We start from the raw sequence: 55134 nt of genomic DNA, 5'->3' as shown, positions 1-55134 counted from the left end.
ATCGTCTCCCGGAACGGGGCCGGGTTCCAGGGAATTTCGTACCGATGGGTAGGCGGGCGGGCGGTCTTGTTATACCTTCCGTCTCACAGCTTGCTAGACACGCTGTCTAATAAGGCGGCGTGCTCCCCGAGGTCACCAAGGAGCCGCAATCATGGCGAGCAGCACCGTCCGGCCGGCGGACCAGGCCGCGCCCTCCGAGCCCCCGGCCGAGCGCGAGGCGGCCCGGCGGCTGCTCGACTCCTCCGCCAAGCTGTCCTACGACCCGGCCGTCGAGGTGGACTGGGACACCCCCCTCGACGAGGACCACCACGGCATGAGCCCCGAGTGGAGCACCCTCTACGGCACCCGCTACTGGCAGGAGCTGACCGAGGCCCAGCGCCGCGAGCTCACCCGGCAGGAGTCCGCGTCGGTGGCCAGCACGGGCATCTGGTTCGAGATGATCCTCCAGCAGCTCGTCCTGCGTGACATGTACGCCAAGGACCCGACCGACCCGCGCTTCCAGTGGGCCCTGACCGAGATCGCCGACGAGTGCCGGCACTCGATCATGTTCGGGCGCGGCGCGGCCAAGCTCGGCGCCCCGGCCTACCGTCCGGGCCGCTTCGTCCTCGAACTCGGCCGCGTCTTCAAGACGCTCGCCGTCGGCGAGGCCGCGTACGCCTCGATCCTCGTCGCCGAGGAGGTGCTGGACGTCATGCAGCGCGACTGGATGCGCGACGAGCGGGTCGCCCCCTTCGTCCGCACGATCAACAACATCCACGTCGTCGAGGAGTCGCGGCACATGAAGTTCGCCCGCGAGGAGACCCGCGCCCGGCTGCGGCGGGCCGGGCCGCTGCGCCGCCACACGCAGGCGCTGGTCGTGGCCCTCGCCTCGTACTTCATCGTCACCAGCATGGTGAACCGCTCGGTGTACGCGAACGCCGGCCTCGACACGGACCGGGCGCTGGCCGAGGCGCGGGCCAACGAGCACCACAAGGCCCTGATGCGGTCGAGCTGCGCGGGACTGATGGAGTTCCTGGCCTCCTGCCGCCTCCTCACCCGCCCCGCGGTCGCCTTCTACCGGCGCGCCCACCTCATCTGACCTGCCCGAGACCGAGCGACGAGCGGACGACCGACGACGCCATGACGTACGCCATCACCCAGACCTGCTGCAACGACGCCACCTGCATCGCCGTCTGCCCGGTCAACTGCATCCATCCGACCCCGGACGAGCCGGACTTCGGGCGCACCGAGATGCTCTACATCGACCCCCGGTCCTGCATCGACTGCGGCGCCTGCGCCGACGCCTGCCCGGTCGACGCCATCTTCCCCGCCGACGCCCTCGCCCCCGGGCAGGAGGCGTACGCGGCCGTCAACGCGGGCTACTACGAGCGGCGCGGTCCGGAGCCCGAGGCCCCCGCCGGGCCGACCTTCCGCTCCTGGGGGCAGCCCTCGTTCGCGCGGAGCCTGCCCTCCGACTTCGCGCCGGTCCGGGTCGCCGTCGTCGGCACCGGGCCCGCCGGAATGTACGCGGCGGAAGACCTGCTCCTGCACACCGACGCCGAGGTGACGCTGGTCGACCGGCTGCCGGTGGCGGGCGGCCTCGTCCGGTACGGCGTCGCCCCCGACCACCCCGCGACCAAGCGGATCGGCGACACCTTCGCCCGCTTCCACAGCCACCCCCGGGTCCGCATGTACCTCGGCGTGACCGTCGGCACGGACGTGTCGGCGGAGGAGCTGGCCGCCCACCACGACGCCGTCGTCTACGCGGTGGGGGCGGCGGCCGACCGGCGGCTCGGCATCCCCGGCGAGGACCTGCCGGGCAGCCTCTCTGCGACCGGGTTCGTCGCCTGGTACAACGCGCACCCGGAGGTCGCGCCCGACACCGTGGACCTGTCGGGCACCGAACGGGTCGTGGTGGTCGGCACCGGCAACGTCGCCCTCGACGTGGCCCGCGTCCTCGTGACCGACCCGGAGGCCCTCGCCGCCACCGACATCGCCGACCACGCGCTCGCCGCCCTGCGCGCCTCCGCCGTCCGGGAGGTGGTGCTGCTCGCGCGGCGCGGCCCCGAGGACGCCTCCTGCACCTCCTCCGAACTGCTCGCCCTCGGCGGGCTGCCCGGGGTGCGGCTCGTCGTGGACACCCATGACGAGCGGACCTGGGCCGCCGTCGAGGCCGCCGCGCCCCACGAGAAGGCGGCGCTGCTGCGCGGGGCGGAGCGCGAGCGGGTGGACTGGTCCGCCCCGCCCCCGCCGGGACCGGAGCGGCGGATCGTCTTCCGCTTCCACTCCTCGCCCGAGGAGATCCTGCCCGGAGCGGTACGGGTGACGGGCACCGACCCGGCCGTGCCCACCGAGATCCCTGCGGGCACGGTGCTGCGGGCCGTCGGCTACCGGGGGATGCCCCTGGCGGGCCTGCCCTTCGACGAGGCGACCGGCACCGTGCCGCACGAGCGCGGGAGGGTGGCCGGCCGCCCCGGCACCTACGTGGTCGGCTGGATCAAGCGCGGGCCCTCGGGAGGCATCGGCGCCAACCGGACCTGCGCGGCGGAGACCGTGGGCACGCTCCTCGCCGACGCCGTGGCCGGGACGCTCCCGCCGCCCTCCGGCGGCGCCCGCGCCTTCGACCGGCTGGTGCGCCGCCGGACGAGGACGGTCGTCGACGCGCGCGGGCTCGCCGCCATCGAACGCGCCGAGCTCGCGCGCGGGGACGCGACCGGACGTCCCCGGGTCAAGCTGGGCACCGTCCCCGAACTGGTCGCGGCGGCGCGCGGCAGGCGCCGCCCGACCGGCTGACGCCCGCGCCCTGCTCCCGTCACGCGCGGGGCGCGGCGGGAGCCGGCCGGAGCCGTGCCAGGAGCCGGAGCGGCGGCCTCAGCCGGAGCCGGTGACCGCGCCCGTTCCGCGCCCGCGCCGGGTCCTGAACCGGGCCGCGAGGCCGTGCCGGGGCGCGCACAGCCAGACGGCGGCGAACAGGGCCGTGAGCACCACGACCACGGAGCCGCCGGCCGCCAGGTCGTACGCGTAACTCACGTACAGCCCGGCCAGACTCCCCAGGCAGCCGAGGACGGAGGCCAGCAGGGTCATCGCCCACAGCCGCTCGGTCAGCAGCCGGGCGGTGGCCGCCGGGGTGATGAGCAGGGCGAGGACCAGGATGTTGCCGACGGCCTCCAGCGACATCACGATCGTGGCCGTCACCACCACGTACAGCGTGAGGTCGAGCGGCAGCACCGGCAGCCCGGTGGCGCGGGCCGTCTCGCGGTCCAGGGTCACCGCCGTCAGCTCCTTGCGCAGGGCCAGCAGGACGGCGACGAGGACCGCGCCGATGACGGCGACCCGCAGGATGTCGCCTCCGTCGACGGCCAGCACCTGCCCGAAGAGGAACGAGGACAGGTCGGTCGTCCAGCTGTCCCTGGTGGAGACCAGCACGATGCCGAGACCGAAGGCGAAGGCGAAGAAGACCCCGATGACGGTGTCCTCCTTGAGCCGCCGGTTCTGTGAGACGAAGGCGATCAGGACGGCCGTGGCGAGCCCGGCCGCCGCCCCGCCGAGGAGCAGGTTGCCCTCGAAGGCGTAGGCCAGGGCCACCCCGGGGAACGCGGAGTGCGCGACGGCGTCGCCGATGAACGCCATGCCGCGCAGCACGACGTACACGCCCACCACCCCGCAGACCAGGCCGACGATCGCGGCGACCGCGAACGCGCGCCGCATGAACGGCAGGTGCCAGGGTTCGGCGAGCAGGGCCAGCAGCTCGTTCACGCGGCCGTCCCCGGTCGCTCCAGGCCGAAGGCGCGCAGCATCCGCTCGGAGTCGTCGAGCAGCCCGGGGCCGCCCTCGGCGACGACCGTGCGGTTCAGGAGGACGATCCGCGAGCAACTGCGGGCCGCCGCCGCGAGGTCGTGCGTGGTCATCAGCAGCCCGCGCCCCTCGGCGGCGAGCGTCCCGAAGAGCTCGCCCAGCAGTTCCCGGGTCGGCACGTCCACGCCGGTGAACGGCTCGTCGAGCAGCAGCAGCCGGGGCTCGGCCGCGAGGGCCCGCGCCACCAGCACGCGCTGGCGCTGGCCGCCGGAGAGCTCGCCGACCGGGCGGCGGCGGAGCTCCGTGAGGCCGGCCCGCTCCAGCGCCCGCGTGGCGGCGGCCCGGTCGCGGGCGCCGGGCCGCCGGAGCCAGCCGACGGCGCGGGTAAGTCCGCTGAGCACGGCCCCGGCGACGTCGATGGGGAAGTCCCAGGCGAACTCGTGCCGTTGGGGCACATAGCCGACCGGCCCCAGCGCCGCCACGGAGCCGCCGCTGACGCCGGTGAGGCCGAGCACGGCCCGCAGCAGGGTCGTCTTGCCCGCCCCGTTGGGCCCGAGCAGTCCGACGAACTCGCCGGGTCGGACGCTCAGCGAGGCGTCCTCCACCGCCGGGCGGCCGCCGAGGACGACGGAGACGGAGGAGACGCGGAGGAGGGGCGGCGGAGCGGACGCCGGGGCGGCGGGGGCCGGGATCGGGTGCTTCGTCATGCCGACCGCCTCCGCGCCGTCCGCACGGCCACCGCGCCCGCCGCCGCCATCACCAGGGCCGCCCCGCCGAGGAGCGCGGCGGAGCCCGCGCCGGTCGTGGCCAGGGAGCCGCCGGGCGCCGCCCCCGCGGGCGTACGGCCCTCCGGGCGCGCGTCCGGGGCGTCGTCCCCCGGTGCGGGCGGGGCGTCCGGGGCGGCGGAGGTGCCGGGGCCACCGCCGGGTGCGGGCCCGCCGTCCCCCACCTCGAAGGTCAGGGTCTCGGTGTCGCTCACCCGGGCGCCGTCCGCGCCGGTCGCGGACATCGCCACGGTCAGCCGGTAGGTGCCCTCCGCGCCGAAGGCCCAGCCGCCGTGCGCGTGCGAGTTCGGCGGCACCCGGAAGGCGTCCGGCACGCCGTCGGCGCTGTTGAAGCGGACCGTCGCGCCCGACAGGCCGTCGTAGTCGAACAGCGCGAACCGTCCCGGCCCCTCCGCCTTCACCAGCCGGAACTCCACGTCGCCGCGCGTGGCCCCGGCGGGCAGGTTGTCCGTGGACCAGCCCGGCCACAGCAGTCCCGGCCGCTGGACCTGGTCGAGCAGCCAGACCGGGTCGCCCGCCCGCCCGAGGAAGGCGAAGTGCGCGGCGGCGGGGATCTGCCGCCGGGCCGCCGCCCCGACCCGGAGCACCACCGAGGAGGGCTCGCGCCATACGGTCCGCCCGGGGACGGTGCCGTCCTTGATCTGGATGCCGAACCCGCCGTCCACGAGCCGGGCGGCGATGTCGACGTGCCCGTCGCCGAGGACCCGGCGGCCCGTCTCGGCCGGTGGCTCCGACCGGTCCGAGGCCACCGGCTCGACGGGGGCGACCGCGCGGGCGGCCCGCCGGGGGGCCGGGGCGCCGGTGGTCGCGGCGGGCGCGGGAACGGGCGCGGGAGCAGCGTGGGGACCGGATCCCGGCCCCGGGCCCGGCCCCTCCCCCTCTCCCCGCTCCCCGCCGTCGACGCGCACGGTGTGGCGGACCTCCGCCGAAGCGCCCGACGGGATCCGCGCGGTGAGCGTCAGCCGGTACGTGCCGGGGGCGTCGAAGACCCAGCGGTCCTCGCCCCGCCGGCCGGCCGGCAGCTCGCCGGCGTCGGGCAGCCCGTCGGCGCTGTCGAAGCGCACGAGGGCGTCCGCGCCCCCGGTGCCGGGCTCCAGGACCCGGACCCTGCCCGGCCCTTCGGCGGCGGTGAGCTCCCAGTGGACGGGCGCCCCGCCCGTGCCGGCCCGGGTGGTGTCCCAGGCGGCCGGTGTCTCCCAGCGCGTGACGCCGTCGGCGCCGGTGACCCGGTGCCCGGCGCCGAGCTCCAGGTCGCGGTCCGGGCCGAGGCCGAGCGCGTACCCGGTCGCCGTCGCGGTCAGCGTGACGGGGGCCAGGACGGGAGGCGCGGTCGTCTCCGGTGCCGAGGGGGCCGGAAGCGTCGCCCCCGTGCCCGCGAGGGCGAGGGCGCCCGCCGAGGCGAGGGCGGTCCTGGTGCGGTGGCCGAGCCTCATCGGGCTGCTCCCTTCGGGCCCAGGCAGCGGGCCAGTTCGTTCGCGTTGTGGCGCATCATCGCGACGTAGTCGTGGACCTCGTCGTCGAAGGAGTCGCCGTAGACGGTGCAGATGCCGACGCCCTCGTCCTCGGCGACCCGGCGCAGGACGTCGGCGCGGGCGGCGAGGTTGGGTTCGAGGAAGACGGCGGGAACGCGCCGTTCCCGGATGGTGTCGCGGAGCCGCGCCACCTCGGCGGCGCTCGGCTCCCGGCTCGGCACGGGCACGACGAATCCGGCCACCTCCAGGCCGTAGGCGTGGGCGAGGTAGCCGAAGGCGTCGTGCGTGGTGACCAGCCGCCGGCGCTCGGCGGGGATGCCCGCGAGGGTGCGGGCCACCTCCTCGTCGAGCCGGCCGAGGCGGGCCAGGTAGGCGGCGGCGTTGCGCTCGTAGGCGGCGCGGCCGGCCGGGTCGGCGCGGACGAGTTCGGCCTCGATCCGGCGCACGTACGCCTCGGCGTTGGCGACGTCCTGCCAGGTGTGCGGGTCCAGGTCGCCGTGGACGTGCTTGCCGACGACGGCCTGCGGGAGCCGCCACAGCGGCGCCCCCGGCGCGCCGAGGAAGCGGTACGGGCCCTCGCGCGGCACGGTCTCGCGCGCCCGGTCGGGGACGGACAGGACGACGGAGTCGGGCGGGTGGTGGGCGCGCCGCCCGGTCGCCGGGTCGTCGGAGCGCACCCGGACGGTGTGGCCGCGCGCGTCGAGGGCGATGTCGGCGTGCCCGCCGTCGAGCAGGGTCCGGCCGGTCACGGCCCGCGCCGCCGCCGCGCCGACGGCGAAGGTGACCGTGCCGCCGCCGATCGGGGCGCCGGTGCCGTCGAGCTTCTCGGTGCGGCCCTCGACGGTGAGCCGGTACGTACCGGGGGCGCTGAACGCCCAGTTGACGTGGGTGTGGGCCTCGGGCGGCAGCACGAAGGAGTCGGCGGCGTCGAGGCCGTCCGCCGAGTCGACGGTCACGGTCGGGGTGCCGAGCGTGTCGGTGAGGTAGACGCGCAGCTCGCCGGGGCCTTCGAGGCCGGTGACGGTGGTGCGGACCTGGCTGCCCTCGCCCGCGACCTCGCCCTCCACCGCCCAGCCGAGCCACAGGACGTCGAGCCCGAGGTCCTCCTTCAGTGCGATGACGGAGCCGCCGTACGGTTCGAGCTTCTCGCCGAGGGCGACCTTCGGGGTGCCGGCGGGGGCGTTGGTGTGGATCGTCTTCAGGATGCCGGGCTCCTCCAGGAGCAGCCCGTTGCTGAAGACGAGGTCCGAGCGGGCCACCCGGGCGGCGTCGCCAGGACTCGGCTCGTACGAGTGGGGGTCGCCGTGCGGCGGGACGACGGAGGCGACATCGACCCGGTCGCCGCCGACGTTGCGGACCAGGTCCGCGATGATCGCGGTGGTCGTGGACACGGTCGGCCCGGGGGCGCCGGGGCGCCCGGCCGAGGGCGCGGCGCAGCCGCTGCCGCCGAGCAGCAGGGCCCCGGCGAGCCCGGCGGCGACGACGGTGGTGGTGGTGGCAGAGGAAGAGGCGGCGGCGGTACGGGCAGGGCGGGGGCGGGGGCGGCGGCTCATCGGGCGCCCTTCTTCCCGCGTACGAGGACGAGGACGGCTCCGCCCGCGAGCAGCACGGCTCCGGCGATCCCGGCGGGCAGCGCGAGGCCCGCGCCGCTGGCGGCGAGACGCCCGGCACCGGCTCCGGCACCGGTCGGCGCGGGCTCGGGCGCGCCGGTCGGCATACGGCGCGGCCGGGCCGAGGGGCCGGGGCCGCCGGAGGCGGACACGGTCGGGGCCGGGGTCGGGGCCGAGGTCCCCCTAGGCGCCCCGGTAGGAGTCGGCGCAGGGCTCGTCGTCGGAGTCCGCGTCGGAGCGGGGCTCCCCGTCGACGGAGGCGTCGGGGACGGGGTCGGGGACGGGCCGCCGCCCGGCTCCGTGGGCCGGGGCGACTCCCCCGGGCCGTCGTCCTCCCCCTCCCCCGGCACCACCTTCGAGGCGTCGAGGTCGCCGACGGCCACGGCGAGGGTCTCGCGGTCGGAGACCTTCGCGCCGGAGGGCAGGGTGGCGGTCATCTCCAGGGTGACGCGGTAGACGCCCTCGGTGTCGAGGATCCACAGCGGGTGGGAGTGGCTGTAGGGGCGCAGCGCGACGCGGCCGGGGCCGGGCTTCGCGCCGTCGACGAGGACGTCGACGCGGACGCCGAGTTCGGGGTCGTCGGCCCACTGGCCGAGGACGAGGCGGCCGGGCCCGACGATCCTCGGGAAGCTCACCTCGACCGTTCCCGCGACGGCGGCGGGCAGGATCTCCATGGTGCTCCAGCCGGGCCACAGCAGCCCGTCCACGGAGGCGAAGTCCTTGTCCGCCCACAGGCGTCGGCCCGGTTCGCCGAGGCCCTCGAACTGGGGGACCTCCTCGCGGGGCGGGACGACGAGGGCGTGCCGGGGGTCGAAGTGGAGGACGACGTCCGAGGGTTGGCGCCAGATGGTCCGGCCGGGGACCGTGCCGTCCTTGATCATGAAGTCGAGCCGGCCGTCGCGGAGCCGGGCGGCGAGGTCGAGGTGGCCGCCGGACAGGACGGCCCGCTGCCCGGCGGGCGCCTCGGTCGGCGGCGGGGCGGCGGCGTGCGCGGGCGGCGGGGCGGCGAGCGGGAGGAGGACCGCCGCGACGGCGGCGGCGGTGAGGGCGGGGCGTGGCACGAGTGGGACCCGCATGGCGGGGCGGCTCCTTCGGCGGGGCGGACGGCGGGGCGGACGGGCCGCCGGGGGCGGTCGGCGGGGTGCGCGGACCGCCCCCGGCGCGGGGGTCAGCCGACCTGGAAGGTGTAGGCGGCGGAGGCGGGTCCGGCCTTGGTGCCGTTGGCGAGGGTGCCGCTCACCTTGAAGGTGGCGGTGTACGTGCCGGCCTTGGTGAAGGCCCAGTTGGCGTGGTCGTGCTCACCCGCGGCGACGTCGCGGGTGTTGGCGAGGGCTGCGTCGCCGCTGTCGTAGGAGCGGTTGTTCTTCGGGCAGAGCCCGTTCTTGTAGACGGTGATCTCGCCGGGGCCGCTCACCGAGGCGAGCGAGACCTGGACCTTGTCGCCCTGGAAGACGCCGGGGGCGAGGTGTTCGCCGGAGATACCGGGCCAGAGCAGTCCGGTGGTCTCGGTCTGCGGGAGGCGGTAGACGGCCGTCCCGGCGGTGCCGAGGTGACTGTGGCAGCTTCCGGCGGGGACGGTGTACGCGGCGGCGGGCAGGACGCGCAGGACGACGTCGCCGGGCGCGTACTCGACGGCCGGCGCGACGGAGTGGTCGTGGACGTGGAACTGGAGCGCGCTGCCGTCGTATTCGACGTCGATGGCGTCGATGTGCCCCTGGGACAGGGTGGTTCCGGCGGCGTGGGCGGTGCCGAGCCCGGCGAGCGAGACGGCGGCGGCGAGGGCGCCGACGACGGTGAGCGAGCGCGGCGAGGTGCGGATCGAGGCAGGTGCCGAGGTACGCAAAAGAAGCCCCCTTGGGCTGTGTCGAATGGAGGACGCGCGAGGCGCGAACAATCGAGACGATAATCATTTTCATTAAGAACGCGCAAGGTGCTTCCGGCGTGGCATCCGAAAGGCGGCGGATGATCCCGATATGAGTGCGAAGCATGAGTGAGAAGACAGCCGTTGTGGTGGCAGTGGACGGTTCCGAGCACAGCCTGCGGGCGCTCGAATGGGCCCTCGGGGTGGCGCGCGCCCTGCCGGCGCCGCTGACCATCGCCCACGTCCGCTCCGAGGCGCTGCAGCTCGGCAGCGCCCGGATCGCCTCCCTGGGCCCGGCACCCGAGCTCCCCGACACCGTCCTGAACGCGCTCGCGAACCACCTCGGCACCAGGACCGAGGGCCTCGACGTGCGGTACGCGTCCCTCGACGGCTCCGTCGTCGACGCCCTGACCTCGGAGGCGCGCGGCGCCCGGCTCCTGGTGGTCGGCTCGCGCGGCCGGGGCGGCTTCAAGAGCCTGCTCCTCGGCTCCACCAGCCACACCCTGGCCGCCTCCGCGCCCTGCCCTGTCGTGGTCGTCCCGCACGAGGCCCGCGCCGCTTCGCTGGAGGGCGGCTCCGGGGCCGGACGGGTGCTGCTGGGGCTGCACCCGGACGAGACCGGGGACGAGGTGGTCGAGTTCGCGTTCCGGGCCGCCGAGCGGCGCGGGGTACCGCTGGAGGTGGTGACGGCCTACCCCGTACCGCCCTCTCCCGCCCTGCTCGTCGGGGCGCCCGCGCCCGCGCTCCAGGTGCCGCCGCCGCTGCCCGACGAGACCCCCGAGCTCGTCGAGACGACCACCCGCCGCCAGGAGGAGCGGCTGCGCCCCTTCACCGAACGCCACCCCGGGGTCGAGGTCGTACCCGGGGTGACCCCGGTCGACGCGGCCGGACGGCTGGTGGCGGACTCCCAGGAGGCGGGGCTGCTGGTCGTCGGACGGCACCGCAGGCACCGGGTGGAGACCCTGCTCGTGGGCTCCGTCGCGCACGCCGTGCTCCACCACGCGTCCTGCCCGGTGGCCGTCGTGCCGCCGCCCGAGCCGTCCTGACCGCTCCCCCGGCGGCGCCGGAGCGCGAGCGGGCGAAAACGCGCCGCGTTCACCTCTTCGAGTGAGGGCGAGGGTGGAGAAACGTGCCTGCTCCGGTAGGGGCCGACACCCTCGACCCACGGGGGCCGATCCACTGGAGCGTGTCCATGCATCTGATCCGACGCCGCGAACCCCACCTCGCCGTCCGGTCGAGCGGGGGCCTGACCACCGTCGAGCTGTACGGCGAGCTCGACCTGGTGCTGGTGCAGCGCGTCCGGCCCGAACTGGACGAACTCGTCCGCGAGGCCGGGGCGCTCACGGTAGACCTGCGCCACCTCACCTTCTGCGACGCGTCGGGGCTCGGGCTCCTGGTGCGGTGCGCCCAGCGCGTACGGCAGCGGGGCGGGCACTGGCGCCTCGTCTGCGAGCAGCCGATGATCCTGCGGCTGATCCGCCTGGCGGCGCTCGACGAGACCCTGTGCCCCGAGCCCGGGAGCCCCGGGCCGGCCCCGGCCGCCGCGCGGCCGGCGATCCCCGGCCCGGCGGCCCCGCACCCGGGACGCCCGGGACGGCTGCCGGTCCGCGCCGGGGACCCCGGGCCCTAGGCGGCCTGAGCGGTGCGGGCGGTGCGGGCGATCCCAGACACCCTGGACCGCCCGGACCCGTGGCCCGGGGTGTCCCGTACTCCCGTCACGCGGGCAGGAGTTCGCCCGCGCCGCCGTGCTCCCGGGTCTCGCCCGGGAAGCCGCGCCCGAGGACGCCCGGCGGGCGAAGTCCGGGGAGGCGGAGTTCGATGATGCCGCGCACCGCCGGCCACTCCTCGTCGAGGACGGAGTAGAAGGCCGTGTCGCGGACGACCCCGTCCATCCCCCGGGAGTGCGCCCGGCGGACGCCCTCGCAGGTGGCGCCGAGACGTTCGATCGCGGCCCGGGAGCGGGTGTTGCGCGCGTCGGCGCGCATCGAGAGCCTGCGCACGCCCCAGACCTCGAACGCGTGACGCAGCATGAGGTACTTGGCCTCGGTGTTGACGCCGGTGCCGCGCGCCTCGGTGGAGATCCAGGTGTTGCCGACCTCCACCGCGTCGGGCACCGCCGTCAGGGGATCGCCGTGCGGCGTGCCGGTGGTCGGCGGCCACACGAGGGGCCCGCGCCAGTAGTCGAGTTCCAGGAACCGGGTGGATCCCAGGACGCGGCCGTTGCGGGGATTGACCAGCGCGAAGGGCAACGCCCGGCCCGCCGCCTGTTCGGCGAGCGCGCGGGCGATGTAGTCGCAGGAGGCGTCAAGGCCGTGGGGCACGGCGGTATAGGCATAGGCCGCACGATCCAGTGCGCCCGCCCAGGCGAGACCCTCGGCGTGGCGCATGGCCAGCGGCTCCAGGCGCACGGTGCGCCCGGCAAGGACTACAGGTACTGGCACGGAACCTCGGGTCTTTCACGGGCAGGGGACATCCCGCGCCGGATCACGGCGGGAATGACGGGGTGAGGTTCGCGCCGGATGCCGACCACTTCGCCGGATGGGCAAAACGGGCAATGAAACGGTTCGTCACCGGTGCGAGGAGGACAGTATGCAGCCCCGAGCGCCTCCTGAACAGAACCCCACACGAACCCGAGTGCACGGCTGGGTGAATGTCCGGTTCACCCCGTTCCCTCACATGGCGCAAACCCCCTGCCGGAGGGCCTCAGGAGGCGGTGTCGGCGCAGGTGGGATGGCCCCAGCCGGCGGCGTTCTTGGTGATCGTCTCGCCCTTGTCGTACGCCTTGCCGCAGCGGCACCGGCCCGGGAACCGCGCCTTGAGCGAGGGGCTCCCGGACGAGCCCGTCCGGCGGGCGCCACGGGCCGCCCCGGCGGCCTTCGGGGCGCGCTTGGCCGCCGCCGGGCGCGCGGAGCCGGGCTCGGGCGGCGGGAGCGGCGAGCCGGCGGCGGAACCGGCGGGCTCCTGGGTGCGGGCGGTGTGGCTGGCGGCGCGGTCGGCGGCGTCGTTCAGCGGGTCGCCGTCGACCTGGTGGGCGGGGGTGTACACGAATTCGACGGAGCGGTCGGTGAGCAGCTCGTCGATGCGCACGACGAGGTCCTTGTTGGCCACCGGGGTGCCGGCCGAGGTCTTCCAGCCCTTGCGGCGCCAGCCGGGCAGCCAGGTGGTGACGGCCTTCATCGCGTACTGGGAGTCCATCCGGACCTCGGCGGGCGCGGCAGGGTCCAGGTGCTCCAGGAGCCTGAGCAGCGCGGTGAGTTCGGCCACGTTGTTGGTGGCCGTGCCGAGCGGGCCGGCCTCCCAGTGGGCGACCGCGCCGTCTCCGCCGCCGATGACCCAGGCCCAGGCGGCGGGTCCGGGGTTGCCCTTGGAGGCGCCGTCGCAGGCCGCGATGATCTTGTCTGTCATCCTCCGATCCTGACATGTCCGCCGACCGGTCAGTGACCACCGGCCTCGGCGCGCAGCCGGGCCACCTCCGCGCGGAGCGCCTCGCGCCCGATGGCGTCGGTACGGGTCGCGGGCACGGTGCAGGCGTACGCCCCGGCGACGGAGCCGTGCAGGGCGCACTCCGCCACGGGCGCCCCGGCCAGCCAGGCGGCCAGGAATCCGGCGGCGAAGGCGTCCCCCGCGCCGTTGCTGTCGACGACCGGGCCGGGCGGCACGACGGGCGGCACGTGGACGAGCTCCGCGTGGGCGCCGGCCAGGAGGTGGGCGCCCGAGGCTCCGGCGGTGCCCACGACGACGGAGGCGCGGCCCCGGGCGGCGATGGCCCGCAGGGTGCCCTCGACGTCGGTGAGGGCGACGGTGGAGAGGAAGACGACGTCCGCCTCGTAGGCGAAGGGCTGGTGGTAGGCGGAGACGCCGTCCCAGTCGTGCAGGTCGGTCGAGAGGGTCACCCCGGCGTCGCGCAGCTCGGGCAGGGCGTGCGCGCAGGGCTGCGTGAGCGAGACGTGGGCGTGGCCGCTGCGGGCGGCGAGCGCCTTCACGGTCCCGGGCGGCAGCCGGTCCTCGTCGCGGGCGCGGGTGGCGTCGTACAGGGAGAGCCTGCGCCCGTCGGGGCCCACGAGGTTGACGGCGCGCTTGGTCCCGGCGGGGTGCGGCACCTCGGTGAGCGGGATGCCCTGATCGCGGTGGAAACGCCGCACCAGCTCGCCCTCGGGGTCGGCGCCGAGCTGGTCGAGGTGGTGGACGCGCAGGCCGAGCCGGTGCAGCCCGAGCGCGACGAAGTCGCCGGTCTGGCCGGCCCGGGTCTCGATGCCGGGCCGGATCATGTGGCTGTCGGCGTAGGGCAGCGGCAGCTCGGGGACGTACACGATGGTGTCGACACCGGCGCCGCCGAGGACGAGGACGTCGATGTCGTCGTCCTCGGCGTCCTCGGCGCCGTACTCACCGACGCCTTCGTGGTCGTCCGCGTGATCGTCCTCGGCGTCGAAGGGCTCGGCGGCGCTGTCTCTGCTCATGCGCGCAGTCAAACAGCGCCCGCCGAAGCCCTGCAAGATCCTGCAAGAACTTTCCGCAAGGGCCGGGCGGGCCCGCCCGGCCACCGGTCAGCCCTCGGCCGGGAGGCTGTCCATGAAGGAGCTGACGGAGAAGACCGCGCGGCCCGGGCCGGCGGGGCCGTAACCGGGGGGCGAGCTCAGCCCGTTGGCCTCCATGGTGGCGCGGTAGGCCTCCAGGAGCCGGATGTGGTACTCCAGCGGCGCGCCCTCCGGGTTGGCCTTGCCGAGCGGCGTGGTGGGCTCGGGGCACCAGGTGGTGAAGCGGGGCGTGATGCCGCGCGACATGAAGTACTCCAGGCCCTCCGTGGTGGAGGCGATGGCCTCGTCGACGGTGGTGAAGCCGAAGGGCTCGGCCATCTCGACACCCGCCACGAAGTTGGGGATCACGTTGCGCGGGCCGAAGATCTCGGCCGAGTCCAGGATGCGCCGGTGCCACTCGTCGCGGCCGACGTAACGCTCCTTGCCCGGGCAGTAGAGCTCGAACAGGCGCTTGTCCCACACCTCGTAGTTGGGGTGGTAGATCTGGATGCCGTAGTCCTTGAAGCGCTGGACGTCCGCCTTGGGCAGCGCCTGCGCGACGACCTTGCCGATCCAGCGGCCGGGGAAGCGCTCCTCGATGGCCTGCGCGTACTGGCCGTAGAAGTCGGCCTCGTCCTTGCCGCCGACCCGCGAGGTGACCGCGCCGCCGGTGAGGGTGTACGCGGTCGAGGCGCCGGTGGTGTCGTACTTGTCGATGATCGCCAGCGCCTCCAGCACCTCCTCCACGTCCTTGACGCCGGTGTACGGGCGCCCCGCCGCCTTGTGCTGGCGCCAGTTGTGGTTGATGTCGCAGTACTGGCACTCCTCCTTGGCGCCGAAGTACTGGCAGACCCGGAAGACGGTCAGGTAGATCAGGTAGCCCCACTGGATGGTGGGGGCCACCTCCATCACGGACTTCCCGCTGGAGAGGGTGTGCCGGTAGTACTCGGGCATGGGCGGCAGGCCGACGTCCGCGATCCGGCGCCCGTCCAGGTAGAGCCCGAGCAGCCCGTCCTCGCCGGCGGCGACACGGTACGGCGAGGAGGGGTTGACGCGCACGGACACGACCGTGCGGCGCAGCTCGTAGGGGCCGCCGGTGAGGACGATCTCCTCCGGCGGGCGGCGCAGGGCGGCCTCGCCGAGCTCGGGCAGGGTGCGGTGGTCGAAGGAGAAGATGAAGTACGACTTCGGCTTGACCTCGCCCGACGCCTCGTTGGCGCTGTCCGTCAGGGCCGACTCGTCGAAGGCGATGCCCCCGCGCAGCAGGTCCTCCTTGATCACCGCCTCCCGGGGGACGTGCGGGAAGCGCTGCATGAGGTCTTCGACCTCGTCGGTACGGCGGATCATGCGCGGATACATCTCCTCGGTCGGACGGTCAGGAGCCGTGGTGTGCCCCCGCCACCCTAGGACGGCGGCCGGGACCGCGGCATCCGACCCCGGTCCTGGTCCTGGTCCCGCTCCCGCCCTCCGTCCGGGGGCGGAGGGCGGGAGCGGGACCCCCGGCTCAGAAGTTGCCGTAGTTGACCTGCCAGGTGGGCAGGCCCATGCGCCGCCACACGGCCACGACCCGGTCGCGGTCGTCGAGCGAGACGCGGACCTGGTAGCGCGGGCGGACGTGCGCGTCGAAGAGCTCGGCCTTGACGATGTCGTCGGAGCGCCCGTCGTCGGACGCGCGCATCCACAGCTCGTCGTACGGCACCTCGTACCGCGCCAGCCAGGCCTCGGTCAGCGCCCGGTGGTCCTCGCTGCGGCCGGACAGCAGCACGATCCGGTCCCCCTGGGTGGCCCGGAAGGCGCGCAGGGCCTCGCGGACCGGCGCGTTCGGCAGGTCCTCGTCGCAGCGGGTGAAGTCGTACGGGCCTCGGTCACCGCGCAGCGCGAGGGTGCCGTCGATGTCGCACATGACCGCCGGGGGCAGCGCCGGGTCGGCGACGTACGGGGTGGCGCCCGGGCGGTCGTTCAGCCAGGCGGCGGTGAGCCGCCAGCCGCCCCGGGTGGCCTTGGCGTGCTTGTCGGCGAGGATGCGGATGATGTCCTCGCCGACGGGCCGCTCGCGGGCTGCGTCGCGGCGGACGCACTCGTCGACGGGCACGTCGGTGAAGTCGTGCACGACGAAGGTGGCCTCCAGGCCCGCGACGGCCGCCTTGAGGCGCTTGGGGATGTGCGGGGTGAGGTGGGTGTTGTCGACGACCACGTCGAAGCCCTCGTCGACGGCGGCGCGCACGGCCGCGTCCTGGATGCCGAGGACGGTCTGCTCGTGGGCGTGCGAGCGGCGGTCGCCGCCCGGCACGTCGAGCATGGTGCGCAGGTCGTCGAGGTTGACCCGGCGCAGCCGGCCCTCGGACTGCTCCTGGAGGGCGCGGGCGGCGGTCGTCTTGCCGGAGGCGGGCAGTCCGGTCATGACGTGGACCACGGGCACGGTCAGTTCTCCTCGTCGGTGGTGAAGGGGTCGGCGGTCTCGGGACGCAGGGACCGCCAGGTGTGCAGCTCGGTGGAGCGCCCGTCGAGGCGCGTGAAGAGGGTGGCGCGCAGGCTCGGGTCCGGCAGCGCCTTCGCCGCGCGGGCGAAGGCGCCCCGGTCCCCGGCGAGCGGGGCGAGCGCGTCGTAGGCGGTGTCGATCGCCCGCTCGCGGGCGGTGAAGGCGTCCTCCAGGCGTCCGATGAGCTCCCGGACCCAGGTGTCGAACTCGTCCGGCACCTGCTCCAGGAGCGCGTCCAGCGGCCGGCCGCCCTTGGCCCGGGCGTCGGCGAGGTCGGCCGGGGACAGTCCGAGTCCCTGGGCGAGGATCTTGTCGGAGGTGCCGGCGAAGCGCTGGATGCCGTGGCCGCGCCAGATGTCCCGCTCGGTGACGCCGGTGAGGAGCCTGTGCAGGCGCACATACTCGGCGATCTTCGCCTTGGCGCGGACGCCGGAGGCGAAGCGCAGCACGAAGCCCTCGGCGTCGAGGCCGGTGGCGGCCCCGCCGCCGGGCAGGGTGCTGGTCTCGGTCAGCTTGACGAGCTCGTCGAGCGGCATGGGCGGGTGCACCGTGACGACGGAGCCGACGCCCGCCCAGGCCCCGGCCGCCTCGGCCAGCGCGACCTCGGTGCCGTCGGGGCGGAAGGCGGCGAGCAGGACCAGGTCCCGGCGCTCGCCGTAGTCGACGACGATGCGGTTCTCCGGGTAGAGGATCTCGGCCAGGTACGTGACGCCGGGGACGAGCGCCGAGGTGTCGGCGGCGTCCAGGCGGCGCTGCGCCCAGGTCGCCTGGGTGCTGGTGAAGGACGCCTTGGAGGCGACCCGCCAGCGGCCCTCGTAGTGGAAGACGAGTCCGAGGCTGCCGTCGACCTTCTCGTACACCTCGAAGGGCTCGTCGGGCAGCGCGGGCGCGTAGGGGCGCCCGCTCTCGTGCTCGGAGACGTTGAAGAACTTCGGCAGCGGCAGGGCCACGATCCGGCCGGTGACGTCGTCGGCGACGAGGCCCCGGCAGCGGACGGTCACCTCGTTCCAGACGCCTTCGTACTGACACACCCGCGTGTACGTGTAGATGGACAGCGGCAGCTCGGGGTGTGACTTGCGGGTCACCTGCCCGGCTTCGACGGCCGCTGCCAGCTCCTGTGCCGGCAGCAGGGCGTCGAGAGTCAGGTACGCCTGGCTCATGGGTTCCCTCCCGGTGTGTCGAGGAGGCCCATTCTTCCCTTCTGTCCGCTGTCCTGACCAGCCGTTTTACGAGCGCCTGGCGGCCACGCCGGCGAGCAGGCGGCGGCGCTGGGCGGCGTCGGAGGCCAGCGCGATCGCCGTCCAGGCCATGGCGAGGCCGCCGTCGAGGACGGCGCGGTCGGCGGCGGGGGTGGTGCCGTAGCGGGTGAACTCCGGGTTGTGCATGATCGCGTCGCCGCAGTCGTAGCCGATCATCGGGTGGATGGCCGGGACGAGGTGGGAGACGTTGCCCATGTCGGTGGAGCCGCCGCGCAGGCCCGGGTCGGAGGCGGGGACGGTGCGGCCGAGGTCCTGGGCGGCGGTCCGGTAGGCCTCGCCCATGGCGAGGTCCTGGCGCAGGTCGGCGTAGTCGTTGCCGACGGTCTCCAGGGCGAGTTCGGCGCCGGTGGCCAGGGCGCCCGCCTCGAAGCAGGCGCGGATCCGGGCCTTGAGTTCGGCGAGCTCCTCGCTGGTGCCGGCCCGGCAGTCGTACGAGGCGGTGGCGCGGCCGGGGATGACGTTGGCGGCGTCGCCCGCCGAGGTGACGACGCCGGAGACGACGGCGCCGGGGATCATCTGCTGGCGGTGGGCGGCGATGGCGACCTGGGCGATCATCAGGGCGTCGGCGGCGTTCACGCCTCGGTGCGGCATGGCCGCGGCGTGCGCGGGGACGCCGGTGTAGGCGACGTCGAGGCTGCTGATGGCGAGCGAGCTCATGCCGACGGCGTCCTGCGGGGCGGCGTGGACCATCATCGCGGCGGCGACGTCGTCGAAGGCCCCGGCGTTCAGCAGGTCGACCTTGCCGCCGCCGGCCTCCTCGGCGGGGGTGCCGAGGAGGGCGACGGTGAGGCCGAGGTCGTCGGCGAGCGGGGCGAGGGCGAGGGCTGCGGAGACCGCGGCGGCGCCGTTGACGTTGTGGCCGCAGGCGTGGCCGATGCCGGGCAGGGCGTCGTACTCGGCGCAGATGCCGATGACGAGGTCGCCGCTGCCCGCGGTGGCCCGGAAGGCGGTGGGCAGCCCGTACGCCTCGCGGGTCACGTCGAAGCCGGCGCCCTCGACGAGGTCGGCGATGCGGCGGGCCGCCCGGTGCTCCTCGTAGGCGAGTTCGGGGTCGGCGTGCAGCGCGTGGCTGAGGCCGATGACGGCGTCCCGGCGGCCGGCCAGGGTGCGGCGGGCCTCCTCGCGGAGCCGGGCGGTCAGGGCGGAGGGGGCGGGGGTGGCGGGGGTGCTCATCGGAGGTCCTTGGCGGCGGGGCGGGCGGCGGGGGCGCGCAGCAGGAGCGCGGCGGCGGCACCCGCGAGGGAGACGCCCAGGCACACGGTCCAGGAGGTGGTGTAGGCGCCGATCTCGGGGAGGGTGTGCCCGGCGGGGGTGCGGGCGGCGAAGACGGTGAGGACGGCGGCGGCGCCGAGCGAGCCGCCGACGTTGATGAGGAGCTCGTTGATGCCGGAGCCCACGGAGGTGCGGTCGGGCGGCACGGACTCGACGGCGAGGGTGCGGGTGGAGTGCTGGAGCAGTCCGGTGCCGAAGCCCGCGAGCGCGGTGCCGAGGAGGAAGAGCGCGGCCGTGTCGTACGCGAGGAGGTCGAGGCCGTAGCCGGCGCTCATCAGGAGCGAGCCCCCGACCAGGGTGCGGCGGTCCGAGATCCGGGCGGCGACGGCCGGGGCGGCGAGGGCGCCGACGGCGAGCGCGAGCAGGTTGGGGAGCATCGCCAGGCCGATGGCGACCGGCCCGAGGCCGAAGCCGTAGCCGGTCTCGGAGCGGGCGGTGCCGAGGAAGACGGGGTGGGCGATCTGCAGGCCGAGCATGCAGAAGCTGAAGGTCAGGGTGGTGAGCGAGACGACGACCACGTTGCGGTGCCGGAACATCCGCACGTCGATCATCGGCTCGGCCGTGCGCAGTTCCACGCCCACCCACAGGGCGGTCACGAGGACGCCCGCCACGAGGGTGCCCAGGGTGCGGGCGGAGCCCCACTCCCAGCCGGGGGTGCCGCCGAGGCCGAGGGCGAGCATCAGGGCCACGAGTCCGGCGCAGAGCAGCACTCCGCCGGCCCAGTCGACGGAGCCGCCGGGCCGGTCGGCGGACTCGGGCAGGAAGGGCCAGGTGGCCGCCAGGGCGAGGGTGGCGCCGACCGCGGGGACCCAGAGGGCGGCGGTGGGGCTGTCGACGGAGGCGGCGACGAAGCCGCTGGCGAGCAGGCCGAGGGTGAGTCCGCCGACGAGCGCGGCGACCATGTAGCTGATGCCTCGGCGGCTCTCGGCGTCGCCGCCGGCGCCTGCGCGGTTGCGCAGGATGCCGACGAGGAGCGGGAAGAAGCCGGCGATGGCGCCCTGGAGGATCTGCCCGGCGAGCAGCACCGGGAAGGAGCGGCTGAGCCCGACCAGGACGGAGCCGAGGATCACCAGGAGCAGGTTCCAGCGCAGCATCCGGCGGTGGCCGTAGAGGTCGCCCATGCGGGAGAGCACGGGGGTGAAGGCGACGCTGGCCAGGAGGTTGGCGATGCTGATCCAGTTGAGGTCGGCGGCCGTGACGCCCAGCGTCTCGGTCAGTCCCTTGAGGAGCGGGGAGAGGAAGCCCTGGGTGACGCCGCTGGAGAGCTCGACGAGGGCGACCGAGGCGATGATTACCCCGGTGGGGGTCGCGCGGGGCCCGGTGGGTCTGTGGACGGGCGTGGCGCGGGTGCTGCCTGAGGAGAGGGTCATACGTACAACCTGTCCGGGAGGGCCGCAGGGATCGGCAGGATCGGGGAGGCGCGGGAAGCCGCTGCTGAGCGCGGTGGAACGCGGTGGAACGCGCACCACAATGTGGCGAGCGGGCCCCCCTCCGGGCAAGACTTGAAGGTCAACACGGCCGATTGCGGCAGCGGCCGGGGGCCGCGCGGCGGATTCCGGCACACCGGGCCTTCCCGGTACGGGTTCGGGCGGCCGTACGAGGACGAGGTACGGGATGGCGTACAGACACCCCGTACGGGAACGGCGTACGGGAACGGCGTACGGGCACTCCGTACGGGGACGGAGTGCGGGCACTCCGTACAGGGACGGCGTACGAGGAGGAGCGGGATGGGCGACAGGACCGCGGCGGGGCCCCGGGGCGCCCCGCTGCTCCTCGACGAGGTGGACCACGCCGTCCTGCGGGTCCTGCACCGCTCACCGCGCGCCGCGTTCGCCGACGTCGCGGCGGCCGTCGGGGTGCACGAGCGGACCGTGGCCCGGCGCCTGGAGCGCATGACGGCGAGCGGACGGGTGGCCTTCGTCGCCACCCTGGTCCCGGAGTACCTGCACGAGGGCGTCACCGCCGAACTGGCCGTGCGGTGCGCCCCGGGCCGGGTGCACGAGGTGGCGATGGCGCTCGCCGCGCTGGACGAGGCCCGTTCGGTGGAGGTGGCGACCGGTGCGCTCGACGTCTTCGTCGAGCTCAACCTGCCCGACCACGGCGCCCTGCTCACCCTGCTCGACACCGTGGTGGGGCGGCTGGACGGCGTGGTGGACCTGCGCTCGGCGCTGGTCCTGCGGCTGCTGCTCACCGCGAGCGACTGGGCGCCGTACGCCGACGCGCCGACCGAGGTGCGGCGGCACGCCATGGAGGGCCGGGCGCTGCCGGAGCCCCCGGCCGTCGACGAGCTGGACCGGCGGCTCGTGGAGCTGCTGCGCCGGGACGCCCGGATGTCCACCACCCGGCTCGCCCGCGAGCTGCGGACGGGCGAGACGACCGCCCGGCGGCGGCTGGCCCGGCTGATGGACTCGCACGTCCTGCACCTGCGGCTGCGGGCCGACCCGGCGGTGCTCGGCTACCCGGTCGAGGCCCGCTTCCGGCTCGCCCTGCCCTACCAGGGGCTGGACCCGGCGATCCGGCTGCTGGCCCGCGAGCCCGCCGTCCGGCACCTCGTGGTCACCTCGGGCACGACGAACCTGCTGGGCTACTCCAGCCACCGCGACGTGCGTGATGTGCACGACTTCGCGGCCCGGGTCCTGGGCCGTCTGGAGGGGGTCACGGAGACCGAAACGGCCCTGCTCATGCGGACGTACAAGAGGGCCGGGTTCACGGCGGAGGCCTGAACCCGTACCCCTGGGTAGGCCCGGGGCCCCGTAGACTCCCGGCCTGAGCACGCCCGAGAACCGCCCGAGAACCCCCGAGACCCCGAGAACACCGAGGACGCGAGCCCGATGAATCACGCGGACACCACCGCCCCCATCTACTCCGAGCTGATACGCGAGCAGGGGGACGTCCCCGGTGACGTGCGCCGGACCGCCGAAGAGGTGCTGCGCGACCTGAGCCGCGTGATCCAGATGCCTCCGGCGGGGATGCCGCAGGCTGGTATACCGCAGGCCGGCATGGCGCCGGCGGGCATGGCTCCGGCCGGGATGGCCCCCGTCGGGATGGCGCCGGCGCCACAGGGCGGGCCGCAGCCGATGCATCAGGCGCCCCAGCTGCCCCAGCGTCCTCAGCTCCCGCAGGGCGGGCAGCAGCAGCCCATGCAGCACCCGACGCACTGACGGATCCGTACGCACGCGGCCCCCGGAGGGCCGCACACACCGGAGGGGGCCGGACGATGACGGATACGGCGGACGCGGCGGACGCTGCTGACAGGGCTGATACGGCCACGGGCACGGCCGACACCGCGGAGGCGCGCGCGGGGGCCGGGCGGCCCGGCCACGAGCGGGTGCGGCGGAGTTACGACGCCGTGGCCGGCGAGTACCTGGCGCGGATCGGCGACGAGCTCGACGGCAAGCCGCTCGACCGGGCGCTGCTCGGCGCGCTCGTCGAGCAGGCGGGCGAGGAGGCGGTCATCGCCGACCTGGGCTGCGGCCCCGGCCACGTCGCCGCCTGGATCGCCGCCCAGGGCCGCGCGGGGCACGTGGTGGGCGTGGACCTGTCCCCCGCGATGGTGGCCCTCGGCCGCGAGCGGCACCCGGAGGCCGAGTTCCGCGAGGGCGACCTGCTGCGGCTGCCCGCCGCCGACGGCGAGTTCGACGCGGCCGTCGCCCTCTACTCGCTGATCCATCTGGCGCCCGGGGAGCTGGCGCCCGCGCTGGCCGAGATCCGGCGGACGCTGCGGCCTGGCGGCCTGCTGCTGGTCTCCTTCCACGTGGGCGCCGAGGTGCGCACCCTCACCGAGTGGTGGGGGCACGACGTGGACGTCGACTTCCACTTCCTGCGTCCGGCCGACGTGGCCGGAGCACTACGCGGAGCGGGCTTCCGGGTCGAGGCGGAGCTGGAGCGCGGCCCGTACCCGCACGAGGCCGAGACGCGGCGCTGCTCCCTGCTGGCGCGGCGCGAGGACTGAGGCTCCCGGCCCCGGTCTCGCCCGGGTGCGCGTGGTATACCAAACGGCGTCCGCCCCTTTCGCCGTCGAGCGCCCCCCGGAGGCCCCCGCCGTGACCACGCCTGTCCCGCCCGTAACCTCCGCCTCTCCCGATTCGTCGGCCTCCCCCACCTCCCCTATCTCCCTCACCTCTCCCATCTCCTCCCATTCCTCCTACTCCTCCCATTCCTCCCAATCCTCCAACTCCTCCGCCTCCCCCGTCTCCGCGACCGTGTTCCGGAACGTGCGGCCGTACGGCGGGCCGGTGGCCGAACTGGTGGCCGTGGACGGGGTGCTGGTGCCCGAGGTGCCGGAGGGGGCGGCGGTCGAGGTGGTCGAGGGCGGCGGCCGGATGGCGCTGCCGACCCTGGTGGACGCGCACATCCACCCGGACAAGACCGCGTGGGGCGAGCCGTGGCACAGCCGCCGGGCGGCGGCGGGGATCGCGGAGTACGTCGAGGGGGACGTGGAGCTGGCCCGGGCGCTGCCCACGCCGGTCGGCGAGCGGGCGCTGCGGCTGATGTCCCACGCGGCGGCGCGGGGCACCCGGGCGATGCGCGCCCACGCCGACGTGGCGCCCGCCTTCGGGCTCACGGGGCTTGAGGGGCTGGCCGAGGCGCGGGAGCGGCTGCGCGGGATCGTCGACGTGGAGCTGGTCGCGTTCCCGCAGCACGGCGTGGTCCGCGCCCCCGGGGTCGCGGAGCTGCTGGCGGAGGCGGCGGAGGGCGGGCTGATCACACACGTGGGCGGGATCGACCCGGCCGGCTTCGACGCCGCGGGCGGCGCCGGGGACGGGGAGCAGCTGGGGACGGTGTTCGGCCTGGCGGAGCGCCACGGCCTCGGGCTCGACATCCATCTGCACGACCGGGGCGAGAAGGGCCTGGCGCCGCTGCGGGACATCGCGGCCCGGACCCGGGCGCTGGGGCTGCGGGGGCGGGTGACGGTCTCGCACGCGTTCGCGGTCGCGCAGCTGTCGGGCCGGGAGCTCGACGAGACGGCGGACCTGCTGGCCGGGGCGGACATCGCGCTGACGACGGTCGCGCTGTCGGCGACCACGATCCTGCCGTTCCGGCGGCTGGCCGAGCGCGGGGTGCGGGTGGGGCTCGGCTCGGACGGCGTGCGGGACGCCTGGAGCCCGTTCGGCAACGCGGACATGCTGCACCGGGCGTGGCTGGCGGGCTGGGCGCTGGACGCGCGGCTGGACGAGGAGCTGACGGCCTGTTTCGAGCTCGCCGCGCACGGGGGCGCCGCGCTGCTCGGCCTGGACCGGGCCGACCTGCGGCCCGGCGCGCCCGCCGACTTCATGCTGGTCGAGGGCGCGTGCGTGCCGCAGGCCGTGGTGGACGTGCCGCGCCGGGAGCTGGTGGTCCGGGCGGGCCGGATCGTGGCCCGGGACGGCGCCCTGGTCTGACCGGCCACGCGGGGGCCGCCGACACCCGGCGTCCGCCCCGCCGCGCCCGCCCGCCCCGCCCCACCCGCCCGACGTCCCGGCGCTCCCGTCAGGAGCCGTCCGGCCCCGTCAGGAGCCCAGCGTCCGCCAGAGGAAGGTGTGCTCCAGGGCGCTGTTGTAGGCGGTCTGCTCGTGGTCCGTGGCCCCGGCGTGCCCGCCGGCCAGGGTCTCGTGCAGCAGCACCCGGTAGCCGAGCTCCCGCAGCCGGGCCGTCGCCTTGCGGGCGTGGCCGGGGTGGACGCGGTCGTCGCGGGTCGAGGTGGTGAGCAGCACGGGCGGGTAGGGGCGGCCGGGGGCGAGCCGGTGGTACGGGGAGAGCGCGGCGAGGTGCGGCCGGTCGGCCGGGTCGTCGGGGTCGCCGTACTCCGCGATCCAGCTCGCGCCGGCGAGGAGCCGGTGGAAGCGCAGCATGTCGAGCAGCGGAACGTGGCCGACGATCGCGCCGAAGAGCTCGGGGCTGCGGACGAGCATGGCGCCCATGAGAAGCCCGCCGTTGCTGCCGCCGGTGATACCGAGCCGCCCGGGGGTGGTGATGCCGCGTGCGACCAGGTCGCGGGCGACGGCCTCGAAGTCCTCGTAGGCGCGGGGCCGGTCGGCCTTGAGGGCGCTGCGGTGCCAGCGGGGGCCGTACTCGCCGCCTCCTCGGATGCCGGCGATCACGTACGTGCCGCCGCGGGCGAGCCAGGCCCGGCCCCGGACCGAGTCGTAGGACGGGGTCAGGGAGATCTCGAAGCCGCCGTAGCCGGTGAGCAGGGTGGGGCCGGGGAGGGCGCCGTGGCGTCCGACGACGGTGTACGGGACGCGGGTGCCGTCGGCGGAGGTCGCGAAGTACTGGCGGGCGTCGAGCCCGGTGGTGTCGAAGCGGGCGGGGGCCTGCTTGATCAGCTCGTCGGGGCGGCCGATCTCGCCGCGGTGCAGGGAGGGCGGGACGAGGTGGCCGGTGACGGAGAGGAAGTACTCGTCGCCGGAGTCGGGGTCGGTGTCGGTGACGGCGGCGGAGGCCAGCGGCGGGATCGCGGTCGCCTCGCGGCGCTCCCAGGCGCCGGTGCCGGAGCCGGTGCCCGTGGGCGGGGTGAGGATGTGGAGGCGGCTGGCGACGTCCTGGAGGGTCTCGACGATGAGGTGGTCGCGGGTCCAGGAGTGGCCGACGAGAGCGGTGCGCTCGTCGGGCGTGAACAGCACCTCGTGCGCGCGGTCCCCGGCGAGGAAGGCGCCGAAGTCGAAGGCCAGCAGGGAGCCGGCGGGCCGGCCGAGCCAGGGGGTCTTGGGGGTGACGAGGAGGCGGTCGCGGTGGACGGAGCGGTCGGCGTCGTCGGGGACGTCGAGGCGGACGAGCTCGCCGTCCTCGGTGAGCAGCCGGGTCTCCTGGTGCCAGAAGTCCCGGTAGCGGACGACGAAGTCGCGCGCGTACCCCTCGGTCGGGTCGTGCCAGGCGGAGACGCCGAGGTCGGACTCGACGCCCTCGTAGACGGGTTCGGCGGCGTCGAGCGGGGTGCCGCGGCGCCAGCGGCGGACGGTGCGCGGGTAGCCGGAGGCGGTGAGGGAGCCGGGGCCGTGGTCGGTGCCGACGAAGACGTGGTCCTCGTCGATCCAGCCGATGTCCGTCTTGGCCTCGGGCAGCCGGAAGCCGCCGGCGACGAAGGCCCGGTCCGTCAGGTCGTACTCGCGGACGACCACGGCGTCGCCGCCGCCGCGCGCGAGGCTCAGCAGGGCACGCCGGTGGCCGGGGCGCAGCACCTGGGCGCCGGCCCAGGTCCAGTCCTCGCCCTCGGCCTCGGCGAGCGCGTCGAGGTCGAGCAGGACGTCCCAGTCGGGCGCGTCGGTGCGGTACTCCTCCAGGGTGGTGCGGCGCCAGACGCCCCGGGTGTGCCCGGCGCCCTGCCAGAAGTTGTAGAGGTGGGGGCCGCGGCGGCGGGTGTAGGGGATGCGGTCGGGCGCGTCGAGGACCTCGCGGAGCTCGGCGACGAGGGCGTCGAAGCCTTCGCCGCCGGCGAGCTCGGCGTGGGTCTCGGCGTTCCGCTCGCGGACCCAGGCGAGGGCGCGGTCGCCCTCGACCTCCTCCAGCCACTGGTGGGGGTCGGTGGCGGCGGGGTCGGTGCCGGTCTCGGTCGTCTCGCTCATGCCGTCGATTGTGACCCACGGCGCCGACAGCGCGCGGCCGAGCCGTCCGGAGCGCCCGCGCCGGTCGCCGCCACGCCGCCGCCGCACGAGACCCTCACGACGCCACTACCCTCGCATTGGTTCGAATGTGGACCAATCAACAGGCGCCACCATCCCTACCCCCTACCGTCCTCCGTAAGTTAACCAATCGATTACTGCACGGCCGTATACCTTTGGGGCTCGGTCCTCCATCCTGTCCTCGGCGTGCCACCAGGGCATGCCGTGACATGAGGGGCGGGGCATGCTTCCCATCAGCCGCAGAGGGTTCGTCGGGATCGGTGCGGGGCTCGCCGCTGGGGCCGCGTTGCCTGCCGGGCCGGCCTCGGCCTCCGCCGGGGAGGCCGTGTCGGCCGCCGCCGCGGCGGCCACCGGGACGATCACCGACGTGAAGCACGTGGTGATCCTCATGCAGGAGAACCGCAGCTTCGACCACTACTTCGGGCGGCTGCGCGGGGTCCGGGGCTTCGGCGACCGGGCCGCCGGGAACATCCCGGGCGGCTGGGGCATGTTCAACCAGCCCAACTGGGGCGGCCGTCAGTACCCCTGGAAGCTGAGCGCGACTCCCCCGGCCGGCGGCGTGGACGGCGAGACGCTGGCGCAGTGCAACGGCGACCTGCCGCACAGCTGGTCCTCGCAGCACGCCGCCTGGAACAAGGGCCGGATGGACAACTGGGTCACCGGCGTCGGCAACACCCGCACCCTGGGCCACCTGGACCGCGGCGACATCCCGTTCCATTACGGGCTCGCCGACAACTACACCATCTGCGACGCCTACTTCTGCTCGACGCTCAGCGCCACCGGCCCCAACCGCACCTTCCTGTGGAGCGGCAAGGTCGACGCCTCCAGCAAGGACGGCGGCGACGAGTCGGGGCTGACCTGGGAGACGTACGCGGAGGCGCTCCAGCGCGCCGGGATGAGCTGGAAGGTCTACCAGAACGCGCAGGACAACTACGGCGACAACGGGCTCGCGTACTTCAAGAGGTTCACCGACGCCAAGCCCGGCGACCCGCTGTACGACCGGGGCATGGGCTCGGTCCCGAAGGTCACCGGCTCGACCCCGGACGACATCGCGGCCGCCATCCGCGCGGACGTCGTCGCCGGCACCCTGCCGCAGGTCTCCTGGGTGGTCGCCAACGAGGCGTTCTCGGAGCACCCGTACGCCCCGCCCGGCGACGGCGCCCACTTCGTGGACCTGGTGTACCGGGCGCTGGCCGCGAACCCCGAGGTCTTCGACTCGACGGTGCTCTTCCTCAACTACGACGAGAACGACGGCTTCTTCGACCACGTGCCGCCGCCGGTCGCCCCGCCCGGGACCCCCGGCGAGTACATCGACGGGATACCGGTCGGTCTCGGCTTCCGGGTCCCGATGATCGTCATGTCCCCGTGGACCCGAGGCGGCTGGGTCAGCTCCGAGGTCTTCGACCACACCTCCGTGCTCCGCTTCATGGAGACCTGGACGGCGGCCCTCGGCACCCCGGCCGCCTGCCCCAACATCAGTGCCTGGCGCCGCAAGGTGGTCGGCGACCTGACCGGCGTCTTCGACTTCGCCCGCCCGGTGTACGGCGTCCCCGCGAACCTCCCCTCCACCGCCAAGGTCATCGGCCAGTCCACCTGCGGCCCGCTGCCCAACCCGGTCCCCCAGGACAACGCACTGCCGCCGCAGGAGCCGGGGACGCGTCCCGCGCGGGCGGTCCCGTACCAGGTCAACGGCAATCTCGACCGCTTCGAGTTCGGCGCCGCCGGGAAGATCCTGGCCTGGTTCTCGATGACCAACCAGGGCACCGAGGCGCGCCGCCCCGCGCACTTCTCGATCCACCCGCACCAGTACCGGGACACCGCCGCCTGGCAGTACACCGTGGACCCCGGCGGCACGGCGAGCGACTACTTCAACATCGGGCTCGGCTCGGGCTCGGGGAAGTACGACATCTCGATGATGGGCCCCAACCGCTTCCTGCGCCGCTTCATCGGCGACGCCTCGAAGGCGGGCAAGGACATCGAGGTGGCGGCCCGGTTCGCCGTCGAGTCCGGCACCGGCAAGACCGCGATCTGGTTCAGGATGACCAACGCGTCCGGCTCACCGGTCACCTTCACCGTCCGCCCCAACGCCTACCGCACGGACGGCCCCTGGACGTACACGGTCCCGGCGAACTCCTCCCGCGAGGACTACTTCAACGCCGTGGCGTACAGCGACGGCTGGTACGACTTCACGATCCTGGCCGACTCCGACGGCACCTGGTCGCGGCGGTACACCGGCCACATCGAGACGGGGGCGCCCAGCGTCAGCGGATGAGCCGCGCGCCGGACGCCTGGCCCGTCACAGTCCGACGATGAGCTGGATGCAGACGATCTTCACCAGGATCGCGAGGGCGAAGAGCGTCGCGTAGCCGGTGTTCACCCTGCTGTCGGAGACCCTGCTGTTCGCGTACGCCGTGATGGCGGGGTTTCCGACGTAGCCGGCCAGCAGGCCCATGGTCCGGGGGCGGCTCTGGCCCAGCAGCCGGGCCACCAGCACCATCAGGGCGTAGCTCAGGACGGCGCTGACCAGCAGGACCAGCAGCAGTTTCAGGCCGAACACCGAGAAGGCGTCGCGCCGGAAGGCGTAGCCGGAGGTGAGGCCGACGCAGGCGAGGAAGACCAGCAGGCCGATCTGGCGCAGGGTCAGGTTGGCGCGGGTGGGCAGCACCCACACCAGGGGGCCGGTGCGCCGCAGCCGCCCCAGGATCATCGCCATCACCAGCGGCCCGGCGGCGGTGCCGAGGGACAGGGTGGTGGAGCCGAGGGTGAGCTTGGGGATGCCGATGAGGAAGCCGGCGGCGAGGCCGATGCCCATGCTGACGGCGCTGACCTCGCTCACCTTGGCCTCGGTGTCGCCGAGGTAGCCGGTGACCTCGGGGGTGCGCTCGCGCGGCATGACCACCCGGACCCGGTCGTCGAGCTGGAGCAGCAGGTCGTCGTGGGCGAGGAGGTCCTGGTCGCCTCGGCGGACCCGGGTCGCCATCGCCCCGAAGCGGTCCGCGAGGCCGAGTTCGCCGACGGTGCGCCCGGCCAGGTCGGGGTTGGTCAGCAGGATGCGGCGGTAGTCGACGACGTCGCGGCGTTCCAGCAGGTGGTGGGGGGCCTCCCGGCCGAGCGCGGCGGTGCCCGCCTCGACGGCCTCGGGGCCGCCGACCAGGACGACCCGGTCGCCCGGGGCGAGCGCGGTCAGCCCCTCGGCGACCCCCGGGGGCCCGCCGGCGGGCTGGTGGACGCTGGCCAGCAGCTGTCCGTCGGCGACGCCGGGGACCTCGTCCCAGCGCGCCGCCCGGTCGACCGTGACCGTACGGGTGACGAGCCGCTCGGGCAGCCCGGTGCCGGGGTCGCGGCGGCCGGGCCAGGATCGGACGGCGGCGATGCCCGCGACGAACAGGATGGTGAGCACGACGGCGAGCGGATAGCCGATGGCGTAGCCGGTGGCCGGTTCGGTGGGCTCGGCGGAGGACGCCTGGGCGGCGGCCAGGCCGGGGGTGGTGGTGCCGATGCCGGCGTAGCCGCCGGCCAGGTAGCTGCCCGGGATGTCGAAGACCTTGTTGCCGAGCAGGCCCACCGCGACCGCCGTGACGACGAGCGCGAGGATCGCGCCGGTCATCACGGCGAGCTGGGGGCGCAGCTCCCGGAAGAAGGCGGGTCCCGCCTCCAGGCCGACCGTGTACACGTACAGCGCGAGGCCGAAGACGGCCAGCCCCGCGGGCACGGCGGGGCCGATGTCCGGGTCGAGGGCGCCGACCAGCAGCCCGATGAAGAGCACCCCGGCGGCACCGAGCCTGACCGGTCCGAAACGGACCATGCCGAAGAGGGAGCCGGCGGCGATGACGAGGAACAGCGTGAACCAGGGATTGTCCGCGAAGAACTGCCACATGCTCCCACTCAGCCACACCCCCGGGCGAGTCGCACCCGTTCGCCACTCATTCGGACGATACGGATACTTTCATCACCTTATCCCCGGTTACGGTGAGGCAGGTCTCAAGGGCCGTCGACGGCCAGGAACGCGGAAGGGCGGGCTGACATCGTGTCTCGACCGAGGATCCTCGTGGTGGGCGCCGGTTTCGCGGGAGTCGGCTGCGTAAGGCGGCTGGAACGGCGGCTGACCGCGCGGGAGGCGGCGATCTCGCTGCTGTCCCCCTTCTCGTACCAGCTGTACCTGCCGCTGCTGCCGCAGGTCGCCTCCGGTGTGCTCACCCCGCAGTCGGTGGCCCTGTCGCTGCGCCGCAGCGAGCGGCACCGGACCCGGATCATCCCGGGCGGCGCGATCGGCGTGGACCCGGCCGCCAAGGCGGTCGTGGTGCGCACGATCTCGGGCGAGCTGCGGACGGAGCCGTACGACCACCTGGTGCTGGCGCCCGGCAGCGTGACCCGCGGCTTCGACATCCCGGGGCTCGCCGACCACGCCCGGGGCATGAAGACGCTCGCCGAGGCCGCGTACATCCGCGACCACGTCATCGCCCAGCTGGACCTCGCCGACGCGAGCCAGGACGAGGACGAGCGGGCGGCCCGGCTGTGCTTCGTGGTGGTCGGCGGCGGCTACGCGGGCACCGAGACGGCCGCCTGCCTCCAACTGCTCACCCGCAACGCGGTCAAGCGCTACCCGCGCCTCGACCCGAGGCTCATCCGGTGGCACCTGGTGGACATCGCGCCCACGCTCATGCCGGAGCTCGGCCCCAAGCTGGGCGGCGCCGCCCTGGAGATCCTGCGCAAGCGCGGGATCGAGGTCTCCCTGGGGGTGTCGGTGGCCTCCGTGGACGACGAGAACGTCACCCTCACCGACGGACGCGTGCTGCCCTGCCGCACCCTCATCTGGACGGCGGGCGTCACCGCGAGCCCGCTCATCGGCACCCTCGGCGCCGAGACGCTGCGCGGCCGGCTCGTGGTCGGATCCGATATGGCGGTGCCGGGCCTGGACGGCGTGTGGGCGCTCGGCGACGCGGCGGCGGTGCCGGACCTCGCCAAGGGCGAGGCGGACGCGATCTGCCCGCCCACCGCGCAGCACGCCATGCGGCAGGGCAAGGCGGTCGCCGACAACCTGGTGGCGGCGCTGCGGGGCGAGGCCACCCGTCCGTACGTCCACAAGGACCTGGGCCTGGTCGTCGACCTGGGCGGCCTCGACGGCGTGTCCAAGCCGCTCGGCGTCGAACTGCACGGCGTCCCGGCCCAGGCGGTGGCCCGCGCCTACCACTGGGCGGCGCTGCGCACCAACGTCGCCAAGACCCGGGTGATGACCAACTGGCTGCTGAACGCGATCGCCGGCGACGACTTCGTACGGACCGGCTTCCTCTCCTCGAAGTCGGGCACCCTGCGGGACTTCGAGTACACGGACGCCTACCTGACCCCGGACCAGATCCGCGCCCACACGGCACCGCTGCGGGCGGCGGGGTCCTGAGCCGGCGCCCGCGCTCGCGCCCCTCAGCGCGCGAGTTCGGCGGAGGGCCCCATCACCACCACCGGCTCGCGCGCGGGGTCGAGGGCGCGCAGGAGGGCGGCCATGTCGTCGCGCGGCAGCGAGACGCAGGCCTGGGTGGGGCCGCCGTGGTCGACGTGGATCCACACCCCGCCGCCCCGCTCCGGGCCCAGCGGGCGCTCCTTGTTCAGCGGGGTGGTCCCGGACACCCGGTTGTAGTCGATGGCGACGACGTAGTCGAAGGAGCCCTCCAGGGACTCGCCGAGGAAGCCCGTGCCCGAGACGGCGAACTCCTCGTCCTGGTCGTACGGGATCCGGGCGCCCGGGTCCGGCAGCCGGCCGCCCGCGTCGCCGAGCCGGAAGACCCCGGTGGGCGAGCGCAGGTCCCCGGCGACGTGGGCGTCGGTCCAGCCGCGCAGGGCATTGTGCCCCGACCAGGGCCCGCCCGCCGTGCGCCAGCCGCCCCGCCCGTCGCGCTCGTGGAGGACGGCGGTCACCACGTTGCCGTCGGGGCCGTCGCCGCTCACCACGAGGACCTGGCTCGTGCCGTCCGGGACGCGGGCGTACGTCACGGGCCCGGTGCCCGGGATCCGGGCCGGCCGCTGCGGCGGCGCGGTGCTCGCGGCGCCGGGGCCCGCGCCCCCGTCCCGCCCGTCGTGCCGGTCCTGGGCGGCGGGCGGCGCCGGGGCCGGGGAGCGTCCGGCGGAGCAGCCGGTCAGCACCAGGGCCGCGGACAGGGCACAGGTCAGCACCGTTGCGGTGCCCTTGCGGACGGGCATGGGTCGGGCCACCTCCGAGATCGGGGCAATGCGGGCATCCGTACCCGGTCGGCCGCGTCCCTGTCGCCCCGCCGGAGCCCCTCACCCGTCCGGGCCAGGCCGGCAAAGCAGTTGACCGCGCGGGACGCGCACGGTTTCCTGCGCCCATGAACGATCTTCGCTTCGAGACGGCCGGGCCCGCGAACCCCGCCGGCACCGCGCCCGCGCTCCTGGAGGACTGGCGGCTGATCCACAACGCGATCATCCCGACCGCCCCGCTCTCCCCCGAGGACGTCCGCGCACGGGCGGGCCGCAACCGGCTCGACGTCGTCTACGCGGACGGCGTCGCCGTCGGCTGCTCCACCGTCCGCCCGCCCGACGACGAGACCCCGGCGGCCACCGTCATCGCGCGCGTGCTGCCCGAGTACCGGGGGCGCGGCTACGGGACGGCCCTGTACGCGCACGGCCTCGCGCACGCCCGGACGCTGAGCGACGCGGGCGTCGAGACCGTCGTCCTCGCGAGCAACGAGGAGGGGCTGCGCTTCGCGCTGGCCCGGGGCTTCGTGGAGACCGAGCGGTACGTCCTGCCGGGCGACACCGTGCCGTTCGTGACCCTGCGGCTGACCGGGACCGGCACCGACGGGACCAACGGGACCCCTGGCACCGCCGGTTAGGGCCGAAGGGACTGGACGGACCGGCTGCCCGTGGGGCAGCATCGGAAGCATGATCGACGGAATCGAGTACACCTCAGCCCGGTGAGCGCCCCGGACGAGCGCGCCACGCTCACCCCCCGGCCCGCCCCCCTCTCCCTCCACGCCTACGTACGCGCCCGGCTCGACACAGAGCCGGGCGGGCGCCTTCCCGAGCACCGCTACGAGCCCCCGGACGGGGCCGGCGGGCCGGACGGCCCCGAACCACCGGACGACGCCGAGGAGCCGACGTACGAGGAGGAACGGGCCGCCGTCCTGGCGGCCCTGGCACCCGCCCTCGCGCCACCCGGCCCGGACCGCGCCGCCCCGGCCGCACCCGCGGCAGCCACCTCTCCCGCCCCTCCCGACCGTACCGTCCGCGTCCTGCGCGCCCGCCTGGCCGCGCTGTCGGCCGAGGCCACGACCCTGTCCGCGGCCGTCGCCGATGTCCCCCTGCCCGACGAGCCCACCGCCCGGGCGCTGGCCCGCCGACTGGTGCGCACGGCGCCCGAGACACGGAGCGTCCTGGTCGGCATCGGCCTGCTGCGACGGCTGGGCGAGCCCGAGGACGTCCCGTATCTAAGCGCGCTGGGCCTGCTGGAAGGGCTCACCCATCCCGCCGTGGCCGCGCTGGAGCGCCTCGACGTGCGCGCCGCCGCCCTGCTGCGGCTCGCCTCCGGCCCGGCCCGGACCACGCACCGCGCCCTCGTCGACGCGCTCGCCTCCGGCGATCCGCGCGCCGTCGCGACGGCGTTCGCTGAGCAGCCGCCCGGCCGCCGCGAGCAGGCCCCGAATGTCGCCCGGAGCATCGCCGAGGCGGTCGGCCTGGCCGCGCTGTCGCGCGCCCCGCACGTCGACCCGAGGGTCCTCGCGCACGCCGGGCGACTGATCGTCCGGATGGGCCTGCCGCGCGACTACACCTGCGAGCTGCTGCGCTACGCCGACGCCGCCGAGGTGGTCGAGACCGTCGTCCGGCGGGGCTGCTCGCTGCCGCCGACGGTCGAGCGGGCGGCCCTGCTGCTCGCGCTCGCCCAGGAGTTGCACAGCGGGCCCGCCCATCTGCTGCCCTGGCGGGAAGGACGCCGCGAACAGCTCCTGGACGCGCTCGGCGCGCTGCTCACCTCGCCCGAGTGGGCCGCCGTTCCCGACCGGCTCCAGGCGTCCGCGCCGCCCGAGGAGCGGCACCGCGCGGCCTGGCTGCGCGCCACGGCGGAACGTCTCTTCGCCCCGCGCCCGGCCGCTCCCCCGCGGCTGCGGATCGAGGTGGCCGCCCACGACCCGGTGGACCGGCAGGGCGTCGAGACCCGGTTCCTGATCGACGGCCGGCCACTCGTGCCGGAGGCGTTCCGGCGCGGCGCGGGCCTCTCCCCCGAGGAGCTGCTCGACACCGGGGCGCTGGTCGCGACCGGGGAGCCCCGGCAGGTGCCGCTCGCCGAGGCCTGGTGCACCGAGGGGTGCTGCGGGGCGCTGCGCGTCACCGTCGCGCGCGAGGGCGACGAGGTGGTGTGGCGGGACTGGTCGCGCCCCGCCGTGCTGCCCGGCGGCGAGACGCCGCCGCCCCTTCCCCCGTACCGCTTCGACGCCGTCGCCTACGACGCGGAGCTCGCCCGCGCGGGCCGCGAGGACGGCTGGTCCTGGCCGGCCCGGGAGACGGGCCGGCTGCTGGCGGCCGGGCTGCGCCGGGAGCCGGAGGTGCTGGCCCGCTGGGGCGCGCGGCTCCTGGGCGCCGGGCTCGCCACCCGCGACCCGTACACCACGGTGGTGTGGCTCGGGGTCCCGGCGGGCGAGGAGGAAGACGTCCTGGTCTGGCGGCTGCCGGAGGACGGCGGCGAGCCGCGCGAGCGGGCGGCCTCGGCACTGCGGAGGCTCGCCCGGGAGGACCCGCGCGGCTATGCCGGGGACGGCCGGCGCCAGCAAATCTGATACACCGTCAGCAAATGGCGTCGCGGCTCTGGGAACCTCGCACCCCCGGCGCTACCCTCCGCGCATGATTCCGACGGTGGTGTGGGGAACCGGAAATGTCGGGCGGGCGGCCATCCGTGCCGTCGCGGCCCATCCGGAGCTCGAACTCTCGGCCGTCCTCGTCGCCAACCCGGAGAAGGTCGGCCGCGACGCCGGCCGGCTCGCCGGGCTCGGGCACGACCTGGGCGTCATCGCCCGGGACGACGTCGAGGCGGTCCTCGCGCAGGCACCGGGCGCCGTGGTGTACGCGGCCTCCGGTGACATGCGCCCCGACGAGGCGCTCGCCGACGTCGTACGGGCGGTACGGGCGGGCGCGGTGGTGGTGACACCGGCGCTGTACCCGCTGTACGACCCGCGGGGCGCGCCCGACGAGTTCCGCGAGCCGGTCCTGGCGGCGGTGAAGGAGGGCGGCGGCTCGCTGTTCGCCTCCGGCGTCGACCCGGGCTGGGGCAACGACGTGCTGCCGCTGCTGGTCAGCGGGCTCGGCAGCACGGTGGACGCGATCCGCTGCCAGGAGGTCTTCGACTACTCGACGTACGAGCAGGAGGAGTCCGTCCGCTATCTCGTCGGCATGGGGCAGCCCATGGACTACGAGCCGCCGATGCTGCTGCCCTCGGTGCCCACGATGGTGTGGGGCGGACAGCTCCGGCTGATGGCGCGGGCGCTCGGCGTGGAGCTGGAGGAGATCCGCGAGACGCTCCAGCGGCGCCCGCTGGAGGCCACCGTGCGGACCCGGACGATGGGCGAGTTCGCGGCGGGCACCCAGGGCGCGGTCCGCTTCGAGGTGCAGGGGATCGTGGACGGCGAGCCGCGGCTGGTCATCGAGCACGTGACCCGGATCCACCCGGACTGCGCCCCGGACTGGCCGGTGCCGCCGGACGGCTCGGGGGCGCACCGGGTGATCGTCGAGGGCCGGCCCCGGATCGAGGTCACGGTCGAGGCGACGGACGAGGGCGAGAACCGTTCCGCGGGCGGCAACGCCACGGCCGTGGGCCGGCTGGTGGGGGCGATCGACTGGCTCGTGGCGGCGGAGCCGGGACTGTACGACGCGCTGGACGTGCCGCTGCGGCCGGCGGTCGGACGACTGGGAAGGAGAACACGGTGATCATCGACATCCCCGAGGGCCAGGAGCCCATCGGCTACGTGTGGGGCGACATGGTGCCGGGGATCGGGATGGCGGCGGCGAACTTCTCGCTGTCCGTGTACGCCCACACGACCCTCGGGCTGCGCGAGTTCGAGGCGGCCAGGCTGCGGATCGCGCAGATCAACGGCTGCCGGTTCTGCCTGGACTGGCGGACCGACCGGGACGGCGAGAAGGTCGAGGAGGAGTTCGCGGAGGCGGTCGAGGCCTGGCGGACCACCGACACCTTCGACGAGCGCACCCGGCTGGCCGCCGAGTACGCGGAGCGGTACGCGCTGGACCACCACGGGCTGGACGAGGAGTTCTGGGCGCGGATGACGGGCGCGTACAGCCAGGTGGAGATCGTGGAGCTGACGATGAGCCTGGGTTCGTGGCTGGCGTTCGGGCGGCTCAACCGGGTGCTGGGGCTCGACACGGTCTGCGTGCTGCCGACCCACTGAGCGGCCGGGAACGCCGAGGGGGCCGGCCGGGCTGCGTGCCCGGCCGGCCCCCTCGCGTCGGCCCCCTCGCGTCGGCCCGGTCACAGGTCGGTGGCGATGATCTTCTCGATGTTGCGCTCGGCCAGCGCGGTGATGGTCACGAAGGGGTTGACGGTGGTGCTGCCCGGGATGAGGGCGCCGTCGATCACGTACAGGCCGTCGTAGCCGTGCAGCCGCCCGTAGTTGTCGGTGGCCTCGCCGAGAACGGCGCCGCCGAGCGGGTGGTACGTGAGGTGGTCGCCCCAGATCTTGTAGGCACCGAAGAGGTCGGTGCGGTAGATCGTCCCCTCCTTGGCGTTGATCTTGTCGAAGATGGTCTTCGCCGCGTCGATGGAGGTCTGCTTCCAGGCCCGGTCCCAGTTGAGGTCGACGCGCCCGGCGGCCGCGTTCCAGCTGAACTCGGCGCGGTACGGGGTCTTGGTGATGGACAGGTAGAAGGACGCGTAGGTCTCGATGCCGGTGGGCAGCGGGGCGACCTCGGCGAAGGCGCCGCCCGCGTCCCAGTTGTCGATGCCGGCGGTCGGCATCGAGGACTGGAGCTTTCCGGTGGCGTCCCACATGTGGTTGGCCCGGCCGCACATGACGTTGCCGTTGTCGCCCCAGTTCTTGCCGATCCGGTCGTTCAGGGCGGGCAGGGCGCCGGTGGCCTTCAGCTTGGTGAGCAGCTTGCTGGTGCCGACGCTGCCGGCGGCGAAGAAGACCCGGCCAGCGGTGACGGACTTGGTCTCGACGACGTTGCCCGCGTTGTCGATCCGCTCCATGACGACGGTGTAGCCGCCGCCCGCCGCGGGGGTGACGGTGGTGACCCGGTGGAGCGGGGAGATGTCGACCCGGCCGGTCTCGGCGGCGCGGGCCAGGTAGGACTTCTGGAGGCTCTTCTTGCCGTGGTTGTTGCCGTAGATGACCTCGCCCACGAGCGCGGACTTGGGCACGCTGCCGATGGCCTCCTGCTTCATGTAGTCCCAGTCGTAGACGTTGGGCACGAAGACGAAGGGGAAGCCGGAGCGTTCGGCGTGCTTGCGGCCGACGCGCGCGTACTGGTAGCAGTCGGCGCTCTCCCACCAGGACTTGTCCACCGCGGTGACGCCGAGTCCGGCGTTGGCGCGCGGGTAGTACGTGCCGTACATCTCGGCCGGGTCGACGGTCGGGAGGATGCCCGGGAAGAGCTCCCGGCGCGGGGTGACGGCCATGCCGCCGTTCACGAGCGAGCCGCCGCCGACGCCGCGGCCCTGGTAGACGGTGATGCCGGCGAAGTCCTCGGCGTCGAGGATGCCGGTGTAGCGGGGTACGTCCTTGTCGAGCGGGAAGCCCAGGAAGTTGCTGAGGGGCTGCTTGGTGCGGGTGCGCAGCCAGAAGGAGCGGTAGTCCGGCTTGGTGGTGTTGGCGAAGATGTTCCCGTCGGGGCCGGCCGTGTCCCAGGCCATCCCCATCTCCACCATGTGGACGTCGATGCCCGCCTGCGCGAGCCGGAGCGCGGCGACGGAACCGCCGTAGCCGCTGCCGACGACGAGGACGGGGACACGGGAGCCGTTCGGGATGGGAGCGGATTCGACGGCGAGCTCGGCGGCGCCCGCCGGGGTGGCGGCGCTCGTGGCGGCGACCTGCCCGGCGAGGGCGAGGCCACCGATAAGGGAACCGGTTCCACTGACGAACCGGCGGCGGGTGAGGCCTCCGGAAGGCGAGGCCGGAATGGGTGTGTCACTCACGTGATGCCCCTCACTCTTGAGCGAATGGGAACACGTTCTACTGGGGGGTTCTCGCGAAGTCACGAGAAACCGACGGGTAACTTACGGCCGAAAACCTGCACCATGATCACGGTCCGGTAAAAATGCCCACCCCGCCGCACCGAACACGAGTGCGGGACTGATACATCTTCACTTCTGGTCGTCGCACCGGCGCGTGACATGTGCGCGGGAACGGCACCGGGGGGACCTACGCGGCCCGGCCGACGGCATCGGTACGCCACGGCCGGAGCACCGGCACATCACCTCTCCTTCCCGGGCCGCTCCCTGCCCGCGCGGCCCCGCGACGCGGAACGTGAAAGGGAGCGTGTGCATGGGCCGAACCGCCCGTGAGAAGGCATTCAGATGGGGTGCGGCCACCGTCGCCGCCCTGGCCGTCGCCACGGCGGCAGTCCCGGCCACCGCGACGGCGGCCCCCGCCGCGGGCGACCCGGGCCCGCAGCGGGTCGGCGCAGCGCCGCGGGTGCCGCAGGGCGCCGTCCGCACGGCCGACCCCGCCCCCGGCAAGCCGCTCGACCTGAGCGTCGTCCTGGAGCCGCGTGACCCGGCCGCCCTCCAGCGCTTCGTCGCCGAGGTCTCCACACCCGGGTCCCCGCGCTACCGCCAGTACCTCGGCACGGGCGAGTTCGCGAAGGTCTTCGGCGCCGAGCCGGCCACCGTCGCCCGCGTGCGCGCGGAGCTGGAGGCGCAGGGCCTGACCGTCGGCGAGCTGGCGGCCGACGGCCTCACGCTGCCGGTGCGGACGACCGTCGAGGGGGCCGGCGAGGCCTTCCGCACCGACTTCGACGGCTACCGGCTGACGGACGGCACCACCGGCGTCACCAACACCGCCGCCCCGGCCCTCGACGGCCGGATAGCCCGCGAGGTCCGCACGGTCGTCGGCCTGAGCACGCTGGGCTCGTACAAGCCCCGCAACACCGGTGCCAAGGCCAAGGCCCGCCAGAAGGGCACCGAGCGGGCGGGTGCCGCGCAGACCGGCCCCCAGCCCCGGCTGACCGGCACCACGCCGGCGATGTGCGCCGACGTCAAGAACCTGTACGCGACGGAGTTCCCGAACTCCCCGGCGCTGTACGACACCCAGGACTACTGGGCGCCTCGCTCGCTCGCCACGCAGTACAACATGGCGAACCAGCCGAACGTGCAGACCGGCAGCACGATCGCCGTGTACTCCCTGGAGAACTACGATCCCCGGGACAACGCGGAGTTCCAGCGCTGCTTCGGCACCAAGGTGCCGGTCACCCCGGTGAAGGTCAACGGCGGCCCGACCGTGCCGGTGACCCCCACCAACGGCGTCGGTCTGGAGACCGCGCTGGACGTCCAGACCATCATCGGTCAGGCGCCCCAGTCCAAGATCCTCGTCTACCAGGGCCCCAACACCTGGAACGACGGCACCGCCGTCTACCGCCAGATGGTCACCGAGAACCGCGCCAAGGTCATCTCGGTGAGCTGGGGCCTGTGCGAGCTGAACACGCCTACCTCCGCGCAGGACGCCGAGAACCTGGTCTTCCAGCAGGCCGCGGCCCAGGGCCAGACGATCGTCGTCGCCTCCGGTGACAGTGGCTCGACCGGCTGCTTCGTCCCGGACGACTACGGAAACCCGTCCTCGGGCGTCCTCAACCAGGACAAGCTCGCCGTCGACTTCCCGTCCTCCTCGCCGTACGTCCTGAGCGTCGGCGGCACCACGATGCGCGGCTCCGTCGGGAACCAGACCACCTGGGTGGGCTCGGGCGGCGGCGTCTCGACCCGCTACGGCGTCGCGGCCGACGGCTTCCAGGCGGGCGTACGCGGCGCCGGCTACTCCGACGCCTGCAAGGCCGCGACCGGCAGCTGCCGCCAGGTCCCGGACGTCGCGGGCGTCGGCGACTACACCACCGGCTACCCCGTCGCGTACGGCGCCGGCGAGTACTGGAACGTCATCGGCGGCACCAGCGGCGCGGCCCCCGTCTGGGCGGCGCTCCTCGGCCAGGCCAACCAGGACCTCGCCTGCCAGGCCAACGGCCCCGTGGGCTACGTCCACCCGGCGCTGTACAAGCTGCCGGCGAACGCCTTCCGCGACGTCACCACCGGCGACAACGCGGTGCTCCAGTCCGGCTACACGGGCGACCTCTACAAGGCAGGCCCCGGCTACGACCTCGCCACCGGCCTCGGCACGCCGAACGGGCGCGCCATCGTCAGCGGTCTGTGCCAGGCCGTCGCGCCGACCCCGGCCACCACGTTCAACGCGCTGAGCCCGGCCCGGATCCTCGACACCCGCTACGGCGTCGGCCGCGCCGGCACCACGCCGGTCGCCGCCAACGGCACCGTCAAGCTGAAGGTCGCCGGCGTCGGCGGCGTCCCGACGACCGGTGTGACCTCCGTGGTCATGAACGTCACGGCCGTCAACCCCAGCGCCGCCGGCTTCCTCATCGCGTACCCGACCGGCACCACCCGCCCGGCCTCGTCCAACATGAACTGGCTGAAGGGCCAGGTCGTCCCGAACCTGGTGACCGTCCCGGTCGGCAAGGACGGCACGGTCTCCCTGTTCAACGCGGGCGGCGGCACGACCCACTTCATCGCCGACGTCTCCGGCTACTTCTCCGCGGCGCCCGGCGGCGGCACCTACCTGCCGACCGGTCCGGCCCGCATCCTCGACACCCGCTCCGCCATCGGCGTCCCCGGCACCACGCCGGTCGCCGGCAAGGGCACCGTCAGCCTGACGGTCGCGGGCCAGGGCGGCGTGCCGGCCACCGGCGCCACCGCGGTGGTCCTCAACGTGACGGCGACCGCGCCGAAGTCGGACGGGCACCTCATCACGTACCCGAGCGGTTCGACCCGCCCGACCGCGTCGAACATCAACTGGCTGGCCGGCCAGACGCGGCCCAACATGGTCGTCCTGCCGATCGGCGCCGACGGCAAGGTGAACCTGTACAACGCCGGCTCCGGCACCGTGCACTTCATCGCCGACGTCTTCGGCTACTACACCCCCGGCACGGACGGCGCGAGCTTCCACTCCGCCGGACCGGCCCGGCTGCTCGACACCCGCTCGGCCCTCGGCGCGGCCAACGCCAACCCGATGAAGGGCGGCGTCACCCAGGTCCTCGACCTGAACGACGGCCACACCCTGAAGAACGCCAAGGCGGTCGTGCTCAACGTGACCGTCACCGCTCCCACCGCGGGCGGCTTCCTGACGGTCTGGCCCGACGGCACCGCCCTGCCCAACGCGTCCAACATCAACTGGACCACCGGGCAGACCGTGGCGAACCTGGTGACCGTCCCGGTCGTCAACGGAAAGATCGACTTCCGTCCGAACACCGGGACCGTGCACGTCATCGCCGACCTCTTCGGCTACTACTCCTGATCCCGGGAGCCCTCGGGCCCCGTCCCCCGCGCGCGAGCGCGGAGGGCGGGGCCCTTCCCGTTCCCCGTCCCGATCCCCGGCAGCGCCGCGACGAGGACGCCCGCGAGCGCCACCCAGGCGAGCGCCCCGGGCCCCGCCGCCCGCCAGCCGGGCCCGGCGAGCAGCAGGGCGGCCAGCAGCCCGGCGGCCCGCGCCCGCCCGTCCCGGGCGCGGGCCAGCGCGCGCCGGGCGGTGCCGGGGACGCGCAGCTCGCGCACGGCGAGGCCGCAGACCAGGGCGGCGGCGGCCACCGCCGCCGTCAGGAGTGTCCCGCTCATGTCCCCCATGGTCTCCCGCCCGGCCCCGGCCCGCGCCCCGCCGGACGACGTCGGGCGAGGTCTGGCGATGTCTGGTGATGTCTGGCGAGACCGGACGCTCTTCCTCCGCCCTCAGCCCGCCAGGAAGGCCTCGATGGCGTCCGCGAGGGCCTTCGGGGCCTCCTCGGGGGCGTAGTGGCCCGCGTCGGGCAGCACCTCCAGGCGCGCGTTCGGGTACCAGCGCAGCCAGGTGGCCTCCATCGCCTCGTTGCCGAGCGCCGGGTCGTGGGCGCCGACCACGAGCAGCACCGGAACGGGGTTGTCGCGGACCCGCTCGTGGAAGTCGGCGCGCGACCAGGAGTCCAGATAGGCCCGGAAGGCGGTCGGCGAGGAGCGCCGCACCGAGCGCTCGACGAGCCCGCCGAGCCAGTCGTCGCCGTACCGGCCGCCGGTGGTGTTGTCGATGATCGCCCGCCGGCGGCCGTGGTCCTCGGCGGCGCCGGCAAACAGCTCCCAGGTCTCCGCGTCGAGCGGGAAGCCGGCCGCGGAGACCGGCGAGATCCCGACGATCGAGCGCACCCGCTCCGGCGCGTCGAGGAGCATCAGCTGGGCCGCCTTGCCGCCCATGGAGTGCCCGACGACGGAGAAGGAGTCCCAGCCGAGGTCGTCGGCGACGGCCAGCGCGTCGGCCGCGACCTCCTCCATGGTGTACGCCCCGTCGGCGTCGATCGCCTCCCCGTAACCGCGGCAGTCGAGGAAGGCGTAGGACCCGGCGCCGTCGTCGAGCTCGGCCCGCAGCGGGTCGAAGCTCGTGCGGTCGCCGAACCAGTTGTGCAGGACGAGCGCGCGGTGCGGCCCGCTGCCCTGGACGTCGTACGGAAGAACCCGGCCGGTCATCAGGCCCCCTGGTCGCGAGGTGGTGGGGCTGCGCGCCCGCCGCGGCAGCCGAGGACCGAGTCTGGCGAGCCCCCGGGGACCGGGTCAATGGGGCCGCCGGGCGGTTCACACGTTCGTACCTCGGGATGCGTGGGCCGTCCGGGCCGGAGCATCCTGGCTGTGTGACGTCGTACGGCGCGGCCGGACCCGCCCCGTCGGCCGAGTCCGGTCCCCCGTCCCGGGGCGCCGGCGTCGACGGGCCGGTGCCCGACGCCCTGGCGCTGGTCCTCACGGAGGCGGCGCTGCGGGCCGTGGAGTCGCTCGGCGGGTACGCGGGCGGGGTGTACCTGCGGTCGGGTACGCCGGGGCTGCTGCGCCTCGCGATGCTGGCGGGGCTGCCGGGGCCGCTGTTCCGCCCGTGGTGGCGGATGCACGTGAACCGGCCGTTCCCCGTCGCCGAGGCCCACCGCTCCGGGCAGCCCGTGCACCTGGCGGACGTGGACGAGGCCATGCGGCTCTTCCCGCAGATGGTGGCCAGCCTGCCGTTCCCCTTCGCCTCGATGTTCGCGCCGGTCGTCGGCGGGCGGGAGCGGTACGGGGTCCTGGTGGTGCTGCGGACGCCCACCCCGGGCGTCCCGGTGGCCGCCCGGGACCGCGGCCGGATCCTGCACGAGGCCCGGCGGCTGGGCGCGGAGCTCGCGGCGCTCGAAGCCGCCGGGACGCCCGTCGAGTGGCGCGGGGAGCCGGTCTGCGTGCAGCTCCCGACCCGGACGGCGCCGCCGGTGCGGATCGGCTACTTCGACTGGGACCTGGACACCGGCGAGGTGACCGCCGACGCGGGGCTGCGGGCGATCCTGGGCGAGGCCGGCCCGCTGCCCTGGACCGTGGGCGCGCTCACCTCCCGGCTGATGCCGGAGGACGCGTACGCGCTGTGGGCGCTGGCGCGCCAGGCGGCGGGTTCGGGCGGTCCGGCCGCGCGCCGGATCCGGCTGAAGGGGCCGGACGGGGGACTGCACCTGCTGGAGGTGACCGCGCGCCCGGTGGAGGGGGGCGGCGGCGGCAAGGTGCTCACCGGCTCGCTGGTCGACCTCGGGACCGGTCTGGTCGGCTCGGACGCCACCGACCGGCTGCCGCGCGCGATCCTCGCCATCGACCGGCTCGGCCGGATCACCTACGTCAACGCCCGCACCGAGTCGCTGCTGGGCGTGCCGCGCCGCGCGCTGGCCGGACGCCCGCTGTGGGAGGCGCTGCCGTGGTTCGCGCACCCGTACCACGAGGAGCAGTTGCGCGGGGCGCTACTCTCGGACCGGGCCGCGCACTTCCTGGCGCACCCGGGGCACGGCGAGTGGCTGTCGGTGTCGCTCTACCCGGGGCACGACGGGGTGACGATGGTGCTGGTCCCGGAGAGCGATCCGGCGCACCGGCCGGCGGACGCCGAGGCGGCCGACGCCGACGGGCTGGCCTCGCCCGAGGGGCGGGCCGAGGCGCTGTACCGTCCGGTGGCGCTCGCCATCGCGCTGTCCGAGGCGGTGACGGCCCGCCAGGTGTCGGCGGTGGTCACGGAGGAGCTGCTGCCGGCCTTCGGGGGACGGCAGCTGGCGATCTACCTGCTGAGCGAGCGGCATCTGTACCTGGCCTGGGAGACGGGCTTCCCGCCGGGTTTCCTGGAGCCCTTCGACGGGGTGCGGCTGGACGCGCGGATGCCCGGGGTGGAGACGCTGACCACGGGCCGCCCGCTGTTCTTCGAGTCGATGTCGCGGCTGGGGGCCGCCTATCCGGGGCTGCCGCTGGACGCGCACTCGGGCGCGCGGGCCTTCCTGCCGCTGATCGCCTCGGGGCGGCCGGTGGGCTCCTGCATCCTCGGCTTCGACCGGCCGCGCGGCTTCACGGCGGAGGAGCGGACGGTGCTGACCGCCCTGGCCGGGCTGATCGCCCAGGCCCTCGAACGGGCCCAGCGGTACGACTCGGAGGCGGCGCTCGCGCGGGGGCTCCAGGACGCGCTGCTGCCTCACCGGCTGCCGGTGCACGAGGGCGTGGACACCATCGGGCGGTATCTGCCGGGCACCGAGGGCATGGACGTGGGCGGCGACTGGTACGACGTGATCGAGACGGGCCACGGGCAGCTCGCTCTGGTCATCGGCGACGTCCAGGGGCACGGGGTGGCCGCCGCCGCGACGATGGGGCAGCTGCGCAGCGCGGTACGGGCGTTCGCGCTGGGCGGGCACCGCCCGCAGGACGTGGTGCGGGGCACCAACCGGCTGCTGATCGACCTGGACCCGGGCCAGTTCGCGAGCTGCTGCTACGTGGTGCTCGACGCGGCGACGGGGGCCCTCCAGGCGGCCCGCGCGGGGCATCCGCAGCCGCTGCTGCGCCGGGCCGACGGCAGCACCGAGGTGGTGGAGCTGGCGGGCGGCGTGGTGCTCGGCGTGGACAGCGCGGCGAGCTACCCGGTGACCCGGCTGCGGCTCGACCCGGGCGAGGTGCTCGCCCTGTTCACGGACGGCCTGGTGGAGCGGCCGGGCACGGACATCGACGAGGGGATCGAAAGTCTGCGCCGCGTCTTCGCGTCGACGGGCTCGGCCGCCCTCGCGGACACCGCGGACCGGCTGATCCGGGACGCCCGCCAGGCCCCGGACCGCCCGGACGACATCGCCCTCCTGCTGGCGGCCCGCTGGGGCCCGCACGGGCACGGGTCCTGACGGTCCCGTCACCCGCTCGGACGTGCGGCGCTGGTCGTGCGGGCCGGTCGCGGGGAGGCTGGGCGGACCGGGGGAAGTGTGCCCGTCCGACCGAGGAGGACATGTGCAGCAGGACAAGCAGCCGGAGTACGGGCCCGTGGTCTTCCGGGACCGTTCCGCGGGGTTCGCCTTTCTGACCCGCTCCACGGCGAGCAGCGACCAGACGATCGAGTGGGACGACGGCCACACGTATCCGGTGGTGGACGTCGAGATCTCCTCGGAGAGCCACCCCTTCTACACAGGCAAGGCGCGGACCGTGGACAGCGAGGGCCGGATCGCGAAGTTCGAGCGCCGCTACGGCGAGGGGGCCGAGGGGGGCTGAGGCCCGGGGCGTTGTCAGTGGCGCCTCGTAGGGTGGCCGGTGCCGGTGGGGAGCCGGCCGGCGGGGCGCGACGAAGGGGCGTGGGGCGATGCGGGAGCTGTTCCTGGCGGAGGCAGGGGGGCATGTGCGCTGGCTGGACCTGCCGGGCGGGGGGCCCGCCCGGGTCTTCGTGCACGGTCTCGGCTGCACGGGCGGTTCCGACTTCGCGCACATCGCCGCGCATCCGGCGCTGGCCGGCCGCCGCTCGCTCCTGGTGGATCTGCTGGGCTTCGGGCTGAGCGACCGGCCGGCCGCCTTCGACTACCGGATGGAGTCGCAGGCCGCGGCCGTCGCCCGGATCCTCGACCACGAGGGGCTGTCCGGCGTCGAGCTGGTCGGGCATTCGATGGGCGGCGCGGTCGCCGTGCACCTGGCGGCGTCCCGGCCGGACCTGGTCGACCGCCTGGTGGTGGCGGAGCCGAATCTCTCCCCTGGCGGGGGCGCCTTCTCCTCCCCCGTCGCCGCGCAGGACGAGGCCTTCTTCGTCCGCGAGGGCTTCGCCGCGATGCTGGCGGGCGCGGACGCGGACCGGCCGGACTACGCGGCTCGGCTCCGGCTCGCCGACCCGCTGGCGGTGCACCGCAGCGCGGTGGCGCTGGTGGCGGGCTCGGTCCCGGCGGCGGGCGAGCTGCTCGCCGCGCTGCCGCGCCCGAAGGCGTTCCTGGTGGGCGGACTGAGTCTGCCGGACCCCGACGCCGAGCAGGCGGCGGGGCTTGGCATACGCGTGATCGAGGTCCCGGCGGCGGGGCACAACATGATGATCGACAACCCCGACGGCTTCGCCCGTGCCCTGGCGCTGGCTCTCAGCGCAGGGGCGTGAAGAAGTCCCGCAGTTCCCCGGCGACCTGGTCCGGCTCCTCGTGGGCCATGAAGTGGCCGCCCCGGCCGGGGGTGGACCAGTGCCTCAGGTCGCGGAAGACCCGTTCGGCGAGGCTGCGGGGGTAGTCGGCGTAGGCGGGTTCGTGGCTGAGGGTGACGGCCGCGGGGACGTGGACGGGCGGCACGGCGCGGTTGTGCCGGTGGTAGTCGTAGTACTGCCGGAAGGAGGAGCCGATCGTGCCGGTCGCCCAGTAGAGGGTGACGACCGTGAGCAGGGTGTCGCGGTCCCAGCGCTTCTCCAGGTCCCCGCCGCAGTCGCTCCAGTCGCGGTACTTGTCGGAGATCCAGGCGAGCAGTCCGGCGGGCGAGTCCCGCAGGGCCGCCGCGAGGGTGTCGGGCCGGGTGCACATGATCTCGCTGTAGCCCTGGTCCTCGCGGTCGTATCTGTCGAGGGCGTCGAGGTAGACGCCCTCGCGGGCGGTCGGCGGCTCGGCCTCGAAGTCGGCGGAGACGACGGCGGAGGTGATGTGGACACCCGCGACGGCCTCGGGGTGGAGGGCGCCCAGCCACTGGGTGACGCCGCCTCCGATGTCGCCGCCGAAGGCCCCGTAGCGGCGGTAGCCCAGGACCTCGGTCATCAGGGTGTGCCAGGTCTCGGCGACGCCCTGCCGGGTGAAGGGCCCGGCGGGCAGCTCGGAGTAGAGGAAGCCGGGCAGGGAGGGCACGACGACGTCGACGGCGTCGGCCGGGTCGCCGCCGTACGCGGCGGGGTCGGCGAGCCGCTCGGCGAGCTGGAGCATCTCCACGAAGCTGCTCGGCCAGCCGTGGCTGAGGACGAGCGGCAGCGGGGCGGGGCCCTCCGGGGCGGCGGGGCGGCGGGCGCGCAGGTGGACGAAGTGCGTGGACCGGCCGCCGATGTCGGCGCGGTACTGCGGGAAGGCGTTGAGCCGGGCCTCCGCGGCGGCCCAGTCGAAGCCGTCGGCCCAGTAGGCGACGGTCTCGCGGAGCCAGCCGGGGTCGGTGCCGGCGGCCCAGTAGGCGGCGTCGGAGGGCTCGGTGAAGAGCGTGCGGGTGAGCCGGGCGCGCAGATCGCGCAGGACGTCCTCGGACACGGAGATCCGGAAAGGGGTGGCGTTCATGGTTCCTTCGCTGGGGAGTGCTCGACGGTGCGGGCGCTCCCGGCGCGGATCAGTGCGACGCGGCGGTGGGGAGGGCCCGGACGGGGTACTGCTCGCGCATCTGGGGTTCACCTCCCGGTACGGCGTGGGTCGGACGCGGCGGGTGCCGCGGACCGTGCTGGACTCGAACCTACCCGCCGAGGCGGCGGGGCGCATCCCGATATGGGCCGGCGGGCGGCGCGGGACGCGCGACCGCCCCCGGCCCTGGTGGGCGCGGGGGCGGGGACTGCTCGGCGTGGGCCGTGCGGTCGGGTCAGGCCTCGACGGTGCCGGAGGCGGCGACCTTGATGGAGCCGCGGGTGGCACCGGTCTGGGAGCCGAGCGACTCGATCTTCTTCACGAGCTCGGAGCCCTCGACGACCTCACCGAAGACGACGTGCTTGCCGTCGAGCCAGTCGGTCACGATCGTGGTGATGAAGAACTGCGAGCCGTTGGTGTTCTTGCCGGCGTTCGCCATCGAGAGCAGGAACGGGCGGTCGTGCTTGAGGGTGAAGTTCTCGTCCTCGAACTTCTCGCCGTAGATGCTCTTGCCACCCGTGCCGTTGCCGCGGGTGAAGTCACCGCCCTGGAGCATGAAGGCGGGGATCACGCGGTGGAACGGGGAGCCCGCGTAGCCGAAGCCGTGCTCGCCGGTGGCCAGCTCGCGGAAGTTGCGCGCCGTCTTCGGGACGACCTCGTCGAACAGCTGGAAGACGATCCGGCCGGCCGGCTCGTCGTTGATGGTGATGTCGAAGTAAACGTTGCTCTTGTTGTCGCTCATGGGGACATCCTGTCATTCCCCCGGCACTCCACGCGCACGGGCCACCCCCGCCCGGGTGGCGGGGTGCGGGGATTCAGACGAGGTCACCGGCCCCGGGGGCCTGGACGGCGCTGACGACGCTGTCGGCGCCGTCGGCGCCCTGGACGGTGTCCTCCAGGAGCGAGTCGATCTGCGTGTCGTCCTGCAGGAGCTGGTCCTCCTGGAGCAGGCCGGTGACGGAGTCGGCGGGGCCGTGCTCGGCGGCGTCGGCGTGCGGGGCCGGGGAGACCAGGGCGGTGACGACACCGGCGGCCAGGGAGGCGATGGCGAGCATGCTGCGCTTCTTCATGGCCTGGTCAACTGCCGAGGGGCACGGAGGTTACGGCCGCCGCGCGGATTCGCGCGGCGGCGCGGCCGGATCCGGCGGTGTCCGGCGGGGTCCGGCCGTGTCGGTCAGTGGTCCCCGGCGCTCTCCACGTAGAGGGTCGTGCCCGTGCGGCGGGCGCCGTCGATCTCGGCGAGGCGCCGGAAGGCGCTCGGGGTCATCTCCCGCTCCCATGCGGCGAGGGTGAGCAGCCGGTACTCGCTGTGCTCCTCGGGGTCGAGGACGACGGAGGCGAGCTGGGCGTCGGTCAGCTCGCCTCCATCGAAGTAGAAGCCGATGGTGTTGGCCGGCCAGTGGTCGCCCCGGTCGGAGACGAAGTGGGTGGCGAGCAGCCGGGGTTCGCCCGCGAAGACGAGTCCGGTCTCTTCGCGGCACTCCCGTACCGCGGTCTGCCAGGGGGTCTCCCCCGGGTCCATGTTCCCGCCGGGCGAGTGCCACAGCCCGGTCCCGTAGGCGGTGCGCAGTTGGAAGGGTCGGCCCTGGGTGTCGGTGAAGTAGAGACACGCGTACGCGGTCGCTCGCGGCAGCGTGGCGATGTACTCGGCGGGCGGCAGCCAGGTGTGGGCCATGGGCGGCTCTCTTTCGACGGAGCGAGGGGCGGGGGTCGCCTCCCATCCAAGCGGTCCGGGCGGCCCGGCCGGGCGTCGCGCGGCTGTGTCACCGGATCGTGTGATCACCGGGGTGGCCGAATCCGCGGGTCGCCCCGGGGGCGGCGGGCGGCGGGTTCAGCGGTGCCGGGGGCCCGGGCGCGGCGCCTGCCGGGCGGCCCGCTCCAGGCGGCGCAGGACGAGGTGTTCGTGGACGAGCCGGCCGGCGAGGGCGCCGCCGTAGACGACGAAGCCGACGCCGACGAGCCAGGACTGCAGGACGAGGACGGTGCCGAACTGCCCGTAGGTGACGGCGTTGGAGGCGATCAGGGGGGAGAAGACGAACTGGGAGAAGATCCGCAGGCCGAGCAGGCCGAAGGCGGTCAGGACGGCGCCGGGGAGCAGGGCGCGCCAGCGGATGCGGCCGCAGACCAGGAGCCGCTGGGACCACCAGAAGAAGAGGAAGGTGCCGACGAGGTCGCCGAGGGCGACGAGGACGGTGACACCCGCGGGGGACGTGTCGGGGGTGGGGCTGGCGACGAAGAGGAGCAGCGCGGCGACGAGGACGGCGAGCCAGACGACGTGGCGCCAGGCGGTGTGCCAGCGGGCGGTGGGGAGGTCCCAGACGCGTTCGTAGCCGGTCTGGACGGCGGAGCCGAAGGTCACGCCGAAGGCGGCGAGGGCGGCGAGGCCGAAGGCGGTGGTGCGCTGGAGTGCCTGTCCCGGCTGCCCGAAGAGCCGCTCGACCTCTTCCTGGGAGACCTGGGAGACGCCGAGGCCCTGGATGAGCCAGCGGGCGAAGCCCTGGCCGCTGGCGAGGTCGGCGGCGGCCACGACGATGAGCAGGGGGACGAGGGTGAGCAGGCTGAGCGCGGCGAACCCCATGGCGCGGTGCATGAGTTCCATCTCCCGCCCGCGGTTCCAGGCGAGTCCGGCGGGCGAGGCGAGGACGCGCGCGTGGAGCCGGTGGAACCAGTGGCCGTGCTCGGCGGGGGCAGGCTCGTGCGGCGCGCCGGAATCGGGGGACATGTCTCGTGGGGTACCCCGCTCGCCGCCCGAACCCGTCCGGGATGCCGCCGATCGGGTGCAGCGGGGTCAGCCGAGCCGGGGGCGGGCGGCCGGGCCGGGCCGGACGGAGACCTCGTACGGGGTGAGGACGGCGTGCTCCTCGGCGGCGCAGACGACCTCGACGCGGACGGGGGCGCCGCAGCCGGAGTGGCGGATGTCGAGCGGGGTCCCGGCGGGGTCGCCGGCGTGGCTGTCGCCCCACTGCTTGAGGGCGAGCAGGACGGGCCAGAGGTCGCGGCCCTTGGCGGTGAGGCGGTACCGGGAGCGGGTGCGGGCGCCGGGTTCCCGGTAGGGCTCGGCGCGCAGGATGCCGGCGGCGACCAGTTTGCGGAGCCGGTCGGCGAGGACGGCCTCGGAGAGGCCGAGGTGGCGGCGGAAGTCGTCGTAGCGGCGCACCCCGTTGAAGGCGTCCCGCAGGATCAGCAGGGACCACTTCTCGCCGACGAGGTCGAGCGCGCGGCGCACCGGGCAGTTCTCGGTGTCCATCTCCAGGTACTGCATCGCCCCACTGTAGTGGGCTGGCTGCGTTGTTGACAGTCAGCCGAGGCCCCCCTAACTTCGATCTTCGAAGTCAGAAGCATGAGGAGCACGGCCCGCCGGACCACCGGCGCGGGCACGGGCACGGCGAGGGGATGGCGCGATGGAGCGGTCACGGACGGTGCGGTGGCAGGACGCGGCGGCCACCGCCGACGCCGCGGGCACGATGGCGGGCCTGGACTTCCTGCGGGAGATCGCCGCGGGCCGGCTGCCCCCGGCCCCGCTCGGCTCCCTGCTGGGATTCGGCCTGGAGGAGGTGGAGCACGGCAGGGCCGTGTTCGGCTTCGAGCCGGGCGAGGAGCACTACAACCCGATCGGCAGCGTGCACGGCGGGGTCTACGCGACGCTGCTCGACTCGGCGGCGGGCTGCGCGGTGCACTCCACGCTGCCGCGGGGCATGGCGTACACCTCGCTGGACCTGTCCACCCGGTTCCTGCGGCCGGTCACCAAGGACACCGGGAAGGTGCGGGCGATCGGCACGGTGCTCAGCCAGGGGCGGCGCACGGCACTGGCGGAGGCGGGGCTGTACGACGCGGAGGACCGGCTGCTCGGCCACGCCACCAGCACCTGCATGCTCTTCCCGATGCCGTAGGGCCTGTCCGGCGGGTCAGCAGGGTATGCGGGTCCGGGTGCAGTGGTCCGGGGCCGGGTCGTGGGCCGGGTAGGGGGCGCCGGTCGCCTGGAGGGCGGCGCTCACCAGGGTGGCCAGCAGGTCGATGTCCGAGCCCATGTCCAGACGGACCGTCACCCAGCCGGAGCCGGCCCGCAGGCGCAGGGCGCTCGACCCGAGGAGGGCCGGGCGCAGCCGGGCGATCATGGCGCGGGTCAGGTGGACGTCGGCCTCGTGTTCACCGTGGAAGTGCACGATCTCCTGCGTCGCGGTGCGCAGTCCGAGCTCGGCGCCGCAGGGCGCGCGGCCGGCGATCAGCGAGGGCCAGCTCATCAGGCGTTCACTGGCGTGCCTGGCTGTGTTCATACGAGGAGCGTGCCCCTCCCGGGGGTGCCGCACAAGCGTCCTGCTGGAAAGAATCGCGCCGAGTCCGGAAACCGCCGACTCCGGTCAGGGCGCGGGGCGTTCGCGGACCCGGGCGGCGAGCACCGCGACGTCGTCCTCAGCGGTGTGCGCGTCGAGTCCGCGGAGCACTTCGTCGACGACCGCCGCCGGGCCGGAACCGGCCGGTAGCCGCAGCGCGGCGAGGCGGGCGAGGGAGTGGTCGATGTCCTCGCCGCGCCGTTCGACGAGCCCGTCGGTGAAGAGCAGCAGGGTGTCGGCCGGGGTGAGGGTGCGGACGGCCGGTTCGTAGCCGCCGAGGCCGGTGCCGAGCGGCGGGCCGACCGGGAGGTCCACCAGCTCGGCGGAGCCGTCGGCGGCGAAGACGGCCGGCGGGAGGTGGCCGGCGCTGGCGAAGGTCGCGGTGGAGCGGGCCGGGTCGACCTGGATGAGCAGGCAGGTGGCGGGGCGGCGGCCCTCGTCCTCGGCGACGACGGCGTCGAGCTGGCGCAGCACCCGGTGCGGGGGCAGGTCGGTGGCGGCGACCTCGCGCAGGGCGCCTCGGTAGGCGTTCATGTCGACGGCGGCGTCCAGGCCGTGCCCCATGACGTCGCCGACGACGAGGAGGCTGCGCCCGAAGTGCAGCCGGACCGTCTCGAACCAGTCGCCGCCGACGAGGGTGCGCGGGCCGGCCGGGAGGTAGCGCCCGGCGATCTCCAGGTTGGGGTGCGGGCGGCCCGGTTCGGCGACCAGGGCGCGCTGGAGGTGCAGCGCGGTGGCCTCGGTGGCGGCGAGCGTGCGGGCGTGGCCCAGGTGGAGGGCGGCGAGGCGGGCCGCGTGGGCCACGACGGCGGTCTCGTGCGCGGTGAGCCCGCGCCCCGCCCTGGCGGCCCGTACCCGGCCGAGGACCGTGCCGTCCCGGGCGGGCAGGGGCAGCGAGAGCGGCGGGTGCGGGCCGTCGAGGAGCGCGGTGTCGCCGGCCGAGGCGAGCGGGCCGGACGCGGCGGCCGGGATGCCGTCCGGGGGCCCGAGGACGACGTCGGCGGCGTCGGCGACCCGCCGTACCAGGAAGGCGGCGAGCTCGGCGCAGACGGTCCGCTCGTCGAGCGCGGTGCCGATCTCGGCCGCCGCGTGCTCCAGGGCGTCGAGCCGGGCCAGGACGGCCTCGTGTTCCCCCTCCGGCCAGGCCGCCCGCTCCCCAGCTCGCTCCGCCACCGCACCTCCACCGCCGTTCCCCTCACCCCCATTCCATCAGCGGCCCGTCCGCCGCGCGCGCGGCACCCCCCGGACCAGGGCCGGGTCACCCTGCGTGAGGGCCGCCGGAAGGATCCCGGCGGCGGGGCTCCCCGGGCGGGTACGCTGCCACTACTGGGCGGTAACTCACCTGCGCTTCTCGGGGGACAGCAATGACGACCGGGTACTTCCACTCCGTCGACGAGGTCGCCGAACGCCTCGCCGCCACCGGCTATCTGGCCTCGCCCGCCGTCGCCACCACCGTCTTCCTCGCCGACCGGCTCGGCAAGCCGCTGCTCGTCGAGGGGCCCGCCGGGGTCGGGAAGACCGAGCTCGCCAAGGCCGTCGCCCGGGTCGCCGGGGCCCGCCTGGTCCGGCTCCAGTGCTACGAGGGCGTCGACGAGGCCCGTGCCCTGTACGAGTGGAACCACGCCAAGCAGCTGCTGCGGATCACCGCCGGGCGCGGCGAGAGCTGGGACGAGGCCCGCACCGACGTCTTCGGCGAGGAGTTCCTGCTCCCCCGCCCGCTGCTCACCGCGATCCGCTCCGAGGAGCCGACCGTGCTGCTCATCGACGAGACCGACAAGGCCGACGTCGAGATCGAGGGGCTGCTCCTGGAGGTGCTGAGCGACTTCCAGATCACCGTGCCCGAGCTCGGCACCATCACGGCCACCCGCCGCCCCTTCGTCGTCCTCACCTCCAACGCCGGCCGCGAGCTCTCCGAGGCGCTGCGCCGCCGCTGCCTCTTCCTGCACATCGACTTCCCCGACGAGGAGCTGGAGCGGCGGATCGTCCGGGAGAAGGTGCCCGGCATCGACGCGGCCCTCGCCGCCTCGGTGGTCCGGGTCGTGAACGCGCTCCGCGCGATGGACCTGCGCAAGGCGCCCTCCGTGGCGGAGACCGTCGACTGGGCCCGCACCCTGCTCGCGCTGGGCGCGGACACGCTGTACGAGGAGGTCGTCCGCGACACCCTCGGGGTGCTTCTGAAGCACCAGGAGGACATCCGGAGGGCGGCGGCCAAGCTGGACCTGGGCGCGCTGTGAGCGCCGCCGACCGGGTCACCGGGCTGGTGCGGGCGCTGCGGGAGCACGGCTTCCGGATCGGCACCGGCGAGACCGTCGACGCGGGCCTGGCGCTGGCGGCGGTCGGCTTCGCGGACCGGGAGCGGACGCGGGCCGCGC

General features: G+C 74.7%; 49 protein-coding genes (1 of these 49 running past the window's edge). 21 read left to right on the top strand and 28 right to left on the bottom strand.

Annotated features, from left to right (window positions below):
- The first annotated feature begins 151 nt into the window (after positions 1 to 151).
- Together ACZ6J5_RS08660 and ACZ6J5_RS08655 are read left to right on the top strand one after the other, a co-directional pair.
- Positions 152 to 1078 (top strand): AurF N-oxygenase family protein, encoded by a 927-nt coding sequence (locus ACZ6J5_RS08660; RefSeq protein ID WP_469389124.1) that lies wholly within the window; start codon positions 152 to 154, stop codon positions 1076 to 1078.
- A 41-nt stretch (positions 1079 to 1119) separates the two neighbouring features.
- Positions 1120 to 2772 (top strand): FAD-dependent oxidoreductase, encoded by a 1653-nt coding sequence (locus ACZ6J5_RS08655; protein ID WP_469389122.1) that lies wholly within the window; start codon positions 1120 to 1122, stop codon positions 2770 to 2772.
- A 78-nt stretch (positions 2773 to 2850) separates the two neighbouring features.
- Here the strand turns inward: ACZ6J5_RS08655 and ACZ6J5_RS08650 are convergent, their stop codons facing one another.
- From ACZ6J5_RS08650 to ACZ6J5_RS08625, 6 genes are all read right to left on the bottom strand, one after another.
- Positions 2851 to 3735, bottom strand: a complete 885-nt coding sequence (locus tag ACZ6J5_RS08650; protein ID WP_469389120.1) for an anchored repeat-type ABC transporter permease subunit — start codon at positions 3733 to 3735, stop codon at positions 2851 to 2853.
- A complete protein-coding gene (locus tag ACZ6J5_RS08645; protein ID WP_469389118.1) occupies positions 3732 to 4481 on the bottom strand; it encodes an anchored repeat-type ABC transporter ATP-binding subunit in 750 nt (249 codons plus the stop codon). Before ACZ6J5_RS08645 ends, ACZ6J5_RS08650 begins: the two co-directional genes overlap by 4 nt.
- Complete coding sequence (locus tag ACZ6J5_RS08640; protein ID WP_469389116.1) at positions 4478 to 5992, bottom strand: choice-of-anchor M domain-containing protein; 1515 nt, start codon at positions 5990 to 5992, stop codon at positions 4478 to 4480. The genes ACZ6J5_RS08645 and ACZ6J5_RS08640 overlap by 4 nt, the downstream gene beginning before the upstream one ends.
- A complete protein-coding gene (locus ACZ6J5_RS08635) occupies positions 5989 to 7584 on the bottom strand; it encodes an anchored repeat ABC transporter, substrate-binding protein (protein ID WP_469389115.1) in 1596 nt (531 codons plus the stop codon). Before ACZ6J5_RS08635 ends, ACZ6J5_RS08640 begins: the two co-directional genes overlap by 4 nt.
- On the bottom strand, positions 7581 to 8717 hold the full coding sequence (locus tag ACZ6J5_RS08630; RefSeq protein WP_469389113.1) for a choice-of-anchor M domain-containing protein: 1137 nt from the start codon (positions 8715 to 8717) through the stop codon (positions 7581 to 7583). The genes ACZ6J5_RS08635 and ACZ6J5_RS08630 overlap by 4 nt, the downstream gene beginning before the upstream one ends.
- A gap of 92 nt (positions 8718 to 8809) precedes the next feature.
- Positions 8810 to 9484: a choice-of-anchor M domain-containing protein gene (locus tag ACZ6J5_RS08625; protein ID WP_469389111.1), complete on the bottom strand. Its 675-nt coding sequence runs from the start codon at positions 9482 to 9484 to the stop codon at positions 8810 to 8812.
- A 143-nt stretch (positions 9485 to 9627) separates the two neighbouring features.
- Between ACZ6J5_RS08625 and ACZ6J5_RS08620 the strand changes: the two genes are divergently transcribed.
- Positions 9628 to 10548, top strand: coding sequence for a universal stress protein (locus tag ACZ6J5_RS08620; protein WP_469389109.1), 921 nt, complete (start codon positions 9628 to 9630; stop codon positions 10546 to 10548).
- 146 nt (positions 10549 to 10694) lie between these two features.
- Complete coding sequence (locus ACZ6J5_RS08615) at positions 10695 to 11132, top strand: STAS domain-containing protein (protein WP_469389107.1); 438 nt, start codon at positions 10695 to 10697, stop codon at positions 11130 to 11132.
- Positions 11133 to 11217: 85 nt separating this feature from the next.
- Here the strand turns inward: ACZ6J5_RS08615 and ACZ6J5_RS08610 are convergent, their stop codons facing one another.
- The 8 genes from ACZ6J5_RS08610 to ACZ6J5_RS08575 form a co-directional block, all read right to left on the bottom strand.
- On the bottom strand, positions 11218 to 11943 hold the full coding sequence (locus ACZ6J5_RS08610; RefSeq protein ID WP_469389105.1) for a GNAT family N-acetyltransferase: 726 nt from the start codon (positions 11941 to 11943) through the stop codon (positions 11218 to 11220).
- 262 nt (positions 11944 to 12205) lie between these two features.
- Positions 12206 to 12907 carry a ribonuclease H family protein gene (locus ACZ6J5_RS08605; RefSeq protein ID WP_469389103.1) on the bottom strand — a complete coding sequence of 234 codons (702 nt, stop codon included), beginning with the start codon at positions 12905 to 12907 and terminating at the stop codon, positions 12206 to 12208.
- Positions 12908 to 12936: 29 nt separating this feature from the next.
- On the bottom strand, positions 12937 to 13959 hold the full coding sequence (locus tag ACZ6J5_RS08600; protein WP_469389101.1) for a PfkB family carbohydrate kinase: 1023 nt from the start codon (positions 13957 to 13959) through the stop codon (positions 12937 to 12939).
- 87 nt (positions 13960 to 14046) lie between these two features.
- Positions 14047 to 15363, bottom strand: a complete 1317-nt coding sequence (locus tag ACZ6J5_RS08595) for a radical SAM protein (RefSeq protein ID WP_469389099.1) — start codon at positions 15361 to 15363, stop codon at positions 14047 to 14049.
- Positions 15364 to 15520: 157 nt separating this feature from the next.
- Positions 15521 to 16435 (bottom strand): phosphatase domain-containing protein, encoded by a 915-nt coding sequence (locus ACZ6J5_RS08590; RefSeq protein ID WP_469389097.1) that lies wholly within the window; start codon positions 16433 to 16435, stop codon positions 15521 to 15523.
- A 2-nt stretch (positions 16436 to 16437) separates the two neighbouring features.
- The gene (locus tag ACZ6J5_RS08585) at positions 16438 to 17655 is read right to left on the bottom strand and encodes an RNA ligase (protein ID WP_469389095.1); all 1218 of its coding nucleotides are present in this window, start codon (positions 17653 to 17655) and stop codon (positions 16438 to 16440) included.
- 66 nt (positions 17656 to 17721) lie between these two features.
- On the bottom strand, positions 17722 to 18927 hold the full coding sequence (locus ACZ6J5_RS08580; RefSeq protein WP_469389093.1) for an amidohydrolase: 1206 nt from the start codon (positions 18925 to 18927) through the stop codon (positions 17722 to 17724).
- Complete coding sequence (locus ACZ6J5_RS08575) at positions 18924 to 20396, bottom strand: MFS transporter (RefSeq protein ID WP_469389091.1); 1473 nt, start codon at positions 20394 to 20396, stop codon at positions 18924 to 18926. The genes ACZ6J5_RS08580 and ACZ6J5_RS08575 overlap by 4 nt, the downstream gene beginning before the upstream one ends.
- A gap of 357 nt (positions 20397 to 20753) precedes the next feature.
- Between ACZ6J5_RS08575 and ACZ6J5_RS08570 the strand changes: the two genes are divergently transcribed.
- The 4 genes from ACZ6J5_RS08570 to ACZ6J5_RS08555 all read left to right on the top strand — a co-directional run bounded on the left by ACZ6J5_RS08570 (position 20754) and on the right by ACZ6J5_RS08555 (position 24407).
- Complete coding sequence (locus ACZ6J5_RS08570) at positions 20754 to 21749, top strand: Lrp/AsnC family transcriptional regulator (RefSeq protein ID WP_469389089.1); 996 nt, start codon at positions 20754 to 20756, stop codon at positions 21747 to 21749.
- Positions 21750 to 21857: 108 nt separating this feature from the next.
- Complete coding sequence (locus ACZ6J5_RS08565) at positions 21858 to 22187, top strand: hypothetical protein (RefSeq protein ID WP_469389087.1); 330 nt, start codon at positions 21858 to 21860, stop codon at positions 22185 to 22187.
- A gap of 56 nt (positions 22188 to 22243) precedes the next feature.
- Positions 22244 to 22978, top strand: coding sequence for a class I SAM-dependent methyltransferase (locus tag ACZ6J5_RS08560; RefSeq protein WP_469389086.1), 735 nt, complete (start codon positions 22244 to 22246; stop codon positions 22976 to 22978).
- Between the two features lie 175 nt (positions 22979 to 23153).
- Positions 23154 to 24407 carry an amidohydrolase gene (locus ACZ6J5_RS08555; protein ID WP_469389629.1) on the top strand — a complete coding sequence of 418 codons (1254 nt, stop codon included), beginning with the start codon at positions 23154 to 23156 and terminating at the stop codon, positions 24405 to 24407.
- A gap of 108 nt (positions 24408 to 24515) precedes the next feature.
- Here ACZ6J5_RS08555 and ACZ6J5_RS08550 read toward each other — a convergent pair whose 3' ends face one another.
- Positions 24516 to 26567 carry a prolyl oligopeptidase family serine peptidase gene (locus tag ACZ6J5_RS08550; protein WP_469389084.1) on the bottom strand — a complete coding sequence of 684 codons (2052 nt, stop codon included), beginning with the start codon at positions 26565 to 26567 and terminating at the stop codon, positions 24516 to 24518.
- Positions 26568 to 26847: 280 nt separating this feature from the next.
- On the opposite strand from ACZ6J5_RS08550, the gene ACZ6J5_RS08545 reads away from it, so the two are divergent.
- Complete coding sequence (locus tag ACZ6J5_RS08545) at positions 26848 to 28896, top strand: phosphocholine-specific phospholipase C (RefSeq protein WP_469389082.1); 2049 nt, start codon at positions 26848 to 26850, stop codon at positions 28894 to 28896.
- A 24-nt stretch (positions 28897 to 28920) separates the two neighbouring features.
- On the opposite strand, the gene ACZ6J5_RS08540 is transcribed toward ACZ6J5_RS08545, so the two are convergent.
- Positions 28921 to 30501 (bottom strand): aspartate:alanine exchanger family transporter, encoded by a 1581-nt coding sequence (locus tag ACZ6J5_RS08540; protein ID WP_469389080.1) that lies wholly within the window; start codon positions 30499 to 30501, stop codon positions 28921 to 28923.
- 150 nt (positions 30502 to 30651) lie between these two features.
- Between ACZ6J5_RS08540 and ACZ6J5_RS08535 the strand changes: the two genes are divergently transcribed.
- Complete coding sequence (locus ACZ6J5_RS08535) at positions 30652 to 32019, top strand: NAD(P)/FAD-dependent oxidoreductase (protein ID WP_469389078.1); 1368 nt, start codon at positions 30652 to 30654, stop codon at positions 32017 to 32019.
- 23 nt (positions 32020 to 32042) lie between these two features.
- Here ACZ6J5_RS08535 and ACZ6J5_RS08530 read toward each other — a convergent pair whose 3' ends face one another.
- Positions 32043 to 32816 carry a hypothetical protein gene (locus ACZ6J5_RS08530; protein ID WP_469389076.1) on the bottom strand — a complete coding sequence of 258 codons (774 nt, stop codon included), beginning with the start codon at positions 32814 to 32816 and terminating at the stop codon, positions 32043 to 32045.
- 146 nt (positions 32817 to 32962) lie between these two features.
- Between ACZ6J5_RS08530 and ACZ6J5_RS08525 the strand changes: the two genes are divergently transcribed.
- The 4 genes from ACZ6J5_RS08525 (at position 32963) to ACZ6J5_RS08510 (ending at position 37027) form a co-directional block, all read left to right on the top strand.
- Entirely contained in the window at positions 32963 to 33469 is a 507-nt protein-coding gene (locus tag ACZ6J5_RS08525; protein ID WP_469389074.1) for a GNAT family N-acetyltransferase, read from the top strand.
- A gap of 81 nt (positions 33470 to 33550) precedes the next feature.
- Positions 33551 to 35407, top strand: a complete 1857-nt coding sequence (locus tag ACZ6J5_RS08520) for a hypothetical protein (RefSeq protein ID WP_469389072.1) — start codon at positions 33551 to 33553, stop codon at positions 35405 to 35407.
- A gap of 64 nt (positions 35408 to 35471) precedes the next feature.
- On the top strand, positions 35472 to 36551 hold the full coding sequence (locus tag ACZ6J5_RS08515; protein WP_469389070.1) for an NAD(P)H-dependent amine dehydrogenase family protein: 1080 nt from the start codon (positions 35472 to 35474) through the stop codon (positions 36549 to 36551).
- Positions 36548 to 37027 (top strand): carboxymuconolactone decarboxylase family protein, encoded by a 480-nt coding sequence (locus tag ACZ6J5_RS08510; protein WP_469389069.1) that lies wholly within the window; start codon positions 36548 to 36550, stop codon positions 37025 to 37027. Before ACZ6J5_RS08515 ends, ACZ6J5_RS08510 begins: the two co-directional genes overlap by 4 nt.
- 80 nt (positions 37028 to 37107) lie before the next feature.
- Here ACZ6J5_RS08510 and ACZ6J5_RS08505 read toward each other — a convergent pair whose 3' ends face one another.
- On the bottom strand, positions 37108 to 38772 hold the full coding sequence (locus ACZ6J5_RS08505) for a GMC oxidoreductase (protein WP_469389067.1): 1665 nt from the start codon (positions 38770 to 38772) through the stop codon (positions 37108 to 37110).
- 349 nt (positions 38773 to 39121) lie between these two features.
- Between ACZ6J5_RS08505 and ACZ6J5_RS08500 the strand changes: the two genes are divergently transcribed.
- On the top strand, positions 39122 to 42145 hold the full coding sequence (locus ACZ6J5_RS08500) for a S53 family peptidase (RefSeq protein WP_469389065.1): 3024 nt from the start codon (positions 39122 to 39124) through the stop codon (positions 42143 to 42145).
- Here the strand turns inward: ACZ6J5_RS08500 and ACZ6J5_RS08495 are convergent.
- Together ACZ6J5_RS08495 and ACZ6J5_RS08490 are read right to left on the bottom strand one after the other, a co-directional pair.
- On the bottom strand, positions 42136 to 42462 hold the full coding sequence (locus ACZ6J5_RS08495; RefSeq protein WP_469389063.1) for a hypothetical protein: 327 nt from the start codon (positions 42460 to 42462) through the stop codon (positions 42136 to 42138). The genes ACZ6J5_RS08500 and ACZ6J5_RS08495 overlap by 10 nt on opposite strands.
- Positions 42463 to 42573: 111 nt before the next feature.
- Positions 42574 to 43338, bottom strand: a complete 765-nt coding sequence (locus ACZ6J5_RS08490; protein WP_469389061.1) for an alpha/beta fold hydrolase — start codon at positions 43336 to 43338, stop codon at positions 42574 to 42576.
- Between the two features lie 161 nt (positions 43339 to 43499).
- Here ACZ6J5_RS08490 and ACZ6J5_RS08485 point away from each other — a divergent pair, with 161 nt between their 5' ends.
- From ACZ6J5_RS08485 to ACZ6J5_RS08475, 3 genes are all read left to right on the top strand, one after another.
- Positions 43500 to 46016 carry a PP2C family protein-serine/threonine phosphatase gene (locus tag ACZ6J5_RS08485; protein WP_469389059.1) on the top strand — a complete coding sequence of 839 codons (2517 nt, stop codon included), beginning with the start codon at positions 43500 to 43502 and terminating at the stop codon, positions 46014 to 46016.
- A gap of 103 nt (positions 46017 to 46119) precedes the next feature.
- Entirely contained in the window at positions 46120 to 46377 is a 258-nt protein-coding gene (locus ACZ6J5_RS08480; protein ID WP_469389057.1) for a type B 50S ribosomal protein L31, read from the top strand.
- Between the two features lie 88 nt (positions 46378 to 46465).
- Entirely contained in the window at positions 46466 to 47236 is a 771-nt protein-coding gene (locus ACZ6J5_RS08475; protein WP_469389055.1) for an alpha/beta fold hydrolase, read from the top strand.
- On the opposite strand, the gene ACZ6J5_RS08470 is transcribed toward ACZ6J5_RS08475, so the two are convergent.
- The 6 genes from ACZ6J5_RS08470 to ACZ6J5_RS08445 form a co-directional block, all read right to left on the bottom strand.
- A complete protein-coding gene (locus ACZ6J5_RS08470; protein WP_469389053.1) occupies positions 47220 to 48374 on the bottom strand; it encodes an epoxide hydrolase family protein in 1155 nt (384 codons plus the stop codon). The two genes, ACZ6J5_RS08475 and ACZ6J5_RS08470, sit on opposite strands and share 17 nt — an antisense overlap.
- Before the next feature lie 292 nt (positions 48375 to 48666).
- On the bottom strand, positions 48667 to 49173 hold the full coding sequence (locus ACZ6J5_RS08465) for a peptidylprolyl isomerase (protein WP_469389051.1): 507 nt from the start codon (positions 49171 to 49173) through the stop codon (positions 48667 to 48669).
- Between the two features lie 73 nt (positions 49174 to 49246).
- Complete coding sequence (locus ACZ6J5_RS08460; RefSeq protein ID WP_469389049.1) at positions 49247 to 49501, bottom strand: hypothetical protein; 255 nt, start codon at positions 49499 to 49501, stop codon at positions 49247 to 49249.
- Between the two features lie 104 nt (positions 49502 to 49605).
- Entirely contained in the window at positions 49606 to 50106 is a 501-nt protein-coding gene (locus tag ACZ6J5_RS08455) for an NUDIX domain-containing protein (RefSeq protein ID WP_469389047.1), read from the bottom strand.
- 156 nt (positions 50107 to 50262) lie between these two features.
- On the bottom strand, positions 50263 to 51153 hold the full coding sequence (locus tag ACZ6J5_RS08450) for a YhjD/YihY/BrkB family envelope integrity protein (RefSeq protein WP_469389046.1): 891 nt from the start codon (positions 51151 to 51153) through the stop codon (positions 50263 to 50265).
- Positions 51154 to 51219: 66 nt separating this feature from the next.
- Positions 51220 to 51693: a winged helix-turn-helix transcriptional regulator gene (locus ACZ6J5_RS08445; protein WP_469389043.1), complete on the bottom strand. Its 474-nt coding sequence runs from the start codon at positions 51691 to 51693 to the stop codon at positions 51220 to 51222.
- A 139-nt stretch (positions 51694 to 51832) separates the two neighbouring features.
- Here ACZ6J5_RS08445 and ACZ6J5_RS08440 point away from each other — a divergent pair, with 139 nt between their 5' ends.
- Positions 51833 to 52321 carry a PaaI family thioesterase gene (locus ACZ6J5_RS08440; RefSeq protein ID WP_469389041.1) on the top strand — a complete coding sequence of 163 codons (489 nt, stop codon included), beginning with the start codon at positions 51833 to 51835 and terminating at the stop codon, positions 52319 to 52321.
- A gap of 15 nt (positions 52322 to 52336) precedes the next feature.
- Here ACZ6J5_RS08440 and ACZ6J5_RS08435 read toward each other — a convergent pair whose 3' ends face one another.
- Positions 52337 to 52705 carry a luciferase domain-containing protein gene (locus ACZ6J5_RS08435; RefSeq protein ID WP_469389039.1) on the bottom strand — a complete coding sequence of 123 codons (369 nt, stop codon included), beginning with the start codon at positions 52703 to 52705 and terminating at the stop codon, positions 52337 to 52339.
- 84 nt (positions 52706 to 52789) lie between these two features.
- Positions 52790 to 53935, bottom strand: a complete 1146-nt coding sequence (locus ACZ6J5_RS08430; RefSeq protein WP_469389037.1) for a PP2C family protein-serine/threonine phosphatase — start codon at positions 53933 to 53935, stop codon at positions 52790 to 52792.
- A gap of 191 nt (positions 53936 to 54126) precedes the next feature.
- On the opposite strand from ACZ6J5_RS08430, the gene ACZ6J5_RS08425 reads away from it, so the two are divergent.
- Both ACZ6J5_RS08425 and ACZ6J5_RS08420 read left to right on the top strand, forming a co-directional pair.
- Positions 54127 to 54996: an AAA family ATPase gene (locus ACZ6J5_RS08425; protein ID WP_469389035.1), complete on the top strand. Its 870-nt coding sequence runs from the start codon at positions 54127 to 54129 to the stop codon at positions 54994 to 54996.
- Positions 54993 to 55134: the start of a VWA domain-containing protein gene (locus ACZ6J5_RS08420; RefSeq protein ID WP_469389033.1), read on the top strand. Its footprint extends 1265 nt past the window's final position; 142 of the gene's 1407 nt are visible here — the first part of the coding sequence; the start codon lies at positions 54993 to 54995; its stop codon lies beyond the right edge, outside the window. Before ACZ6J5_RS08425 ends, ACZ6J5_RS08420 begins: the two co-directional genes overlap by 4 nt.

Source organism: Streptomyces sp. NPDC042100 (assembly GCF_055582325.1).
The sequence above is the reverse complement of the archived record's forward strand: the minus strand, read 5'-3'. Positions and strand labels throughout refer to the sequence as shown.

What these genes read in the sequence shown, in the direction of transcription:
- ACZ6J5_RS08660 (WP_469389124.1), top strand. Translation starts at nt 152, where the DNA reads ATGGCGAGCAGCACCGTCCGGCCGGCGGACCAGGCCGCGCCCTCCGAG.
- ACZ6J5_RS08655 (WP_469389122.1), top strand. Translation starts at nt 1,120, where the DNA reads ATGACGTACGCCATCACCCAGACCTGCTGCAACGACGCCACCTGCATC.
- ACZ6J5_RS08645 (WP_469389118.1), bottom strand. Translation starts at nt 4,481, where the DNA reads ATGACGAAGCACCCGATCCCGGCCCCCGCCGCCCCGGCGTCCGCTCCG.
- ACZ6J5_RS08640 (WP_469389116.1), bottom strand. Translation starts at nt 5,992, where the DNA reads ATGAGGCTCGGCCACCGCACCAGGACCGCCCTCGCCTCGGCGGGCGCC.
- ACZ6J5_RS08635 (WP_469389115.1), bottom strand. Translation starts at nt 7,584, where the DNA reads ATGAGCCGCCGCCCCCGCCCCCGCCCTGCCCGTACCGCCGCCGCCTCT.
- ACZ6J5_RS08630 (WP_469389113.1), bottom strand. Translation starts at nt 8,717, where the DNA reads ATGCGGGTCCCACTCGTGCCACGCCCCGCCCTCACCGCCGCCGCCGTC.
- ACZ6J5_RS08620 (WP_469389109.1), top strand. Translation starts at nt 9,628, where the DNA reads ATGAGTGAGAAGACAGCCGTTGTGGTGGCAGTGGACGGTTCCGAGCAC.
- ACZ6J5_RS08615 (WP_469389107.1), top strand. Translation starts at nt 10,695, where the DNA reads ATGCATCTGATCCGACGCCGCGAACCCCACCTCGCCGTCCGGTCGAGC.
- ACZ6J5_RS08605 (WP_469389103.1), bottom strand. Translation starts at nt 12,907, where the DNA reads ATGACAGACAAGATCATCGCGGCCTGCGACGGCGCCTCCAAGGGCAAC.
- ACZ6J5_RS08600 (WP_469389101.1), bottom strand. Translation starts at nt 13,959, where the DNA reads ATGAGCAGAGACAGCGCCGCCGAGCCCTTCGACGCCGAGGACGATCAC.
- ACZ6J5_RS08595 (WP_469389099.1), bottom strand. Translation starts at nt 15,363, where the DNA reads ATGATCCGCCGTACCGACGAGGTCGAAGACCTCATGCAGCGCTTCCCG.
- ACZ6J5_RS08585 (WP_469389095.1), bottom strand. Translation starts at nt 17,655, where the DNA reads ATGAGCCAGGCGTACCTGACTCTCGACGCCCTGCTGCCGGCACAGGAG.
- ACZ6J5_RS08580 (WP_469389093.1), bottom strand. Translation starts at nt 18,927, where the DNA reads ATGAGCACCCCCGCCACCCCCGCCCCCTCCGCCCTGACCGCCCGGCTC.
- ACZ6J5_RS08575 (WP_469389091.1), bottom strand. Translation starts at nt 20,396, where the DNA reads ATGACCCTCTCCTCAGGCAGCACCCGCGCCACGCCCGTCCACAGACCC.
- ACZ6J5_RS08570 (WP_469389089.1), top strand. Translation starts at nt 20,754, where the DNA reads ATGGGCGACAGGACCGCGGCGGGGCCCCGGGGCGCCCCGCTGCTCCTC.
- ACZ6J5_RS08565 (WP_469389087.1), top strand. Translation starts at nt 21,858, where the DNA reads ATGAATCACGCGGACACCACCGCCCCCATCTACTCCGAGCTGATACGC.
- ACZ6J5_RS08560 (WP_469389086.1), top strand. Translation starts at nt 22,244, where the DNA reads ATGACGGATACGGCGGACGCGGCGGACGCTGCTGACAGGGCTGATACG.
- ACZ6J5_RS08550 (WP_469389084.1), bottom strand. Translation starts at nt 26,567, where the DNA reads ATGAGCGAGACGACCGAGACCGGCACCGACCCCGCCGCCACCGACCCC.
- ACZ6J5_RS08545 (WP_469389082.1), top strand. Translation starts at nt 26,848, where the DNA reads ATGCTTCCCATCAGCCGCAGAGGGTTCGTCGGGATCGGTGCGGGGCTC.
- ACZ6J5_RS08540 (WP_469389080.1), bottom strand. Translation starts at nt 30,501, where the DNA reads ATGTGGCAGTTCTTCGCGGACAATCCCTGGTTCACGCTGTTCCTCGTC.
- ACZ6J5_RS08530 (WP_469389076.1), bottom strand. Translation starts at nt 32,816, where the DNA reads ATGCCCGTCCGCAAGGGCACCGCAACGGTGCTGACCTGTGCCCTGTCC.
- ACZ6J5_RS08525 (WP_469389074.1), top strand. Translation starts at nt 32,963, where the DNA reads ATGAACGATCTTCGCTTCGAGACGGCCGGGCCCGCGAACCCCGCCGGC.
- ACZ6J5_RS08515 (WP_469389070.1), top strand. Translation starts at nt 35,472, where the DNA reads ATGATTCCGACGGTGGTGTGGGGAACCGGAAATGTCGGGCGGGCGGCC.
- ACZ6J5_RS08500 (WP_469389065.1), top strand. Translation starts at nt 39,122, where the DNA reads ATGGGCCGAACCGCCCGTGAGAAGGCATTCAGATGGGGTGCGGCCACC.
- ACZ6J5_RS08495 (WP_469389063.1), bottom strand. Translation starts at nt 42,462, where the DNA reads ATGAGCGGGACACTCCTGACGGCGGCGGTGGCCGCCGCCGCCCTGGTC.
- ACZ6J5_RS08490 (WP_469389061.1), bottom strand. Translation starts at nt 43,338, where the DNA reads ATGACCGGCCGGGTTCTTCCGTACGACGTCCAGGGCAGCGGGCCGCAC.
- ACZ6J5_RS08475 (WP_469389055.1), top strand. Translation starts at nt 46,466, where the DNA reads ATGCGGGAGCTGTTCCTGGCGGAGGCAGGGGGGCATGTGCGCTGGCTG.
- ACZ6J5_RS08470 (WP_469389053.1), bottom strand. Translation starts at nt 48,374, where the DNA reads ATGAACGCCACCCCTTTCCGGATCTCCGTGTCCGAGGACGTCCTGCGC.
- ACZ6J5_RS08465 (WP_469389051.1), bottom strand. Translation starts at nt 49,173, where the DNA reads ATGAGCGACAACAAGAGCAACGTTTACTTCGACATCACCATCAACGAC.
- ACZ6J5_RS08460 (WP_469389049.1), bottom strand. Translation starts at nt 49,501, where the DNA reads ATGAAGAAGCGCAGCATGCTCGCCATCGCCTCCCTGGCCGCCGGTGTC.
- ACZ6J5_RS08455 (WP_469389047.1), bottom strand. Translation starts at nt 50,106, where the DNA reads ATGGCCCACACCTGGCTGCCGCCCGCCGAGTACATCGCCACGCTGCCG.
- ACZ6J5_RS08450 (WP_469389046.1), bottom strand. Translation starts at nt 51,153, where the DNA reads ATGTCCCCCGATTCCGGCGCGCCGCACGAGCCTGCCCCCGCCGAGCAC.
- ACZ6J5_RS08445 (WP_469389043.1), bottom strand. Translation starts at nt 51,693, where the DNA reads ATGCAGTACCTGGAGATGGACACCGAGAACTGCCCGGTGCGCCGCGCG.
- ACZ6J5_RS08440 (WP_469389041.1), top strand. Translation starts at nt 51,833, where the DNA reads ATGGAGCGGTCACGGACGGTGCGGTGGCAGGACGCGGCGGCCACCGCC.
- ACZ6J5_RS08435 (WP_469389039.1), bottom strand. Translation starts at nt 52,705, where the DNA reads ATGAACACAGCCAGGCACGCCAGTGAACGCCTGATGAGCTGGCCCTCG.
- ACZ6J5_RS08425 (WP_469389035.1), top strand. Translation starts at nt 54,127, where the DNA reads ATGACGACCGGGTACTTCCACTCCGTCGACGAGGTCGCCGAACGCCTC.